Genomic DNA, 56,544 nt, shown 5'->3' with positions numbered 1-56,544 from the left:
AAGGAACGCGTCAAGCAGGAGAGGGCGCTGGCGGCGTGCTAGTCTTTGCCGTGTCGTCCCTGAACCGGGACCACTTTTGCGCGACATGCATTGATGCTCGATACCGAGCCTGACCTTTCGAATTTTTCGCAGATCGACTTTACCAACGGCGCGCTTGCGGCCGTGTCCGGCGGCAGCGACTCGACCGCCCTCCTTCTTCTCCTCAAGGCTCACCTCGACCGCAGCGCCCCAACAGCCCGGCTGCTGGCGGTGACGATCGACCACGGCCTGCGTCCGGAAGCAGCAGTCGAAGCGCACAGCGTGGCAAAGCTTTGTGCCGAGCGCGGCATCACGCACCGGACGCTCAACTGGTCCGGCGCCAAGCCGTCGGCCGGCCTGCCCGCGGCGGCGCGCGAGGCGCGCTACCGGTTGCTGGCCGAGGCAGCGCAGGCGCAAGGCATTGGTGTGATCGTGACCGGCCACACCGCCGACGACCAGGCCGAGACCGTCCTGATGCGAGCCGCGCGGAATGATGGGCGAGAGTTCGGTGAAACGGCAGGCCGAGGTCTCGCCGGCATGGCGCCGGCCACTCTCTATGACTGGCGGACCTGGATCGCGCGGCCGCTGCTCGGCGCGCGGCGCGCGGCGTTGCGCGCCTTCCTGCAGCGCGAACATGTCGGCTGGGTCGAGGATCCGACCAACATCGACACGAATTTCGAACGCCCGCGCATCCGGGCCGTGCTCGGCGAAGACCGGAGCGGGCAGCGTTTTGCCGAAGCGATCGGCCTGGCCAGGCGGGCCGCCGGCGAGCGCGAACAACTCGGTCGCCGCGCCGCCGCCCTGATCGATGAATTTGCCAGCCGGCCGGCGAGGGGTCTCATCCGTCTCGATCCCGGTCTTGCCGAAGCTGACGACACGCGAGCCGCGGTCTATGCGCTGCGTGTCCTGCTGGCGGCGACGGGCGGCACCGCCTTGTTGCCGGACCAGGCGCGCGGCGAAGCGCTGTTCGAGCAAATGCGGGCCGGTCGGCTTTGCGCCACATTGTCGCGGGCGGTCGTCGATATCAGGCGAAACGGCATCTTCCTGCGCCGTGAATCGCGCGACCTGCCGCGTTCCGCGCCGATAGCTGGCACTCTGCTTTGGGACGGTCGCCGGCGGATCACGCCAGACATCGAAGCCGGGGCGATCACATTGGGCGACAGTTCGGGTGCATGGTTGATCGCGCCGCTTGGCGCTGCTGCCGCCGCCAAAACGCCGATTGCCGGGGGTGGCGCGCCGCCAAGCCTTGTGCGCGCCGCCCTGGCTGCGGAACCGGCGCTATGGCGCGGCGGCGAATGCCTTGGTTTTGCAGGGGATGTAGCGGCGGCGGCGGCAATCGCCGTCAGTCCCGCCGTTGCGCCCTTTGCCCGTTTTCTGCCGTGCTTCGATCTGGTGTTGGCGCAGGCCGTGGCCGAGTTGATCGGCGCACCGCCTGTCTCGGCTTGCCCTTTGGCCGCCACAGTGCCGGTTGATCATGGCGCGAAAGCTTAACCCAGACGTGCTGTTATGCTTGGCAAGGGGGGGCGCTCTCCCTATGTTAGGCGCAAGTTTCCTCTCATGACGCGTGTCCCAGCGGGCACCAACGGGACAATTGATGAATCCGAATTATCGCAATCTCGCGCTCTGGGCGATCATAGCGGTCCTGCTCATTGCTCTCTTCAATCTGTTCCAGACGCCGCAGACTCGCGGGGCCTCGACCGACGTTCCCTATTCGCAGTTCCTGCAAGAGGTCGCGGCCGGCCGGGTCAAGACGGTGGTCATCGCCGGCGCCCGCATCACGGGCACCTACGCCGACAACGCCAATGGCTTCCAGACCTATTCGCCTGGCGATCCGCAGTTGGTCTCGCGGCTGCAGGACAAGAACGTCACCATCAATGCGCGGCCTGAGTCGGACGGTTCCAACTCGCTGTTCAGCTATCTGATCTCCTACCTGCCGATGATCCTGATCCTTGGCGTGTGGATATTCTTCATGCGCCAGATGCAGTCCGGCTCCGGCCGCGCCATGGGTTTCGGCAAGTCGAAGGCCAAGCTTCTCACTGAGGCGCATGGCCGCGTCACCTTCCAGGATGTCGCCGGCGTCGACGAGGCCAAGGAAGATCTGGAAGAGATCGTCGAGTTCCTGCGCGATCCGCAGAAGTTCCAGCGCCTCGGCGGCAAGATCCCGCGCGGCGTGCTTCTGGTCGGACCTCCCGGCACCGGCAAGACGCTGCTCGCCCGCTCCGTCGCCGGCGAAGCGAATGTGCCGTTCTTCACCATTTCGGGTTCCGACTTCGTCGAGATGTTCGTCGGCGTCGGCGCAAGCCGTGTGCGCGACATGTTCGACCAGGCCAAGAAGAATGCTCCCTGCATTATCTTCATCGACGAAATTGACGCTGTCGGCCGCCATCGCGGCGCCGGCCTCGGCGGTGGCAATGATGAGCGCGAACAGACGCTGAACCAGCTGCTGGTCGAGATGGACGGCTTCGAGTCCAACGAGAGCATCATCCTGATCGCCGCCACCAACCGGCCCGACGTGCTCGATCCGGCGCTGCTGCGTCCGGGTCGCTTCGACCGCCAGGTGGTGGTGCCGAACCCCGACATCGTCGGCCGCGAGAAGATCCTCAAGGTGCATGTGCGCAACGTGCCGCTGGCACCGAATGTCGACCTCAAGGTGATCGCACGCGGCACGCCGGGCTTCTCGGGCGCCGACCTGATGAACCTTGTCAATGAATCCGCTCTGATGGCGGCGCGCCGCAACAAGCGCCTTGTCACCATGGCCGAGTTCGAGGACGCCAAGGACAAGATCATGATGGGCGCCGAGCGCCGCTCGTCGGCCATGACCCAGGCCGAAAAGGAACTCACGGCCTATCACGAGGCCGGCCACGCCATCCTGGCGCTCAACGTGCCGTCGGCCGATCCGCTGCACAAGGCGACCATCATCCCGCGCGGTCGCGCGCTCGGCATGGTCATGCAACTGCCGGAAGGCGACCGCTATTCGATGAGCTACAAATACATGATCTCGCGGCTTGCCATCATGATGGGCGGCCGCGTCGCAGAGGAGTTCAAGTTCGGCAAGGAGAACATCACCTCCGGCGCGTCCTCGGACATCGAGCAGGCGACAAAGCTGGCGCGCGCCATGGTCACGCGCTGGGGCTTCTCCGACAAGCTCGGCCACGTCGCCTATGGCGACAACCAGGAAGAGGTTTTCCTCGGCCATTCGGTGGCGCGCACGCAGAACGTCTCGGAAGAGACTGCGCAGATCATCGACGCCGAAGTACGCCGCCTGATCGACGAGGCCTATGTCACGGCCAAATCCATTCTGACCAAGAAGAAGAAGGAATGGATCGCTCTGGCGCAGGGCCTGCTCGAATACGAGACGCTTTCGGGCGAAGAGATCAAGCAGCTGATCGCCGGGCAGAAGCCCGCGCGAGATTTGGGGGATGACACCCCCACAAGCCGCGGCTCGGCTGTGCCGAAGTCCGGCCGCCGCAAGAAGGGTCCCGAGCCCGAAGGCGGCATGGAGCCTCAGCCATCGAGCTGAGCTGACATCACTTGATGCAAGAAAACGCCGCGGCTCAATCCGCGGCGTTTTGCTATTCAGGGTCTCTCAAAGAGCATGCGGGACGGATGCATTTGCTTGGCCGGGGCGCACACCGTCAGTCCGGCCAGCATGTTGCTTGCCCCATCTGGCCAGCGGGATCAGGGCATTGTCCAGCTCGATGCCGAATTCGGTAATCGAGTATTCGACCCTCGGCGGCACCTCGGGAAAGATTTCGCGATGGACGATGCCGTCGGCCTCCATTTCGCGCAGCTGTTGGATCAGCATCTTTTCGCTGATGTCAGGCACCAGCCGCTTCAGCTCACCGAATCGTGCCGGCGCCTTGTGAATCTGCCAGAGCAGTAGCGCCTTCCATTTGCCGCTGATGACCTCCAGCGCCGGCCCCAATCCGCAACTATCTGGCTGTTTCTTTCCCATGTTTCATCCAATTCTGAGCAATCGGTGGGTAGCTTACATTTTTGTCGGTACTTGAGAAAAACCAAGCCGGTCCATAGCTTCAAACCAGCTCGCCGGCATCGGCGAACACCACAACTTCATATCGGTACCTCGCTTCGACCTGCAAAGGCCGTCGGCGGCCGGATTTTGTCAAAAAGGGATGGATCATGACACGATACGCAAACAAGAAGGCCGTTGTCATCGGCGGGACGCACGGCATGGGGCTCGCCGTTGCCGAAGCCCTGATCGAAAGCGGCGCCGAGGTCCTGGTCACCGGCCGCGACCAGCGCAACATCGAGGCCGCGCGAGCCAAGCTGCTTTCGCGAGCTCATGTCGTGCGGTCCGATATCTCAGACATGGCCGATATCGTCACGCTCGGTGCCGAAGTGGGGCAGAAGCTTGGCCAGATCGACTTCCTTCACGTCAATGCCGGGGTGGCCAATCTCGAACCCGTGGAGCGGGTCACCGAGGACAGTTACGATCGCACCTTCGACATCAACACCAAAGGCGCTTTCTTCACCGCGCAGCGCCTGCTGCCCCTCATCAGGGATGGTGGCGCCATAGTCTTCACCTCGTCGATCGCCGACGAATCCGGCACCGGCGGCATGAGCGTCTATTCCGGATCGAAGGCGGCACTGCGCGCCTTCGCCAAGGTCCTGGCGGCCGAGCTTCTGCCGCGCCGCATCCGCGTGAATGTGGTCAGCCCTGGTTTCATCGATACGCCGACGATGGGTGTGGCCGACGCCTCGGCCGAGGAGCGGGCCGCCTTCATGGCGATCGGCGACGCGGTCACACCGATGAAGCGCCACGGCACGATGGAGGAGGTGGCGCGCGCAGTGCTGTTCCTGGCGTTCGACGCGACCTTCACCACGGGCGCGCGGCTGACCGTGGACGGTGGCCTTGGCCAGGACCTGAGCCCGACACCGGCGTAACCGCGCAACAAACCAAGGAGAAGCAGAATGAGCGACATAACAGTAATCGGTCTCGGCGCCATGGGCACTGCGCTTGCCGAAGCCTTTCTGAACCAGGGACATGCGGTGACGGTGTGGAACCGTTCTCCGGCAAAGGCTGAGGCTTTGGCAGCCAAGGGCGCCATTGTGGCCAAGAGTGTCGAGGAAGCCGTTAGATCGAGTCCACTGATCGTGGCGTGCCTGCTTGTCTATGACACCGTTGGTGAGGTGCTCGACCCAAGCCGAGCGGCGCTGTCGGGCCGCACATTGGTCAATCTCACCAACGGCACGCCCGAGCAGGCGCGGGCGATGTCGGGCTGGGCGGTGAGCCAGGGCGCCAGCTATATCGACGGCGGCGTCATGGCGGTGCCGCCGATGATCGGCGGGCCGCACGCCTTGATTCTCTACAGCGGTTCGCGCCAGGCGTTCGATGCCTGTTCGGGGCAGCTCGGAGCGCTCGGCACCAGCAAATTCCTCGGTGAGGATGCTGGCCTCGCGCCGCTCTATGATATCTCGCTTCTGACCGGCATGTACGGCATGTTCGCGGGCGTTCGGCAGGCGTTGGCATTGACGGGCGCAGCAGGAATCCCGGCCGGCGAGTTCATGCCGCTGCTGGCCTCCTGGCTTCATTCGATGCAAGGCCTGCTGCCGAAGTGGGCCGAACAGATCGACAATGGCGATCACACCAGCAATGTCGTTTCCAACCTGGGCATGCAGGCTGATGCCTACGTCAATCTCATCGATGCCAGCAGGTCGGCTGATGTCAGCACCGAACTCGTCCTGCCGATGCAAAGCCTGTTGAAGCGCGGGGTGGCTGCCGGCCAGGCCAATGCCGATCTTACAAGCCTGGTCGCACTGCTCCAGCTTTCGAAACAAGGCGCTTGACGGCGCAAGACCCAAGAGAAGGCCGCCAACCTTGCGGTTGGGGGCCTTCGATCTTCAAACGCTGCTGGTCGATTAGCTCTTCAGCTTGGCGTTGCAGAGGCTGTAATAGCCGCCGCCCTTCTGGATCCAGCGAAGGCCGTTCAACGTACCCGCGTCCTTGTTGCCGTGGTAGCCCTGCAGGCAGGTCTTCATACGCGCCTTCGAGGGCTTCTCGGTCTTGAATTCGGCGGCGAGGGTGGTCGGGAATGTCACGCCCGTCGGCGCTACAACGGGGGCGACCGCCGCGCTGGTTTCCTTCTTCGGCTGCGGCTGGGTTTTGACCGCATCCGTACTGGCACTCTCCGCAGCTGACGTCGCACACTTCTCGGTGCGGAAAGCGGTCCAATCCATGCCGTTCAGAGTGCCGCCTTCCTTGGCTGTGCGATAAGCCTCGCCGCATTCCTTCATTGTCAGTGCGCTTGCAGGGGCGACGCTCCACGCAATCCATGCCGTCACAGCCAATGCCGCCAATTTCAATCTGGACATAAGACTCTCCTGGTTGACAAAAGTTCGATGTCCTTTTGTATACCATTTGTTCTGCATATGTTCAATTGGAATCTTTGCGAACCACCGATATGTCTGGGTGGGCAGTGTGGGCGAATAGATGATGCCGACAGCTTCCGCGATATGTAGACGTCGATCAACGCCGGGTGTGTTCGAGCGCAATAAAAAGGCCCGCGCATGCTGCGATGCGCGGGCCTCTGTCTGGAGAATATGGCTACGCGATCAGCTCTTCAGCTTGGCATTGCAGAGGCTGTAGAAGCCGCCGCCCTTCTGGATCCAGCGCAGGCCATTCAGCGTGTTGGCATCCTTATTGGCGTAGTAGAGCTCGAGGCAGGTGTGCATGCGGCCCTTGGCCGGCGTCTCGCCGGCGTATTTCTTCGAGATCGCGGCCGGGAACTTCACACCCTTGGGAGCGGTGACCGAGGGCTTCTCGGGCTCGCTGGTATAGGTCGCCTCGCTCGGAGCGGGCACGGTGTCGTCGTCATCTGCGCCTGCGCCGCATTCGGCCTTGCGGAAGTCGTTCCACTTCTTGCCGCCCAGAGTATTGGCAGACTTGGCAGCCTGGTACTTGGCGCTGCAATCGGCCATGCTCAGGCCCTTGCCGCTGCTGTCGGCAGCTGCCTTGGTGGTTGCCTTGGCGGGTGCTGCCGCGGCCGAGGCCCCGGCGGCGCATTCGGTCTTGCGGAAGTCGTTCCACTTTGCGCCATTGAGCGTACCGGCGGCCTTTGCCGCCTGGTACTTGGTGCTGCATTCCTTGGCCGTCAGGCCCTTAGCGCCATCGTCGGTTGTGGCTGCGGCCTTGGTCGTGGCCTTGGCGGGTTCTGCCGCGGCGGATGCGCCGGCGGCGCATTCGGTCTTGCGGAAGTCGTTCCACTTTGCGCCATTGAGCGTACCGGCGGCCTTGGCAGCCTGGTATTTAGCGCTGCATTCCTTGGCCGTCAGACCCTTGGCGCCGTCATCAGCAGCGGCGGCGGCCTTGGTCGTGTCCGTCTTGGCCGCAGCGGCCTTCTTGGCCGCCGGCTTTGCGGTCTCGGTGGTGGCCGCCGCGTCGGTGCCGCACTCGGCCCTCCGATACTGATTCCAGGTCTGGCCGTTCAGCGTGCCGGCGTCCTTGGCGGCATTATACTTGGTACTACACTGGGCCATGGTCAGCGCGCTGGCGGGCGCCGCCATGAACAAGGTTGCGACGGCAAGACCCGTCAAAGTTGCAAGTCGGTGGATGAGCATGGCGTTCTCCCGTTGCTGCGCCCATAGGTTGTACCTGTGTCAATCAATAGCTCTCAACGCTAGGCTGCGCCAGATGCTAAACGGCGTTCTCCCGATAAGGTGATGGACCCTTGCGATCTGCCGCTCCAACAGTCCGGCTTACCGGCCCAATCTGCGCAGTGTGGCCCAGTGTGAATGCTATATTGCGGCAACACCGTGTCATGATACGCTGCCAACGCTCCGAACAGCCTGCTACAATGATTTTCTAAGAATTGGTAATATACAATCACACAATGTGATAGTCGGGCTCGGACCAATTGTGGCATTACGAGCCGGCTGAAAACCGACGGGGATTCTGGCAAGCATGGCAGGACGTTATTTTGGCACCGACGGCATTCGCGGGCGCGCCAACAAGTTTCCGATGACGGCTGAGATCGCGATGCGGGTCGGCATGGCCGCCGGCCTGTCGTTCCAGCGCGGCAGCCATCGCCACCGCGTCGTGCTCGGCAAGGACACCAGGCTGTCCGGCTACATGATCGAAAACGCCATGGTGTCCGGCCTGTGCGCGGCCGGCATGGATGTGTTCCTGCTCGGCCCGATCCCGACACCGGCGGTCGCCATGCTGGTGCGCTCGCTGCGCGCCGATATCGGCGTCATGATCTCGGCCTCGCACAACCCTTATTACGACAACGGCATCAAGCTGTTCGGTCCCGATGGCTACAAGCTCTCCGACGAGATCGAGGAGCGCATCGAGAGCATGCTCGACAAGGATATCGAACTGGCGCTCGCCGATTCCGACGGGCTCGGCCGCGCCAAGCGCGTCGACGGCGTGCATGACCGCTACATCGAATTCGCCAAGCGCACGCTGCCGCGCTCGATGTCGCTGTCGGGTCTCAGGATCGTCGTCGATTGCGCCAATGGCGCAGCCTACAAGGTGGCGCCCGCCGCACTTTGGGAACTGGGCGCCGAGGTCATTGCCATCAATGTCGATCCGAACGGTTTCAACATCAACAAGGAATGCGGCTCGACCCATCCGGCCGGCCTGCAGAAGAAGGTGCATGAAGTGCGCGCCGATATCGGCATCGCACTCGACGGCGATGCCGACCGTGTCGTCATCGTCGACGAGAACGGCACCATCGTCGACGGTGACCAGATCATGGCGCTGATCGCCGAGTCCTGGCACCAGAGCGGGCGACTGGCCGGCGGCGGCGTCGTCTCGACGGTGATGTCCAATCTCGGCCTCGAACGCTTCCTTGGCGACATGAAGCTGCAGCTGCATCGCACCAAGGTCGGCGACCGCTATGTCGTTGAGCATATGCGCGCGCACGGGTTGAATGTCGGCGGCGAGCAGTCGGGCCACATTGTGCTGTCCGATTTCTCGACCACTGGCGACGGGCTGGTCTCGGCGCTGCAGGTGCTGGCCTGCATCAAGCGGCAGAACCGGCCGGTCAGCGAATTGTCGAAGAAATTCGAGCCGGTGCCGCAACTGTTGAAGAATGTCCGCATCGCCGGCGGCAAGCCGCTTGAAGAAGCCTTGGTCAAGGCGGCGATCGAAGATGCGCGCAACCGTCTAGGCAAGGCCGGCCGCCTGGTTATCCGGCCCTCGGGCACCGAGCCGCTGATCCGCGTCATGGCCGAGGGCGACGACCCACAGCTGGTCGAGGCCGTGGTCAACGACATCGTCGACATCATCTCGGAAACGCGCAGCGCCGCCTGATTGCGCTGCCTCCGACGGGAGGGGCGAACTGCCGGCTCAAGACTTCAAGCCCGCCTGCAGGCGGGCTTTTTGTTTCGGCCAGGGTTGGTCCCAGCGTCATGGCGGCGGAGGCCGTTTGCTAAAATGTCGAGAATTCGTGGTTAATCGACAGGGTTAAACGCCTTTTAACTTTTGCAATTCATTATCCACAACTGAGGTCAAACACATTCGAGCGGATTCAAAGTTCCGACGGGTTCTCAGGGGTGACAAACATGTTCAATGCAGCAAAAATGGCTTTCCTTGCCGCGCTGTTCGCAGGCGTGGCCGGGCCAGTATTCGCCGCCGATCTGGCGGAGCCGCCAGTGGTCGAAGAGGCGCCGGCGCCGATCGCCTATGAACAGCCGGCCGATTTCGGCGGCTGGTACATCCGCGGCGATATCGACTATCACTGGTCGAAGTTCCGCGGTGGTGACTACACCACCTACAGCCCGGCACCGCCCCAACTCCCCGGTTCGTTCGCCTCCGGCAAGTTGAAGAGTTCCTTTTCGGCCGGCGCCGGTGTCGGTTACCAGGTCAACCGGTACTTCCGCACCGATCTGACCTTCGACTGGATGGGCAAGTCCAATTTCCGCGGCTCGACCAATGGTTTCTGCGGCGGCGGCATAGCTTGTACCTCCGTCGACACATCGTCCTATTCGGCGATGCTGCTCCTGGCCAATGCCTATGTCGATATCGGCACCTGGCACGGCGTGACGCCCTATGTCGGCGCCGGCATCGGTGGTGCCTGGGTCAAGTGGGATACGCTGCACAATACCGATCTCGATGGCTCCTTCGAGCACAGCGGCGGCAAGGGCTGGCGCTTTGCCTATGCCCTCATGGCCGGCGCCTCCTACTGCCTGACCGACCGGGTCAAGCTCGATCTCGGCTATCGCTACAGCCACATCAATGGTGGCAAGATGTTCAACTACGCCTCCGACAGCGATGTCGGCCCGGGCTTCGATCGCGGCATCAACGTGCACGAAGTGCGCGGCGGCCTGCGCTACCAGTTCGGCCGGTCGGACTGCGCCCCGCCGCCGGAGCCCTACGTTCCCGAACCGGAGCCGGTCTACACCAAGTAGTCGCTTCGAAATCCAGGAATTTGCGAACCGCCCGGCCATGCCGGGCGGTTTTTGTTTGCCGATTGCGGTGCACTTCCAGGCCGCGGCGTGCGGAGAGAAAGCCTATCGAAATCAAATCGGTAACGTCGCGTTATCCTTAACCCGCACTTAACCACTATGGTTAACAATGCCTACTGAAACGGCGCTTGCGATCAAAATGAAGAGCGCCAATTTCAGGAGCCGGGGACCCATGAATTTCAAATTGCTGACAGCGCCGGCACTTGCCGCACTCGCGCTAGCGCTGCTGACGCCGGCGCAAGCCGCGGACTACGACCCGCCGATCTATGTCGATCAGGCGCCGGACTATCAACCGGTCGAGGTCGGCTCGGGCTGGTATCTGCGGGGGGATGTCGGCTACGCGTTCAGCCATCCCTTCGAGCATGAGGAAGCGACAACCGGCCCGCTTAACAGCTTTACCGATGAGAGCAGCCTTTTCACGGGCAGTTTCGGTATGGGGTATCATGTCAACGACTATCTTCGGGTCGAGCTGAACGGCGGGATTCTTCCGACCGACAAATTCGGGGAACACGCCAAGTTGGCAGCCACTTGCGACGGCCATACGCTTGTGGACGACGGTTTTGGCACCATCAATTCCGTCGCGGCTACGCAGGCATGCGATCTTTCCGACAATGCTTCCAACAAAGGCTACAGCATCATGGCCAATGGCTATGTCGATCTCGGCACCTATGTTGGAATCACTCCATATCTTGGCGGAGGGGTCGGTGTCGCATACAATAAATATTACAGGAGCATTGGGGCGAAGGATTGCGTGGAAGTGGCCCCCAATTCGTCCGGCACGGGCGGGTTCTCTTGTGATGATCCGGCCGGCTACGAGGGTGCAACGGATAAAGAGGGCAAATTCAACCTTGCTTATTCGATAGGGGGCGGTCTTTCCTATCAGGTGGCCAAGAACGTGTCGGTTGACCTTGGCTACGAATATTTCTCGGTGCCGGGCGCCAAATACGTCGCTTATGACAGCGGCGCCTTCAACATCCACAAGGGCATCAATTATCAGACGGTCAAGTTCGGGCTGCGCTACGACCTCTGGTAGGCTGGCTGCAGATACGAAACCCGACGGCGGATCTCTTCGATCCGCCGTTTGCGTTTGGGCTCACGAAATCCTGATCCCGGACTGCTTCTATCTTGTCAGCGACAAAAACTTTCCTCTTGACGCCTGAGGGCTGAACGCATATCGCCGTCCGTGGGCCACCCCTCCCCAACGAGGGGCCACTATCTGGAAGGATAGACCACGATGACGACGCATACGAAGCCCGGACTCCGTCCGGCAAACCCCAATTTCTCCTCAGGTCCCTGCGCAAAACGCCCCGGCTGGTCGGTCGAGGCGCTGAAGAATGCTGCGCTCGGCCGTTCGCACCGCGCCAAGATCGGCAAGACCAAGCTCGAACAGGCCATCGAGTTGACGCGCGAGATTCTCCAGGTTCCGGCCGATTACCGTATCGGCATCGTGCCGGCGTCGGACACGGGTGCTGTCGAGATGGCGCTGTGGTCGCTGCTCGGTGAACGCGGCGTCGACATGGTGGCATGGGAAAGCTTTGGCTCGGGCTGGGTGACCGATGTCGTCAAGCAGCTGAAGCTCGCCGATATCAGAAAGGTCGAGGCAGGCTATGGCGAACTGCCGGATCTCACCAAGATCGATTTCGACCGCGATGTGGTCTTCACCTGGAACGGCACGACCTCAGGCGTGCGCGTGCCGAATGGCGATTTCATTCCAGCCGACCGCAAAGGCCTGACCATCTGCGACGCGACCTCGGCCGCATTCGCGCAGAGGCTCGATTTCCAGAAGCTCGATGTCGTCACCTTCTCCTGGCAGAAAGTGCTGGGCGGCGAGGGCGCACACGGCATGCTGATCCTGTCGCCTCGCGCCGTCGAGCGACTGGAAACCTACAAGCCGGCGTGGCCGCTGCCGAAAATCTTCCGCCTGACCTCGGGCGGCAAGCTGATCGAAGGCGTCTTCAAGGGCGAGACCATCAACACGCCGTCGATGCTGTGCGCCGAGGACTATCTCGATGCGCTTCATTGGGCGAAGTCGATCGGCGGTCTCGATGCGTTGATTGCCAGAGCCGATGCCAATGCCGCCGTGCTCGATGGCTTTGTCGACAAGTCGTCCTGGCTCGGCCATCTCGCGGTCGATGCGGCGACACGGTCCAACACGTCCGTATGTCTGTCCTTCACCGACGCCGATGTCGCGGCGCTCGACGCCGACGGGCAGGCGGCCTTCGCCAAGGCGATCGTCTCTGTGCTCGACAAGGAAGGCGTCGCCTACGACATCGGCTCCTATCGTGACGCACCTTCCGGTCTGCGCATCTGGTGCGGCGCCACCGTCGAGACCTCCGATCTCGAGGCGCTGCTGCCCTGGCTCGACTGGGCCTTCGCCACGCAGAAGGCTTCGGTGAAGGCAGCAGCCTGAGAATTCGTGGCGGCCTGCGGGCCGCCATTTCCCGACAATCCAGTTCAAGGAGGCCGCCATGGCGCCCCGCGTTCTCGTCTCTGACAAACTCTCCACCACCGCCGTCCAGATATTCAAGGACCGCGGCATCGAGGTCGACTATTTGCCCGATCTCGGCAAGGACAAGGAAAAGCTGCTCGAAGTCATCGACCAGTATGATGGTCTTGCCATCCGCTCGGCGACCAAGGTCACGGAAAAACTGATCAACGCAGCGACAAGACTCAAGGTCGTCGGCCGCGCCGGCATCGGTGTCGACAATGTCGACATCCCCGCGGCGAGCCGCAAGGGCATCATCGTGATGAACACGCCTTTCGGCAATTCGATCACCACGGCCGAACATGCGGTGGCGATGATCTTTGCACTCGCACGGCAGATCCCGGAGGCCAATGCCTCGACCCATGCCGGCAAATGGGAAAAGAACCGTTTCATGGGCGTCGAGATCACCGGCAAGACGCTGGGTGTCATCGGCTGCGGCAATATCGGCTCGATCGTCGCCACGCGCGGCGTCGGCCTGAAGATGCATGTCGTTGCCTTCGACCCGTTCCTGTCGGACAAGCGCGCCGAGGAACTCGGCGTCGACAAGGTCGAGCTGGACGAGCTTTTCGCCCGCGCCGATTTCATCACGCTGCACACGCCGCTGACCGACAAGACGCGCAACATCATCGACGCGGCGGCGATCGCCAAGATGAAGAACGGCGTGCGCATCATCAATTGCGCGCGTGGCGGGCTCATCGTCGAAGCCGACCTGGTCGCGGCGCTGAAGAGCGGCAAGGTGGCGGGCGCCGGCGTCGATGTGTTCGAGGTCGAACCGGCGGAAAACAACGCGCTGTTCGGCATGGAGAATGTGGTGGCAACGCCGCATCTCGGCGCCTCGACAGCGGAAGCGCAGGAAAATGTCGCGCTCCAGGTGGCCGAGCAGATGGCCGACTATCTGATCAAGGGCGCGGTTTCGAATGCCATCAACATGCCCTCGATCACGGCCGAGGAAGCACCGCGGCTAAAGCCGTTCGTCAAGCTCGCCGAAGTGCTCGGCGCCTTTGTCGGCCAGGTCACCGAGGACCCGATCAACGAGGTCGAGATCCTGTTCGACGGCTCGACCGCGACGATGAACACGCGTGCCTTGATCAGTGCCACGCTTGCCGGACTGATCCGGCCGCAGGTCGCCGACGTCAATATGGTGTCGGCGCCGATCATGGTGAAGGAGCGCGGCATCATCGTCGCCGAGGTCAAGCGCGACAAGTCGGGCGTGTTCGACGGCTACATCAAGCTGACGGTGAAGACCGAGCACATGACGCGCTCGATCGCCGGCACCTGCTTCTCCGACGGCAAGCCGCGCTTCATCCAGATCAAGGGCATCAATCTCGACGCCGAGGTCGGCCAGCACATGCTCTACACAACCAATGCCGATGCGCCCGGCATTATCGGCCTGCTCGGCACGGTGTGCGGCGAGAACGGCGTCAACATCGCCAACTTCCAGCTCGGCCGCAACCGGCCGGGCGGCGACGCGATCGCGCTGCTCTATCTCGACGCGCCGTTCCCGGAGAAAGTGCTGGAACAGGTCAAGGCGCACAAGTCCATCGACTCGGCCAAGCGGCTGCAGTTCGACGTCAACGCAATGTAGTTGACGGCGTGGCGGATGCGGCGGTCCTCCCCCCATCATTGGGCGGCCGTCGCAGAGGCCGGTTCAGGTCAATTCGTCTGAGCCGTCGGAGACGCCCACGCGATGCCGATAGACCAGTTCCCAGCCCTTCCACCCTGTAAACAGCAGGATCAGAACCACGATCAGCGATAAGATAAAGCCGGTCGGGATCACAGCCGCCGCTCCACCGACATAACGAGAGTACCAGTTATAAAGCTCGATCAGCACGACGAGCACGTTGCCGCCGGCATGGAGCCATGCCGTCGTGAGATTGCGGATCTGAACATCGCCGAGAACATCCGTCAGGCCGGTAAGAGCGGCCAAGGCGCCCATGATCAGGCCGGCGCCGAGAAGCCAAAGCGATCCGGTGACCCACCTGGGATCGGCTGTCTGCCAGAAAATCAGATCGCAAACGAAGGTACCGACAAAGAAGGCGATCGGAAACGGAATCAGCATTGGATGAATGGGGTGACCGGCAATGCTTGCTGTGCTGCGAGGGTTATGGCTCATCTTGTTGCCTCCCACGCAAGCAAACTCCGCCAGAGGTAAAATGTTCCAGGTCGGCGCGCGGCAGCAGTTATCGCGACGGCGGCGCAGCGCGGCAGCGGCCAAATGTTATCCGCAGCGGTTCGGTGCCGACATCTTGCGCCCGCTGTATTCGGCGAGCGAAATGCCGCCCAGCACCAGGGCAAGCGCCAGCGCCTGGTAGAGCTGGAATGTCTCGCCGACGATCAGCACTGACAGCAGCGTGCCGAAGATCGGCACCAGATTGATGAACAGCCCGGCACGGTTGGCGCCGATCAGTTCGTTGCCCCTGATGTAAGTGATCTGCGAAATGACCGAAGCGCCGATCGCGGTATAGACGATGACCACCCAGCCGCTGATATCGGGGACGATAACCTTGCCGGTGGCGACCTCCCACAGGAAGAACGGCAGCGAGGTGATGAGGGCAGCGATCGCCAGGGACAACATCAGGCTCTGCCAGCGCATCACCGGCTTCAGCCGCAGCCCGACCGAATAACCGCTGTAGAGGACGACCGCGACCAGCATGATGGCGTCGCCGAAATTGAGTTCCAATGTGAGCAGCCGGCGCGGATCGCCGTGGCAGGCAGTCAAGATGACGCCGAAGATGGTCAGCACCACGCCCGCAATCTGAGCCCAGCTCACGCGCAGGCGGAAGAAGAAGAAATTGGCAATGATGATCAAGACCGGCATCGCCGCCTGTTCGATCGAGACATTGATCGCCGTCGTGTAGTTGAGCGCGGTGTAAAAAATGGTGTTGAACAGAGTGAAGCCGCTGGCGCCAAGTGCAGCCAGGACGAACCAGTGTTTGCGCACCACCGGCCAGTCCTCCCTGATCGTGCGCCAGCCGATCGGCAGCAGGATCGCGACGGCCAGCACCCAGCGCAGGAAGACCAGCGTCATCGGCGAGACGTGATCGACCGCCAGCTTGCCGGCGACGGAATTGCCGCCCCACAACAAGGTGGTCAGCAGCAGGAACAGGTAGGCGCGTCGATGCATTGCGGGATTCCGGCCGCTTGGGGAGTTGTGTTTGCCGGCCTATTGCCCCCGCCGACGCAAGTAAATGATGTCAAAGCCGAAAATTGTTGTGCCTCAGGGCATTTTCGGCGGCAAAGAAAGGTCGCGCTTGCGAGGTCTTGACGCTATAGAGGCCTGTCGTTTCGAACCATATCCAGGCCGCCAGGGCGGCATCTCAAGGGAAAAGAAACATGGCCAATGTGGTGGTCGTCGGCTCGCAATGGGGCGACGAAGGCAAGGGCAAGATCGTCGACTGGTTGTCGGAGCGCGCCGACGTGGTCGTGCGCTTCCAGGGCGGCCACAATGCCGGCCATACGCTGGTCGTCGACGGCAAGGTCTACAAACTGTCGCTGCTGCCGTCGGGCGTGGTGCGGCAAGGCAAGCTGTCGATCATCGGCAATGGCGTCGTCTTCGACCCGCACGCCTTTGTCGCCGAAGTGGCAAAACTCAAGGCGCAAGGCGTCGAGGTCACGCCGGACCGCCTGAAAATAGCCGAAAACACCGCGCTTATCCTGTCGCTGCACCGGGAGCTGGACGGATTCCGCGAGGACGCCGCCTCCAATTCCGGGACGAAAATTGGCACGACGCGTCGTGGCATCGGCCCAGCCTATGAAGACAAGGTGGGCCGGCGCGCGGTTCGGGTGATGGATCTGGCGGATTTGGAAACGCTGCCCCTCAAGGTCGACAGGCTGCTGACGCATCACAATGCGCTGCGTCGCGGGCTTGGCCATGGCGAAGTCACGCATGAGGCGATCATGACCGAGCTGACCTCGGTGGCCGATGAGATCCTGCCCTATATGGACCGCGTCTGGAAAATCCTCGACGACAAGCGCCGCGCCGGCGAACGCATCCTGTTCGAGGGCGCGCAAGGCACGCTGCTCGACATCGACCACGGCACCTATCCGTTCGTCACCTCGTCCAACACCGTTGCCGGCCAGGCAGCCGCCGGCTCGGGGGTGGGCCCCGGCGCCATCGGCTATGTCCTGGGCATCACCAAGGCCTATACGACGCGTGTCGGCGAAGGCCCGTTCCCGACCGAGCAGAAGAACGAGATCGGCGAATTTCTCGGTACGCGTGGCCACGAATTCGGCGTCGTCACCGGGCGCAAGCGCCGTTGCGGCTGGTTCGACGCCGTGCTGGTGCGCCAGGCCGTCGCCGTAAACGGTATCAAGGGCATCGCGCTGACCAAGCTCGACGTGCTCGACGGGCTGGATGAGATCAAGGTCTGCACCGGCTACCGTCTCGACGGCGAAACGATCGACTATCTGCCGGCCAGCCAGGGCGCGCAGGCGCGTGTCGAGCCGGTCTACGAGACGCTCGAAGGCTGGAAAGGCACCACCGCCGGCGCGCGCAGCTGGAATGACCTTCCGGCGCAGGCCGTCAAATATGTCCGTTACATCGAGGAGCTGATCGGCGCACCCGTCGCGCTCCTTTCCACCAGCCCGGAACGGGACGACACGATACTTGTGACCGATCCGTTTCAAGACTAGTTTTCTGAAGCCTTTCCGGGCATCGCGGCCGATTTGCGGGGGCCGGCGCGGAAACAAAATACAGGTCGACTGAAGCATGGCAGATTTCGTTGCTATTCTGAAAAAGGCGCTCGACAAGCACGGCGACGAAACGCCCGAAAAGCGTACGCGGATCTATGACAGCGTTCGTACCATGCTGGCGAAGAAGCTTGCGGAGTATTCGCCGCCGCTGGCCGCCGAAGCCATAAGCACGCAGAAGCGATCCCTGGAAGATGCCATCTCGAGCGTCGAGCGCGACTATGCCAGGGCGGTGCCGGCATCCGATCCGCTGGCGGAGCTGGAGCACATCTTCTCCTCCATCGACCGCAACAAGAACCAGTCCAGTCATGTAAAGCCTTCCGCCACGCCTGCGCCGGCCTGGCAGCCGGCGAAATCCGTGCAGCCGGCGCCGACCGCCAGGACAGAGCCGAGCTGGCAGAGGCCCGCGCCGACACCGCCTGCAGGGCGTGCAGAAACCATCGACAAGCAAGCCGCGGAGCTGGACGCTGACGACGATAGCGCCGATGTCTTTGCCAATGACGAGCAGCCGGCGGCGGACACGTTCCAGCGCCTGCGCCCCGCCGAGCGCAGGCGCAGCTATGGCGGGTTGATCGCGGCTGTCGTCGCGCTTCTGGTGGTCGCCGGCGGCGGCTATGGCATCTGGCTGAACAAGGATGCCTTTGGCTCGATGCTGGGCCTCGGCGGCGACACCAAGACGGTCTCGACCGAACCGCTGGTAAAGCCGGCGCCGGCCAAGCCCGCGGCCGATGCACCGGCACCGGCCGCTGCCGGCGAGGGAACGAAGTTCACCCAGCGCCTGTCGCCCGAAGGCGGTGAAACCGACCCCGGTCCCGCGGCCGGTCAAAGCGGCATCGGCGAGGGCGAGTCCGTCGCCGCGCTGACCACACCGCCACCCCCGGCTCCAGCGCCACCTGCGGCTCCAGCGCCTGCGACCCCGCCGGCCGGCGACGCCGCAGCCACGGGCGCGCCCGCCACGCCGGCGCCCGACGCTTCCGCCACGCCACCGGCAACGCCGCCCGCCGATGGCGTCGCTCCGCCGGCCAACGGGGCAGCACCGGCTGATGCCGCCGCCACGCCGCCCGCGGTCGGCACGCCGCCCGCTGCGCCGGCGGCCGCCGCTCCCGCGCCGACCGTTGCGGTCGGCCAGAAGGCGATCTTCTACGAGGAACGCACCTCGACCGCGCAAGGTTCGGCCGAACCCGGCAGCATCGTCTGGTCGCTGGTGCAGGAATCGCCCGGCGGCGACCTGCCGCCCGAGCCGGCGATCCGCGCCGAGGCGACCATTCCCGGCAAGGACATCCAGCTGCGCATGACCATCCGCCGCAATACCGACCAGACGCTGCCGGCCAGCCACATCATCGAGATGATCTTCCTGACGCCCGAGGGCTTTGACGGCGGTGGCGTCGACAACATCCTGCGCGTCGCCATGAAGAGTTCGGAACAGGATGCCGGCAGCCCGCTGATCGGCATTCCGGCCAAGATCGCCGACGGCTTCTTCCTGGTGGCGCTCAACGACACCAAGGCCGACGAGGACGCCAATATGACCTTGCTTCGAGGCCAGGACTGGATCGACGTGCCGGTGGTCTACAAGACCGGACGCCGGGCGCTGCTGACCATGGAAAAGGGCATTCCGGGCGAGAAGGTGTTCGACGAGGCGCTGAAGGCCTGGCAGGCGAAGACGGCAGGTTGACGGGCGGCAGTAGCGGCTGCCTTCGCTCAGAAGCCCTGGAACAGCATGTCGAGCGCGGCGACGATGTCGTCGTGATGTCTAGAAAGGTTTCCCTCTGGCATCCGCAATTCGGACGCGCTGAAGGCCGACACAAACTGTGTGACCATCACAAGATCTTTGCCGTTTATAGCGAAGGTCGGGTTCAGGCGGCGGCCAGGAAGCGGGGCTACCTCGGGCGGCATCAAAGGAACGACCACCCTCGTGCTCAGCCCTTCAAGCATATCTGACTGCACGTCGAGAAGATAACCGTCGCTCTCGGTACTCCGATAGAAATCGTAACGCGCCATCAGAACGGCCGGTGTTTAGCCAATGGCAGTCCGTTCTTTCGGACATATTCGTTGGAGCTTTCGATGGCTTCCCTGTTTTCTTCTTGCCATCGACGCGTTTTCTCCGCCGCAATCGCTTTCGCGATCCCTGCTTCGGCAGCGCGGGAGATGTTGATGCCCAACGCTTTGGCGTCCTTGATCAACTGAGAGTCAATGGACGTGTTGACAGAGGCCCGCTGAGTTTTTGGCGACGATTGAAGCACGGAGATGCCTCCTTTCATGCGCACAATATACGCGCATAAAAGACCGCAGGCAATGCTACCCCTCCATCTCCTCACGCAGCATTTCCAACTCCAGCCACTCTTCCTCGAGTGCGGCCAGCGTGGCGCGTTCCTTGTCGAGGGCGGCGATGGTCTTTTGGAACGAGGCCGGGTCGCGCTCGTAATAGGCGGGATCGGCAATGTTGTTTTCCAAACGCGAGATCGAGGCCATTACCGCCTCGATCTTCTTGGGCAAGGATTCCAGGGCGAATTTCTGCTTGAACGACAGTTTCTTCGACGGCCCTTTTGGCGCTGTCGGCTCGCTCTTGCCCGGCGCCGGCGCATCGCTGGCTTCGGCCTTGGCGCGCGCCTTGCGGTCGTCGAGCCGGGTGCCGCCGCGCTGCGCCAGCATGTCGGAATAGCCACCGGCATATTCGATCCAGCGGCCGCCTCCGTCCGGGGCGATGATGCTGGTGACGGTGCGGTCGAGGAAGTCGCGGTCGTGGCTGACCAGGATGACCGTGCCGGCAAAGCCGGCGACAAGTTCCTGCAACAGTTCCAGCGTCTCCATGTCGAGATCGTTGGTCGGCTCGTCGAGCACCAGAAGGTTGGCCGGCCGCGCCAGAACACGCGCCAGGAGCAGCCGCGCCCGTTCGCCGCCGGACAGCTCGCGCACCGGGGTGCGCGCCTGTTCCGGCTTGAACAGGAAATCCTTCATGTAGGACACGACATGGCGCTGCCCGCCATTGATGACGAGGTTTTCGCCGCGCCCGTCTGTGAGATACTGCGCCAGGGTCTCGGCCGGATCGACCGCCTCGCGCTTCTGGTCGAGCGTGGCGATTTCCAGATTGGTGCCGAGCCGCACCGAGCCGGCGTCGGGCTTCATCTCGCCGGTAAGCATCTTCAACAGCGTCGTCTTGCCGGCGCCGTTCGGCCCGACAAGGCCGACGCGATCGCCGCGCTGGATGCGGGTCGAGAAGCTTTTGACCACGGTGAGGTCGCCAAAGCTCTTTTCGATGTTCTTGGCCTCGATCACCAGCTTGCCGGATTCGGCGGCGTCGCTGGCCACCATGGTGGCCGAGCCCTCGGCGCCGCGATGGCCGCGAAAACGCTGGCGCATGGTCTGCAGTTCGCCCAGGCGGCGCATGTTGCGTTTGCGGCGAGCCGTCACGCCATAGCGCAGCCAATGCTCCTCGCGCACGATCTGGCGGCCGAGCTTGTGCTGTTCGCGCTCTTCCTCTTCCAGCATAAGGTCGCGCCATTCCTCGAAATGGCCAAAGCCCTTGTCGAGGCGGCGGGTCTGGCCACGGTCGAGCCAGACAGTGGCGCGCGAGACGCGTTCGAGGAAGCGTCGGTCGTGCGAGATGACGATCAGCGCCGAAGACGTCCGGACGAGCTCCTCTTCCAGCCATTCGATGACCGACAAATCGAGATGGTTGGTCGGCTCGTCAAGCAGCAGAATATCGGGTTCGGGCGCCATGACGCGGGCAAGTGCTGCGCGGCGCGCCTCGCCGCCGGAGAGATCGTTGGGGTTCTCCGTGCCGGCGAGGCCGAGATGCTCCATCAGATATGTGGCGCGGTAGGGATCGTCGGCAGGCCCAAGCCCGGCCTCGACATAGGCACGCACATTGGCAAAGCCGTCCATGTCGGGCATTTGCGGGAGATAGCGCACCGTTGCCGAAGGCTGGCGGAAGACCTCGCCGTCTTGCGGATCGATCAGACCGGCGGCAATCTTCAGGAGCGTCGACTTGCCGGAGCCGTTGCGGCCGACGAGCGCGATCTTGTCACCGGCGGACGCCGTCAGTTCGGCGCCGTCGAGCAGCGGCGTGCCGCCAAAGGTCAGTCTTATGCCGTCGAGGTTGAGAAGGGGCGGGGCCATGTCAGCTTTCAGGCAAGGGGTAGGGGTGGGCGAGCAGCAGCGCGCGGCCATGGCCGAGCGCGATTTCGAGGCCGCCCCCGGTCGTGTTGGACTTGACCTCGTTCGAGATGGTCAGCGACGAGCCGAACACGACCTCGACATGGTCGAGCGGCCACTTCGCGCCGGACACGGTGAGGCCCGAAAGATCGGAAAAGCCGAGCACCGAAAACAGCGTTCCGTCGGCATAGTCGAAGCCGGCCTTGCCAGGCAGCAGAGGGGCGCCTTCCTGCGCTCCGCTGGTCAACAGCACTTTTGTGCCGGCCTCGGCCAGCCGCAGGCTGAGCGCCAGATGCAGGAAGGCGTGGTCGGCGCGCTTGCCGCCGAAAGCGCCGGCCAGCACCAGGCTGGTGGCGCCGCGTCCCAATGCCGCCGCGATCGCCAGTTCGCCATCGGTCTTGTCCTTTTCGGGAGGAAACACCTCCCGCGGCACGGCGGCGAGATCGGCAGGCAGGTCCGCCGGCACGGAATCGAAATCGCCGACCCACAGCTCCGGCATCAGGCCGAGCAGGCGGGCATGATCGATGCCGGCGTCGGCGGCGATGACGCGCGTGCCCGCGACCTGGCGGTCGAGCCGCGGCGTGCGGACGAGATCGCCGCCAAGCAGGATGGTGAATGTGCTCATATCCGCTGGCCCTTACCAGCCCCGCCGACGAAACGGAAGGCCGAGCGGCACCGTCACTCTTTGTTGGAGCATGATCTTTTTCCGGAAACGGATTCCACTTTCCGGGATCATGCTCGGGCAAACTTCCACTTGCGTGGCACCTTGGCCGGGCCTATGTGTCGAAACGCTCTAACGGGGTGCCGGACGCGATCTTCGCGGACCGGCTGAGAGGCAGTCTCGCCAACCCGCTGAACCTGATCCGGTTTGTACCGGCGGAGGGATTAGACGCTTCGGACAGCCCGACGCCTCAATTCCTTTCAACACGAATGAAGGAGGCGCCGATGCGCATGTTTTTGTCCCGTCTTGTCCCAGCGCTGGGGCTTGCTGTTTCGCTACTGGCAAGCTCTGCGTCCGCGCAGGAAAAACTCACGATCTATACCTATGAGAGTTTCACTGCCGACTGGGGTCCGGGCCCCCAGGTGAAGAAGGAATTCGAGGCCGAGTGCGGCTGCAGCGTCGACTTCGTCTCGGTGGCCGACGGCGTCGCGCTGCTCAACCGCGTCAAGCTCGAAGGTGCCTCGACCAAGGCCGATATCGTGCTTGGTCTCGACACCAACCTCACTGCGGAAGCCAAGGCTTCCGGCCTGTTTGTCCCACATGGCGCGGTGGCTGAAAACAACGTGCCGGGCGGCTGGAGCGACGACACTTTCGTGCCCTATGATTATGGTTATTTCGCCGTCGTCTACGACACCGAAAAGCTGAAGAGCCCGCCGAAGAGCCTGAAGGAACTGGTCGAGGGCGATGCCGCCGACAAGATCGTCATCCAGGATCCGAGGACGTCGACGCCGGGCCTCGGCCTGCTGCTGTGGGTCAAGTCGGTCTATGGCGACAAGGCGCCGGAAGCCTGGGCGAAACTCAAGGGCAAAGTGCTGACGGTGACGCCCGGCTGGAGCGAGGCCTATGGCCTGTTCACCAAGGGCGAGGCGCCGATGGTGCTTTCCTATACGACGTCGCCGGCCTACCACATGGTGGCCGAGAACACCGGGCGCTACCAGGCGGCCTCGTTCGAGGAAGGCGAGTATCTGCAGATCGAGGTCGCCGGCATCACCACCACGGGCGCGAAGAATCCGCTGGCGGCGAAGTTCCTGGCCTTCATGACCGGGCCGAAATTCCAGGATGTCATTCCGGAGACCAACTGGATGTTCCCGGCCGGGAAAACCGACAAGCCGCTCAATCCGGCTTTTGATAGGCTGGTCAAGCCGGCGAAGACCTTGCTGTTCAGCCCGGAAGAGGTCGCGGCAAATCGCAAGGCCTGGGTGGATGAATGGCTGGCGGTGATGAGCAAATAGCTTTGGCTGTATGATCGAAAGATGAGTGCCCTACGGCGCCCCCCTCTGTCCTGCCGGACATCTCCCCCACGAGGGGGGAGATTGGCTATCGTCGGCGATTTCGCCAGTCGCCAAGGTTGCAGGAATAAGCGGGGCGCGGAAATAGCTGATCTCCCCCCTTGTGGGGGAGATGTCCGGCAGGACAGAGGGGGGCGCGAAGGAACGCGACGCCCGGTAAAGAGTGCAACGCTCTGACCCCCGCATCACGGCCGGCATTGTCGCGCTTGCGGCAATCGCGCTGCTGATCGGTGGCGCCTTCGCCGGCCTTATCCGCGAAGGCGCGCACGACCTTTCCGGCGCCGCGTCCGCCTTTGACCTCTATCTCCTGCGCGTTGTCCGCTTCACGCTCTGGCAGGCTGCGCTCTCGATGCTGCTTTCTGTCGTACCGGCGCTGTTCGTCGCCCGCGCGCTGTCGCGGCATCCGCGCTTCTTCGGACGCGGCTTCATCCTGCAGCTGTTTACTGTGCCCCTTGCCTTGCCGGCGATTGTCGCAGCGCTGGGCATACTGGCGCTCTACGGCCGCGCCGGTTATTTCGCCGCGATCGGTGGCCAGAGCTGGCCCGACATCTATGGGCTGCCGGGCATCCTCGTCGCCCACGTCTTCTTTAACCTGCCGCTGGCCACCCGGCTGTTCCTCGAAGCGCTGGGCACGGTGCCGGCCGATCAATGGCGGCTGGCAAGCCAGCTCGGCATGGGAGCGAGGCCAGCCTTCCGGCTGATCGAGTGGCCGGTGATGCGCGCCGCGCTGCCGGGCGTCGCCGGGCTTGTCTTCATGCTTTGCATCACCTCCTTCACCATCGTCCTGATCCTCGGCGGCGGGCCGGCGGCGACGACGCTGGAAGTCGCCATCTATCAGGCGCTGCGTTTCGACTTCGATCCGGCGCGAGCGGTGACGCTGACGGTGCTGCAGATCGCGCTGACTTTTGCCGTCATGCTGGCGCTGACGCGGCTCGGCGCCAATATGACCGGCGACGCCAATTTGCCTGTCGCGCCGCGCCGCTATCACTTGGCCGGCAAAGCAGAAACAGCGTTCAACGCCGTCCTGATCGTGCTCGCCTTGCTGTTCGTCGCCGGACCAATGGCGGCCACCGTCGCGTCCGGCCTCGGCGCCGATCTCGGCCGGCTGGCGGGCGAGAGTGCCGTGCGTCAGGCGACCCTGACCAGCGCCGGTCTCGCCCTCTCGGCGGCGCTACTTTCGGTGGCGCTGTCGCTGTCGCTGATCATGGCTCGGCGGGCACTGTCGCTGCGCCGCCGGTCCAGTGCCCGTTCATTGCTCGAACATGCCACCGACACCGGCGCCGGCTTCGTCCTCGTCGTGCCGCCCATTGTCATCGGCGCCGGCTGGTTTCTCCTGCTGCGCACGGTCAGCGATGTCTTTGCCATCGCGCCGGTCATGGTCGTCACCGTCAATGCGGTGATGGCGATGCCCTTTGCCATCCGCGCGATGCGCCCGGCCTATGATGCGGCGAGCGAGCGCCACGAAAAGCTGTGCGCGCAGCTCGGCATTGCGGGCTGGAACCGGCTGCTTCTGGTCGACTGGCCATCGCTCCGGCGGCCGCTGGCCACCGGCTTTGCCTTCGCCATGGCGCTGTCGCTCGGCGATCTCGGCGTCATCGCGCTGTTCGGCAGCGATTCGGTGCAGACCTTGCCCTATCTCCTGCTGGCGCGCATGGGCAGCTATCGCACGGCCGATGCTGCCGGGCTGGCTTTGCTGCTCGGGGCGGTCTGCCTTGCATTGGTGGTCGCGGCAGACTGGCTGGGACGGGGAGAGAGATCGTGACGTCCGCTGTGGAGAAAGGCACGACTGTCCGGCTGGACAAGGTCTCGTTCAGCTATGGCGAAACGTCATTCCTGTTCGATGTCGAATTCCATACATCTAAGATCACCGCCATCATGGGGGCAAGTGGTTCGGGCAAATCGACCTTGCTCAATCTGGTGGCTGGTTTCGAGACGCCGGAGTCCGGTCGCGTGCTGATCGGCGCCGCCGATGTCGGCGCCAAGCCGCCTTGGGCGCGGCCGGTGTCGATGGTATTCCAGGAAAACAATCTGTTTGCTCATCTCTCGGTGGAGAAGAATGTCGGGCTCGGCCGCTCGCCATCGCTCAACCTGACCGACGCCGATCGCGCCGCAATCGCCGAGGCGCTTGACCGCGTCGGCCTGGCCGGCAAGGAAATGCGCCTGCCGCGCGAACTCTCCGGCGGCGAAAGGCAGCGCGTGGCGCTCGCCCGCGTTCTGGTGCGCGACCGGCCGGTGCTGCTGCTCGACGAGCCGTTCGCTTCGCTCGGGCCAGCACTGCGCGACGACATGCTCGACCTGGTGGCCGGCGTTCATGCCGAGCGGGCGATGACGGTGCTGTTCGTCACGCATCAGCCGGAAGACGCTCGCCGTATCGGCGAGCAGATGGTTTTTCTGGACAATGGCAGGGTTGCCGCGACGGGACCTGCCGCCGATTTTTTCGACGGCACTGGCCCTGAAGCGTTTCGGCGCTATATCGGCGCAAGTTCGGGCGGATCACGCGATATTGCCCGGAAGCGGACATAATTTACGACCAAACCGGCTACAGGTGATGTGGCGCTTGCTTGCCATGGTCCAGCTGATGTGGCTAGGTCCGCTTAGTACTGGTCCGGCACGAGCCGTGATTTGCCCCCTACAGCGCCGCATCCGGCCGGATGCGTAAACGCTGTAGGTTTTTTGATGTGTGCAGGATTGCCAACGAAAACCGATTTTTCGCTGGCGCGGACCCCGGTCCAAATCATGCGCCGAGAGCTGAAGGAACGCCGTGCTGCCGACCGGCACTGACACTTTGAAACGCAGACCGCTGGTGCGCTTCCTCGCGCTGGTCGGCCTTGCCGTGGCGCTGGCCAGCTGCCAGATGTTCACGCCTCCCGAAGTGCAGGAATCCGGCTTCCAGCCTTCCGACAAGCCGATCACGGTCGACAATGTCGCCGCCAACAGCAAGCTTGCCGAACTGGCGAAGGCACAGCATCCGCGCATCCTTGCCACCTATGGCGGCGAATATTCCGATCCCAAGCTCGAGCGCATGGTGGCCAAGGTTGTCGGCAGCCTGACCGTGGTGTCGGCCAATCCGACCCAGACCTATCGCATCACCATCCTCAATTCGCCAAACGTCAACGCTTTCGCGCTGCCGGGCGGCTATCTCTACGTCACCCGCGGCCTGCTGGCGCTGGCCAATGATTCGGCCGAACTCGCCGCCGTCATCGCGCATGAGATGGGCCACGTCACCGCCAATCACGGTCTGCAGCGACAGCAGCTCGAGGCCGAGGAAGGCCTGGCGACCAAGGTGGTCTCCGATGTGCTGGGCGACAGCCCGACCGCCAAGCAGGCATTGATCCGCGGCAAGCTGAGGCTGGCGCAGTTCTCGCGCAACCAGGAGCTGGAGGCAGACGCGATCGGCATCAAGTCGATCGGCGAGGCGGGTTACGATCCCTATGCCGCCGGGCGTTTCCTGCAGTCGATGTCGGCCTATACCGATTTCCGCTCGATCAGCGGCGCCACCGACGCCAGCCTCGACTTCCTGGCCACGCACCCCAACACGCCGCAGCGAATTGATCTGGCGCAGCGCCACGCCCGCCAGTTCGGCGCGCCGGGCATCGGCACCCGCGACCGCGATTCCTTCCTGGCCGGGATAGACGGCCTGCTCTATGGCGACACGCCGGAAGAGGGCTATGTGCGCGGCCAGACCTTCCTGCATCCGGGCCTCGGCGTTTCGTTCACCGTGCCCGACGGCTTCATCATCGACAATTCGGCAGCGGCGGTGACGGCGACCGGTCCCGGCGACATGGCGATCCGCTTCGACGGTGTGTCGATCGACAAGGATCGTGCGCTGACCGACTACATCAGAAGCGGCTGGGTGGCCGGTCTCGACGAGACCAGTGTGCGCCAGGAGACGATCGACGGCAACGAGGCGGCGACAGCGCACGCCGGCGCCGATGGCTGGCAGTTCGACATTGCAGTGATCCGCGCCGGCGGCCAGGTCTATCGCCTGCTGACGGCCGCCCCCTCGGCCAGCACGACACTCGATCCGGTGGCACGCTCGGTCAGCGGTTCGTTCCGCGTGCTCAGCCCCGCCGAGAAAGCGGCACTGAAGCCGCTGCATATCCGCGTCGTCACGGTACAGGCCGGGCAGACGATGGGCACACTTTCGGCGCAGATGGTCGGCGTCGACCGCAAGCTCGATCTGTTCCGCGTGCTCAACGCGATGTCGCCGGGCGCCTCGGTTTCGGCCGGCGACAAGGTCAAGATCGTTACGGACAGATAGCGCCGGTCTTCGTCAGAAACCCCAGCCTTCGTAGTGCTTTTTTCTGAGATAACTTTTCTGAGATAACTCGGGGCGGTACCCCTGTTCCTGGCAATCTCACGCTGCCATGAATTCGGGGTTCTGCTTGACCAGCGCGAGCTTGAGCTTTTCCATGGCGCGGGCCTCGATCTGGCGGACACGCTCCTTGGAAATACCGAGGGTCTCGCCGAGCGCCTCAAGCGTCGCACCTTCGTCGGTCAGCCGGCGCTCCTCGATGATCCTGAGTTCGCGGGCATTGAGCGCGCGGAGCGCCGTCTTCAGCCACATCAGGCGCCGTTCGACGTCGATGGTGTCGCCGGCGACCTCGTCAGGCAATGGATCGTCCGAAATCAGGAAGTCCATCCGCTCGGTGGTGCCGGCTTCGTCGGCGAGCGGTGCGTTGAGCGAAGAGTCAGGTGCTGAAAGCCTGGAATCCATCTTCGCGACATCGGCCTCGGAGACGCCTAGGGCTACCGAGACTTCGCGGTAGAGCGTGGCGTTGGAGATCGGCTCGGCGCCATTGGCAAGACGGGCGCGCAGGCGCCGCAGGTTGAAGAACAGCGCCTTTTGCGCCGAAGAGGTGCCGCCGCGAACGATCGACCAGTTGCGCAGGATATAGTCCTGCATCGAAGCGCGGATCCACCATGTCGCATAGGTCGAGAAGCGCACCTCGCGCTCCGGCTCGAAACGCGCGGCTGCTTCCAGCAGCCCGACATGGCCCTCCTGGACCAGATCTCCGAGCGGCAGGCCGTAATGTCGGAATTTCGAAGCCATGGAGATGACCAGCCGCATATGGGCGACGGTGATCTGATGCAGCGCCTGCTGATCCTGGTCCTCCTTCCAGCGCAAGGCGAGAACATGTTCCTCATCGCGCTCGAGGTAGGGGGCTTTCATTGCCGTGCGGACCATGGTCCGTCCTGCCGTGTCTTCGATCATGCCGCGCTCCTGCTCCCGGACATTTTCGGACGGCCTGGCGGCCGTTATCTCTGTTTGACGCAATTCCGAAGGAAACCGCTTTCCCACTTTCCTGGAATTGCTTCGGGCCTAGCGCAGCCAAGGGTTCTTGAAATGGAAACGCGGCGCCCTACAACAAGCCATGAACGTGCCACACCGGGGATTGGTTCCGCCGCCGATGGCGGTTGTTTTGTGCGGTCCGACAGGGCGCATCGACACCGCAGATCGGGACTATTGGCACCGATCCGAGCTGCTTTGAGAATCTGATTTCTGGATCGTCGTTTTTTTGAAATCTGGTTCCTTATTTTGCTGCGCTGTATCTGTCAGTTTCCGGCTCTCACAAGCGCCGGACACCGGCCAAGGACGGGATCACACAGAAATGAAATGGCTCAATTCGCTCATCGTCGCCGGAACGCTTCAGGTTCTGGCTGTTACATCAGGCCATGCCGGCGCCAATCTTGACCAGATCAAGCAGGCCGGCACCCTCAAAGTCGGCACCGAAGGCACCTATGCGCCCTTCACCTATCATGATGCTTCCGGCGCGCTGGTCGGCTTCGACGTCGAGATCGCCAAGGCGATCGGCGACAAGCTCGGCGTCAAGGTCGAGTTCCTCGAAGGCAAATGGGACGGGCTGATCGCCGGCCTCGACGCCAACCGCTACGACGCCGTGATCAACGAGGTCGGCATTACCGACGCGCGCAAGGCCAAGTACGATTTCTCCGATCCTTACATCGCCTCCAAGGCCGTGCTGATCGTGCGCGGCGACAACACCGACATCAAGACCTTCGCCGACCTCAAGGGCAAGAAGTCGGCACAGTCGTTGACATCGAATTTCGGCAAGCTCGCCGAGACCAACGGCGCCGAACTCGTCGGCACCGACGGCTTCGACCAGTCGATCCAGCTGCTGCTCACCGGCCGCGCCGACGCCACCATCAATGACAGCCTGTCTTTCCTCGACTTCAAGAAGCACAAGCCGGACGCCAATGTGAAGATCGCCGCGCAGGAAGAGAACGCCGACTATTCCGGCGTCATCGTGCGCAAGGGTGATCCGGAGCTGGTCGCGGCGATCAATAAGGCGCTGGCCGACATCAAGGCCGACGGCACCTACAAGAAGATCGCCGACACCTATTTCGGCCAGGATGTCTCGCAGTAAAGACCATCTCCCGGCGGTTTGCCGGCAATGACCAATAGCGGCGGGCCGTCTTTGACGGCTCGCCGTTTTTCGCATGATATGAGAAGCACACAATCGCACTGCCGTCACCGCGGCGGTCTGTGGGGGAGGAGCCGTTCGTGCCGCACTGGCTACACCTGATGCTGGACTCGTTGCCGACACTGCTGTGGGCGGCGTTGATCTTCACCGTACCGCTGACATTGCTGTCGTTCGCACTCGGCCTGTTCGTCGGCCTGGTTGTCGCCCTGGTGCGGCTGTTCGGTCCCAAGCCTCTGGTTGCCGTGGTCCGCTTCTATGTCTGGATCTTCCGCGGCACGCCGCTTCTGGTGCAGCTGTTCCTGATCTTTTACGGCCTGCCTTCGGTCGGCATATTGCTGGACGCTTTTCCGGCGGCGCTGATTGGCTTCACCCTCAACATAGGCGCCTACAGTTCGGAAATTATCCGCGCCGTGATCGGCTCGGTGCCGAAGGGCCAGTGGGAGGCGGCCTATTCGATCGGCATGACCTGGAGCCAGGCGATGCGGCGCACCATCCTGCCGCAAGCCGGCCGCGTCGCCGTGCCGCCGCTGTCCAACACCTTCATCTCGCTGGTCAAGGATACGTCGCTGGCCGCCGCCATCACTGTGCCGGAGATGTTCCAGGCGGCGCAGCGCATCGTCGCCACCACCTATGAACCGCTGATCCTCTATGTCGAGGCGGCGATCCTTTATCTGGCGATGAGCTCGGTGCTTTCGGCCTTGCAGACGCGGCTGGAGGAGCGGCTCAACCGCTATGGCGGCTTCCTGGAGGCGCGCTCATGATCGGCCTCACCGACATCGAAAAGCGCTTCGGCGACAATCTGGTGCTGAAGGGCGTGACGGTCACCATTGCCGAAGGCAGCGTCACCGCGCTCGTCGGCCCCTCCGGCGGCGGCAAGAGCACACTGCTGCGCTGCATCAACCTGTTGGAGATCCCGACCTCGGGCATGGTGCGCATCGGCGACGAGACGCTGGAATCCCGTCCCGGCATCAAGATCCCCAGCCGCGACATCCAGCGCCTGCGGCTGCAGACCGGCATGGTGTTCCAGAACTTCCAGCTGTTCCCGCATCGCACCGCGATCGAGAACGTCATGGAAGGCTTGGTGACGGTGCTGAAATGGCCGACGGCAAAGGCGCGCGAGCGGGCACTGGCGCTGCTCGAGAAGGTCGGCATGGCGCACAAGGCGGACGATTGGCCGGCAACGCTGTCGGGCGGCCAGCAGCAGCGTGTGGCGATCGCCCGCGCCCTGGCGCCGTCGCCGAAAGTGCTGCTTTGCGACGAGCCGACCTCGGCGCTCGATCCGGAACTGGCGCAGGAAGTGGTCGACGTGCTGGGAAAACTCGCCAGCGAAGGCACGACCATGGTGATGGCCACGCACGACCTTCGCCTTGCCTCCAAGATTGCGCAGGAGGTGGTGTTCCTCGACGCCGGCGTCATCGTCGAGAAGGGGCCGTCCGCCGTGGTGTTCTCCAACCCGGAGCGTGAACGGACCAAGCGTTTTATTGCGACGCTGAAGCAGGAGGCGGAGAAGGAAGCCGGCGGCTGAGCCTTCTACGTTCCCCTTGTGAAGAGGTCGGACGGAAGGTCCGGGTGCGGTCTGGTGTCGTCCCCATCCTCGCTGCTTCGCAGCCACCTGCCTGGGCGAGCCACGGGTCCCGCCCGTCCTTGGAACCCCACAAGGGGGTAAAAACAAAAACCCGGCACAAGGCCGGGTTTTTCATGAATTCGACGGTGAAAGCGATCAGGCAGCTTCTTCCTGCTCGGCTTCCTCATTGTCGGCCTTGGCGCCGCGCTTCGGGCCCTTGTTGAGGTTGACCTCGATCAGGCGCACGGCTTCGGTTTCCGACATGCGGTTGACTGCCGCGATCTCGCGCGCCATGCGGTCGAGTGCCGCCTCATAGAGCTGACGCTCGGAATAGGACTGTTCCGGCTGGTTGTCGGCACGGTAGAGGTCGCGCACGACTTCCGAGATCGAGATCAGGTCGCCCGAATTGATCTTGGCATCATATTCCTGCGCACGGCGAGACCACATGGTGCGCTTGACGCGGGCGCGGCCCTGGACGACCTTCAGCGCGCGCTCGACATAATCCTCTTCCGACAGCTTGCGCATGCCGATGGAGGTCGCCTTGGCGACCGGAACCTTCAGGCGCATCTTGTCCTTCTGGAAGTCGATGACGAACAGTTCCAGCTTGTGGCCCGCAACTTCCTGCTCGTCGATCGAGACGATCTGGCCGACGCCGTGCGCCGGATAGACGATGTACTCGCCGGTCTTGAAACCGTGGCGTGCCGAGGTGGACTTCTTCTGCGGGGTGATCGTTGCCATTACGCCCTGAACTCCTTGTTGTGGCACCGGCGGCCTGCCGGTCCGAACGCATGCGACCGGGGACACCGATCGTTAGCCGCACAACAGATGAACCCATCGGAAAAAGCCGGGACCGGCAAACCGCATACATAGCGACTGCCTGGCCCAGATCGCTCTGGTCCGATTGGGGATTTCACCTTTCAGTGATTTGGGGCGCTTGCGCCATAAATCGACGTTGTGTCACCGGCATGTTTCAACTGGTGTAGCACAAAAAGTCGGAAGAATCAAGGTTTTGCTGCAAACGCGAAGGTCGAGCGACATCGCCGCCTGTCAAGGCAGTTAATGTATGATGCGCGTTACGCAGCGTTATGACGATCCAATAGGCCGCACTTTTTTGCTTTGCGCATCACCCTTTCCGAAATCGATTCCGATTCCAGGGTCATGCGCTCAGTCGCCTTCGCCGGGCTCGGCGGAGAAATATTTCTCGAACTTGCCGGCCTCGCCGTCGAAGCTCTTGGCATCTGCCGGAGGCTCCTTCTTGGCGGTGATGTTGGGCCATTTCTCGGCGTATTCGGTGTTGACCTGCAGCCATTTGTCAAGGCCCGGCTCGGTGTCGGGCTTGATTGCATCGGCCGGGCATTCCGGTTCGCAGACGCCGCAGTCGATGCACTCGTCGGGATGTATGACAAGCATGTTCTCGCCCTCGTAAAAGCAGTCGACCGGACAGACCTCGATGCAGTCCATGTACTTGCATTTGATGCAGTTGTCGGTCACGACATAGGTCATTGGTCGGCTCCGGGACGTCCCGTTCTTGCTAGAGCGACGTGCGTCCAATTGGACGCATAAAGTACGCTCTAACACTTTGAATCTGCGCATCGTGCCTTCCGAAAAATCGATTTCCGATTTTCGGGCCGATGCGGCGGCTTTTTTGGTGAGGTAACGCCTTTGCCTGCCGCTTGCAAGGGCAGCCGTTGCAGGCGGGGCCCGCGTGTCCGGAATGAAATTCCAGACCGCCGGCATGGCGCAGACGGCCAAGGCTTCAGTCTTCGCCGAACAGCCGGTCGGTTTGCCTGCGCTCTTTCTTGGTCGGCCGGCCGCTGCCGGCGTCGCGCAGCGCCGGAATGGCATCGGCAACAGCCTCGCCTTTTGGGACCGGCGGCGGGGACATGTCCTCGTAGAGCGTGCGCGCTTCCTCGGCCGGACCGCGACGCACGCCGGTGCCAAGCACCTTCCAAACGAAGATGCGGCGCTCGTGCGTAATGGTCAAAACGTCGCCAGGCTTGACCAGATCGGAGGCCTGCGCTGCTTTGTCGCTGTTGATGCGGACGCGTCCGGCGACGACCAGCTTGGCCGCCAGCGAGCGCGATTTTATCGCGCGCGAAAAGAACAGCCACTTGTCGATGCGCTGACGACCTTCAGCAACCATCGCAGCGAGTTATCTCTTGTTGGAGCATGATCTTGTCCGAAAACCGGTTCCACTTTTCGGGATCATGCTCAGAGCCTACTTCTTCAGCTGGTCGCGCAAGGCGGCGAGCTTGGCGAAGGGCGAGTCCGGATCGAAGCGCGCCGGGCGTTCTTCGCGTGGCTTGGCCTGGAAAGCCGGCTTGGCGCCTTGCGGTCCGCCTTTGCCTTCCGGCCTGCCGCCTTTCCAGTCAGGCCGGCCCTCGCGCGGACGCTCGCCTTGCGGCTTGCCGTCGCGGCGCTGTTCGCCCTCGGCCTGCGGCTTGGGCTTGAACTTCGAACGGTCGAAGCGTGGCTTGGCGGCACCGTCGCGCTGGTCGCGCCGGCCCTGATAGGCCGGCCGTTCGCCCGGTGCCGGCTGTCCGCCGGCAGCGTCGGCCGGCGCATCGGCGCGGCTAGCCTGGCCGTTACGCGGGCGATTGTCTCTGCGGTTGTCTTGCCGATGGCGCGGGCGCTGCTCGAAACGACCCTGCCGCCACAGCAAGATGGGCTTTGGCGCTTCGGCCTCGGGGACAGGCTCAGCGCTTCCACCCTCCCCCTCGTGGGGAGGGTCGGCGCGCAGCGCCGGGGTGGGGGCAGCGTCGGCGTCGGCGGTTGCGCCTGAAGTGTCTGCTGTGTCTGCACCTGCTTCGTCAACGCTGTCACCCCCACCCGCGTCGCTTCGCGCCGCGACCTCCCCCATCGAGGGGGAGGTAAGGGCGTCGGCGTTTTCGGCGACGGTGGCGTCGGCGCTTTCGGGGACGGTGTCGTCAGCTTCCGCAACAGCCGGAGCTTCTTCCGTGATTTCTATGGGGGCTTCGACTTGGGGAGCTTCGACCTGTTCTTCCGCGACGGGCTCTGCCGTTGCTTCCGCGATGGCTGGAGCTTCGGCGGTGGCTTCAACGGCCGCAGTTGGCTCCGAACCCTCGGGAGGCGCGCCCGGCTGAGCGTCCGCAGCAACAGCCTCCGCTGCGGCTTCGGCGACGGGCTGCTCAGCCGCAGGCTCAGCGGCGGCAACCGCATCCGGCTCCGATCCAACGGCCGGCGCTTCAGCGACGGCTTCGCTTGCAGCGGCTTCCGTCGCCTTGGCCTGTTCAGCTTTTGCAGCCGCGTCCGCAGCCAGCTTGGCGGCAGCCGCTTCCCGCGCCGCGTTGTCCTGTGCTTCCAGCCGCGCCTTGACCTCTGCCGGCGGCTTCGGCTCGGCGCGGTAGCCAAGGCCTTTCAGGATCTCTTCCATGTCGTCGGCGGTTGCGCCGAGGATGGACATCATCGGCGGCGTCACCATGAAGGACTGGCCGTCATAGGCGCCGTCCGGGCGCTGTCCCAGACCGGGCTTCCAGTTGGTCGCAGGCCGGATCAGGTCGGCCAGCCGTTCCAGAATGTCGATGCGCACGGCGCGGCGGCCGAGATTGCGGTAGCCGGCGAGCTTGTAGAAGCTCTTGTCGAAAGCCGGATCGATGACCACCGAGGTGCGGCCGGAGGCCAGCGCGTGCACCACGTCGCCAAAGCCGGGCTTGTCCTTGCCGTCGTTCTTCAGCGCCCACAAAAGCGTGATCAGTCCGGCGGGCGCCGGCTTGATCAGCGCCGGCACGAAGACGTGGTAGGCGCCGAAGCGCACACCGAGCCGGCGCAAGGCGGCGCGACCCTCCTGGTCGAGCGACTTCATTTCCTCGGCGATGTCGCGGCGGTTGATGAGGCCGAAATGCTCGACGAGCTGGAAGGCGATGCCACGGCCGATGCCGGCGATCTGCTCGGCATTCTTCAAGTCGACCAGCGGCTTCAGCAAGGATTCGATCTGGAAATTGACGAAGCGCTCGGCGCGCGCGGCGACCTTGTCGCGGGCGGGACCGGTCAACTGCTCGTCGGCCAAAAGCACCAGGCGCGGCTTCAGCGCGTCCTCGCCGGCAACCAGCGTGCCGATCGGCGCGCCGATCCAGCGCAGCGTGCCGTCGGAGCCGAGCGCAAGGTCGCCATTGGCGCAGGCGCCGAAGCGTTCGGCACGTGCCTCGAACTCGGCGGCCAGCGCTTTTTGCGCTGCCGTACGCACGGCCTTGGCGTCTTCGCCGCCGGCGCTCTGATCGGCGGTGAAGCGGAACCCTTGCAACTCGCCGACATGATGGCCTTCGACAAGGACGGTTCCGGTAGGACTGATTTCGGCTTCAGGCATTGTATTTTCTCTAAGGCGCCGCATGAGGACGGAAGTCCTGCGGTCTACAAACCGTTTCGTCAACCGCTCATGCAGCGCATCCGACAATCTGTCTTCGATTTCGCGCGTCTTTTCCCGCCAGTGTGCCTGATCGGCCAGCCAGCCCGGCCGGTTGGACACGAATGTCCAGGTGCGGATCTGCGCAATGCGGTGCGACAGCGTGTCGATGTCCCCCTCGGTCGTATCGGCGCGGCGCACCTGCTCGGCCATGTAGTTCTCGTCGACATGGCCGTGTTGGGCGAGGTCGGTGTAGATAGAAGCGATCAGGTCGGAGTGCTGGGCCGGCGCGATCTTGCGGTAGTCCGGCAACGCGCAGGCTTCCCACAGCAGCGCGACGCGCTTGGCATTGGTAGCCAGCGCGCGGATGTCCTCGTCGCGGGAGAGATGTTCGAGCGCCTGGGCATCGACCGCCGGCAGCGCCCGCGTCAGGCCTTCGACCGGCGCGTTGGTTTCGATCGAGCGCTTCAGCGCGTCGAGGCTGGCGAAGTCGAAATGCGCGGTGCGCCATTGCAGCACCTTCACCGGATCGAACTCGTGCCCCTCGATGCGCTTGACCAACTCCTCGTCCAGCGGATCGACCTGGCCGGTGACGCCGAAGGTGCCGTCGCGCAGATGGCGGCCGGCGCGGCCGGCGATCTGGCCGAGCTCGGCCGCCGTGAGATTGCGGTACTGATAGCCGTCGAATTTGCGGTTCTGGGCGAAGGCGACATGATCGAGATCAAGGTTGAGCCCCATGCCGATGGCGTCGGTGGCGACGAGATAGTCGACGTCGCCTGCCTGGAACATTGCCACCTGGGCATTGCGGGTGCGGGGCGACAGCGCGCCGAGCACGACCGCCGCTCCTCCTTGCTGGCGGCGGATCAGCTCAGCGATGGCATAGACCTCGTCGGCGGAGAAGGCGACGATGGCCGTACGCCGCGGCAGGCGGGTCAATTTCTTCGAACCGGCATAGGCCAGGTGCGACAGGCGAGGGCGCGTCACCACCGAGACGCCTCTCAGCAGCTTTTGCAGGATGCCATGCATGGTGGCCGCGCCGAGCAGCAGCGTTTCCTGGCGGCCGCGTAGGTGCAGGATACGGTCGGTGAAGATGTGGCCGCGCTCGAGGTCGCCGGCGAGCTGCACCTCGTCGATGGCGACGAAGGCAACGTCGGTCTCGCGCGGCATGGCTTCGACGGTGCAGACCGAATATTTCGCGCCGGGCGGCTGGATTTTTTCCTCGCCGGTGATGAGCGCCACCTTGTGGGCGCCGACCTTTTCGCAGACGCGGGCATAGACCTCGCGCGCCAGAAGGCGGAGCGGCAGGCCGATAATGCCGCTCTCATGCGCCACCATGCGCTCGATGGCGAGATGGGTCTTGCCGGTGTTGGTCGGACCCAGCACGGCAGTCACGTCGCGGCCCGACAGGATCAGCGGCTCGGTGTGTTTCGGCTGGATGTTCATCGGCCTGGAGATGAGGCTTTCTGCATCGTGTTGTCGGGAGCGCGCCTCGCGTGGCGCGTATGACAGGCGACACATAGGGATTTCAGGCGCGAAGCGAAAGCGGAATGTTCCGGCCGGCAATCCCACGGTTCGTCTTTGAGGTCTCAATTAACAGTTGGAACGAGTCTGGAACGAATCGGCGACGAATCAGTGACTCCGGTAGATTCAGCTTTTGTTCACGGCTACATGTGGATTTTGCGAGCCTGAGTCTCACCATATGCTGAATCGCGGAAACTGGCCCGATTCCTGCAAGGCGACCATTGGCGTTAACCTTTGCCGGCGGAGCATCGTCGTGATCCGATACGCCTCGGCCAACATTATGAAATTGTTGAATTTTCTTAATCGGCCTTAACCATTTGCCGGTGATTTTCGGCCTTGGTCGTTAACGTTGCGCTCAAAGCCGGAACGAATCGGCTATGAATCAGCGATGGCGGGATTTTCCTGGTTTGTTCACCCCAACATGTTGTGTTATCCACAGCTTGTCCACCGAGAATTCACAGCTTGCGAACCGGGTTTTGCACAGGGCGCCTGGAAATCGTTAATCTTTGCGTGCCGGAACGGGTCAATGTCTAGCGCGCAGCCCGGGAACATCGCCGGCCGGCGATGAAAAAACGGGCCATAAGCCGGCCCGTCCTACCGGGCGAAATGCTGTCGTTCAGGCGAAATACTGGCCGCCATTGGCTGTGATGGTCGAACCGGTGATGAAGCCGGCGTCTTCGGAAGCGAGGAAGACGACGCAACGCGCGATCTCTTCCGGTTCGCCGAGGCGGCCGACCGGAATCTGCGGGATGATGCGTTCATTCAGCACCTTCTCGTCGATCGCCTTGACCATCTCGGTGGCGATGTAGCCGGGGCAGATGACATTGACTGTGATGCCCGCGCGCGCGCCCTCCTGCGCCAGCGCCTTCGAGAAGCCGATGTCGCCGGCCTTTGCGGCGGAATAGTTGACCTGGCCGGCCTGGCCTTTCTGGCCGTTGATGGAGGAAATGGTGATGACGCGGCCGAATTTGCGGTCGCGCATGCCGCCCCACAGCGGATGCGTCATGTTGAAGACCCCAGACAGATTGGTGTCGATGACTTCCTTCCACTGCTCGCGCGTCAGTTTGTGGAACATGGCGTCGCGGGTAATGCCGGCATTGTTGACCAGCACCGAGACCGGGCCGAGATCGGCCTCGACCTGTTTGATTCCGGCGGCACAGGCGTCGTAGTCGGCGACCGACCATTTGTAGGCCTTGATGCCGGTTTGTGCGCTGAACTTCCCCGCTGCCTCGTCATTGCCGGCATAGTTGGCTGCAACGGTGTAACCGGCATTCTTCAGGCCGATCGATATGGCGGCGCCGATGCCGCGCGATCCACCGGTGACGAGCGCTACTTTGGTCATTGAAAGTTCTTCCTCCCTTTGGTCGGAAGAAGGGAATAGGGAGTAGGGAGTAGCGAGTAGGGATCGATATCCCGCCGCGCTGCTCCTTCTTCCCCATTCACTACTCCCTATTCACTACTCACTTCTCGTTCACAGCGCTTCCACGCACAGAGCGACGCCCATGCCGCCGCCGATGCACAGCGTGGCAAGGCCCTTCTTGGCGCCGCGGCGGCGCATCTCGAAAACCAGCGTGTTGAAGACGCGGGCGCCCGACGCGCCGATCGGATGGCCGATGGCGATGGCGCCGCCATTGACGTTGACGATCGACGTATCCCAGCCCATGCCCTTGTTGACGGCGCAGGCCTGCGCGGCGAAGGCTTCATTGGCCTCGACAAGGTCGAGGTCCTTGACCGACCAGCCGGCCTTCTCGAGCGCCCGCTTCGAGGCGGGAATAGGTCCGGTGCCCATGATCGCCGGATCGACGCCGGCCGTCGCCCATGAGGCGATGCGCACCAGCGGGGTGATGCCGCGCCTTGTGGCTTCAGCCTCGCTCATCAGCAGCGCGCCGGCGGCGCCGTCATTGATGCCCGACGCGTTGGCGGCGGTCACGGTGCCGTCCTTGTCGAAAGCCGGCTTCAGCTTGGACATGGCGTCGATGGTGGCGCCGTGGCGGATGTACTCGTCCTGGTCGACGACAGTGTCGCCCTTCCTGCCCTTGATCGTGAAGGCGACGATCTCGTCCTTGAACTTGCCGGCCTTCTGCGCGGCCTCGGCCTTGTTTTGCGAGGCCAGCGCAAACTGGTCCTGGTCGTCGCGGGTGATCTGGAACTGGCGGGCGACGTTCTCGGCGGTGTTGCCCATGTGGTAGCCGTTGAAGGCGTCCCACAACCCGTCCTTGATCATGGTGTCGATCATCTTGTAGTCGCCCATCTTGACGCCGGCGCGCAGGTGCTCGGCGTGCGGCGACAGCGACATCGATTCCTGGCCGCCGGCGATGATCACCGTGGCGTCGCCGGCGGCGATCTGCTGCATGCCGAGCGCGATGGCGCGCAGGCCCGAGCCGCAAACCTGGTTGAGGCCCCAGGCGGTCGTCTCCTTGGGCAGGCCGGCATTGATCGACGCCTGGCGGGCGGGGTTCTGGCCCTGCGCGGCGGTCAGCACCTGGCCGAGAATGACCTCGTCGACTTCGCCCGGCTCGACGCCGGCGCGCGCCAAAAGCTCCCTGATGACGACGGCGCCAAGTTCATGCGCCGGGGTGGCGGCGAAGGCGCCGTTGAAAGAGCCGACAGCCGTGCGTGCGGCGCTGGCAACGACGATTGAATTGGAAGCGGACATTTTTCTCTCCAGACTTCGAGGTGTCGTGTTCTTGGGGGCTTGTTGGGACTTTTCTTGCCCGTTCCACACCCCAAGTCAAACCGGAAATGGGCATGCCGGCCAAGCGCCGCAAGCAGGGCGCGGGCGGCCGGCGGGATCGCCCAACCTTTGCTGCGCAGCATAATTAGCCCGCCATGCAGCAATAAATGATGCCGCACTGCACAAAGCGCTTGGAATTATAGAGCTTTTGCGCATATCCTTAAAAATGGCGCAATCGTTACCGGCGGCTTACTCAGGCGCGCCGGTGTCCCGGGAGGATGCTGATGGCCGCGAAAGACGACCCTATCATTATCAAGAAATATGCCAATCGCCGGCTCTACAACACCGGCACCAGCACCTATGTCACGCTCGAGGATCTGGCCGAGATGGTCAAGAAGGGCGAGGAGTTCACCGTCCAGGACGCCAAGACCGGTGACGACATTACCCATCCGGTGCTGACGCAGATCATCTTCGAACTGGAGAACAAGGATGGGCAGAACATGCTGCCGATCCCGTTCCTGCGCCAGCTGATCGCTTTCTATGGCGACCAGATGCAGCAGATCGTGCCGAGCTTCCTCGAACAGTCGATGATGGCCTTCTCCAAGGAACAGGAGCGGTTCCGCGAGCAGATGAAGGGCGCGATCGGCAAGTCGCCGCTGGATGTGATGAAGATCGCCACGCCGATCAAGGCGCTGGAAGAGCAGACACGCCGCAACATGGAAATGTTCCAGAACGCGATGCGCCTGTTCACGCCCTTCCCGACCGCCGCCACAAATGCTGCGGCCGCGGCTGCACCCGAGCCGGCCCGCAAGGACGTCCCGGAAAAGAGCGGCGACGACCTTCAGGAACTGAAGCAACAGATCGCCGCCATGCAGCGCAAGCTCGACACCATGTCGTAAGCGACCGCCGCATGGTCGACCGCCCTCAGTTGGTCGAGGCGGCTGTCACGGGTCGATTTTCAGCTGCCACGGTTCCCAGATATCGTCGGGCTGGCCGTCGAGCGAGCGGTAGAAGGCTTTGGCCGGCGAGTTGGATTTCAGCACCGTCCATTTGATGGCGGAGGCGCCAATGCTCAAAGCGTGTTGGCGAAGCTGTTCAACAAGCGCATGGCCGACCCCCATGCCGCGCGTCGCTTCAGTGACGTAGAGTTCCTTCAGCCAGACAACCGGCTTCAGGTCGTAGGTCCAGGGGATGAGGTAGTGGACGGCGATGCCGACGATCACGCCCTCTCGCTCCGCCACCAACACGCCGAACCGGGGCGATGGCCCCAGCCCGTGCTCGATGAGGTTCGCTTCGGTGACGCGAAGCTTGTCGTCATAACCCTCGAAGACAGCTAGCGCCCGCATGAGGGCGAGCACCGCACCGACATCCTGGCGCTCGAATGGACGAATTCTAACCATCGCCTTCTGCATGCTTGCTCAGTCTTCAAGGCCGACCATATCGCGTGGCCTCACGCGTGCAAGACACCGGGCTCCTTGCCTGAAGCGAAAGGAAGGTCCTCGTCCTGCCAACCGGTTATGCCGCCGATCATGATCTTCACGGGACGACCGAGGCTGGCCAGCTTGAAGGCCGCCTGATCCGCGCCATTGCAATGCGGTCCCGCGCAATAGACGACGAACAGCGTCCTTTCGGGCCATTGCACCATCCGCCCGGCCGATATTTCGCGGTGGGGCAGATGCAGCGCGCCCGGCACATGGCGGCGTCCATAGGCTTCCGGCGAACCGACCACATGCAGGAGAACAAAGTCCGGCTCTCCGGCACGCAGTGCGGCGGCGACGTCGGAACAGTCGGTCTCGACGGAAAGCCGGCGCAGAAAATGGTCGCGGGCGATATCCGGCGATGCCGCCGGAATGTCTGTCACGTGGCTCATCCTCGTATCTCCATTGCTGATGCGACGGAGAGATAAGACAGGAAGCAGGGCGATTGCAGCTGGCAGCTTTGCCATATATCGTCAAGATCATGCCATCCTCTGCGAATCCGCGCCCTGCCAACCCTCTTGTCGTTGCCGTTGCCTATGACGGGCTGTGCACGTTCGAGTTTGGCGTGGCGGTTGAGATCTTCGCCTTGCCCCGGCCGGAAATGGGTGAGGATTGGTACCGTTTTGCGGTTGCCGGTATTGATACCGGTGAAATGCGCGCGCTGGGCGGCGTGCGTATTGTTGCCGACGGCGGGATCGATCTGATCGGCCAGGCCGGCACGGTGATCGTACCGGGATGGCGCGGAACGGAGGCTCCGGTGCCGCCGGCGCTGATCGAGGCGCTTCGAAAGGCACACGAGCGCGGCTCTCGCATTCTTTCGATCTGTTCGGGCGTGTTCGTGCTTGCCGCCGCCGGCCTGCTGGCGGGCAAAAGAGCGACCACGCATTGGCGCTACAGCGAGAAGCTGACGGAGATGTACCCCGACATCACCGTGATTCCGGACGTTTTGTACATCGATGAGGGCAATGTGCTGACATCGGCAGGCAGTGCAGCGGGCATCGATCTTTGCCTGCATCTGGTTCGGCGCGACTTCGGCACCAAGGCTGCAAACATGGTGGCGCGCCGTCTGGTCGTGCCGCCGCATCGCGACGGCGGCCAGGCGCAGTATGTCGAGAGTTCCGTACCCGAGCCACATGAGCGCAGCCGGCTTGGACCGTTGATCGACAGGATGCGCGCCGATATTTCTGCCGACTATCCCGTCGCCATCTTGGCCGAGCTTGCCGGGATGAGCGAGCGGACGTTCCTGCGCCGGTTCGCGGCCGCGACCGGCGTCACGCCGGCGCGCTGGCTGCTGTCGGAACGGCTTTCGCGGGCGCGCACGCTGCTGGAAGACACCGCCATGCCGATCGAACGGATTGCCGAGACCGCCGGCTTTGGCGCGGCAGGCACGCTGCGGCATCATTTTCGTCAGCAGTTCGCCACGACGCCCGTCGCGTACCGTGCGCGGTTCGGGAACACGGCCAGGTCGGCTTAAGTCACGCGCCCCTCATAGCGGCCACGCGGCCTGATGATGCTGCCGCTAATGATCTGTTCGACCATATGCGCGGCCCAGCCGACACTGCGTCCAAGCGCGAACAAACTGAACGGTGCATCGCGCGGCAAGCCAAGGCCGCGCGTTAGTGCGGCCAGGGCGAAGTCGATGTTGGGCTGGGCACCGGCCGCCGCCATGGCGCCTTTTTGCAGCTGTTGCAGCGTCTCGTCGACAGGGATGACTTCCAGAAGTGCGGTGGCACGGGGATCGCCGTCGGGATAGAGCGGATGGCCGAACGCCGGCAAGGGCCGATCATGGCCGAGCCAGCGCCGGATCGCCGCATCCGCGCCGTGGGCTGCTGCATCTTCAGCCAGTTGCATCGCCGCTTCGCCGGCGCCACCGTGGCGCGGACCGGACAGCGTTGCCAGGCCGGCCAGCAGGCATGCGGCAGGCGAGGCGCCTGTGGACGCTGCGACGCGGGCGGCGAAGGTCGATGCGTTGAGTTCATGATCGGCGAGCAGGACGAGGGCGCAGCGGATCGCTTCCGCGCCGGCATCATCCACCGACCAGCCCTGCGCCAGGCGCTTATGGACGGGCGCTGTGCCGGTTTCGGCGCCCAGCGACTGCGCCAGCGCTCCGACTGTGCGCGCGGCCTCGGTGCACAGCGAGGCGGCGCTGCGTCCTAGCGAAGGCCGCCCGTGGCCTGCAAGCATGGCAAGCTGCGCAAAGGCCGAGGCGCGGCCGACTGGATGAGGCGCTTCAGATGACGGAGCTTTGAAAGCCACCGGTTCAGGCGAGGCCCAGAGCACAGCAGCGGTTTCCTCCAGCGTCGCCGCTTTGGAGAGCGCAACGGCGTCTTGCCCTCGATAGATCAGTCGACCGTGCAGCACAGTCGAAATCGCGGTGACAATCGAGGGTTCGCCCCAGGCAATCGCACTTTCGGCGATGGCCGACGGACTGCGGCCGCGCGCCCGGCGGGTCGCCAGTGCGGCGATGTCGTCGGCGCGGTACTGGCTGCGGCGCGGGTCGCTCTCATCCGGCCGCATGCCGATGCGGCCACGGCTGACATAGGCGTAGAGCGTCTGCGGCCGGACCTTGAGCCTTTCCAGCGCCTCTTCCCGCGACAGCCATTCGGACATTTTCAGCCCATACATTGATTATATTGATCAAGATTGATCGAGGCGCAGCCTAACCCTTATCTCCCATGCAGAAAAGCTGCAAGGAGATGAGATATGGCGAACGGGCTCGATGATGTGGTGGCGGCGGAGACCGTGCTCTCCGATGTCGATGGCCTTGGCGGCCGCCTGACGATCCGCGGTCATTCGCTGCCGGAATTGGCGGGACGCTGGCGCTATGCGCAAGTGGTTCGCCTGTTGCTCGACGGCTTCTTCGACGGCCTTCCCGGCGATGCCGAACTGGCAGCGAGGCTGGGCAAGGCTCGCGTCGAGCTGTTCGAGCGGCTTGCACCCTCGCTGCCGCTGCTCGCACCGATTGAGATCTATGGCGCCATGCGCGCCGGCATGGCGCTGCTGCCGGATGGCGAGACACCGACGGACGCCTTGCGGCTGATCGCGGCGCCCGCCGTGCTGACGCCGGCTCTGCTGCGCCTGGCGCGTGGCGAGCAGCCGATCGCACCTGACGCGAAGGCCGATCATGCCGCCGACATGCTGAGGATGCTCGAGGGATCCGTCCCGTCGCCGGCGCTGGCAAGGGCACTCGACACCTATCTGGTGACCGTCTGCGATCACGGCCTCAACGCCTCGACCTTCGCCACCCGCGTCGTCGCATCGACGCTGGCCGGGCTGACATCGTCGGTGCTGGCTGGGCTCGGCGCGCTCAAGGGGCCGCTGCACGGCGGCGCGCCCGGCCCGGTGATCGAGATGCTCGATGCAATCCAGGCGCATGGCGACGCGGCCGGTTGGCTGCGCGAGAAGGTCGCGCATGGCGAGCGCATCATGGGTTTCGGCCATCGTATCTACCGCGTGCGCGATCCGCGCGCCGATGTACTGAAAGCCGTCGTGCGGCAGCTCGGCAGCGAGGGCGAAGCCGGCCGCCGCCTGGCCTTCGCCGAGAAGGTCGAGCACACGGCGCTCGAAGTGCTGCGGATCGCCAAGCCGCAGCGCTCGCTGCAGACCAATGTCGAGTTTTACACAGCGCTTGTGCTTGAGGCGGCTGGCTTTCCGCCACAGGCGTTCAGCAATGTCTTTGCCGCCGGACGTGTCGCCGGCTGGATCGCGCATGCGCGCGAACAGCAGACGACGGGGCGGCTGATCCGTCCACAGTCGCGCTATGTCGGGCCGGTGCCGGACCTCGTGGCCTGAGGTTCCAAGTTCAGATTGTTGCGAAGAGGACCCCACCCTAGCTTGCCGGGGCGAGCCACGAATCTCGCCCGTCCTTCGGACCCCCACAAGGGGAGGGCAGCTGGCGCGCGCCGCCGAAACGTCGGTGGTTTGCTGAGATCAGCGTCTACCAAGTCTCCCTCCCCCTTGTGGGGAGGGATCAAGGGTGGGGGTATTCGTAGGGCGAAGACCTGGGCGTGGAGGACCATTCCCCATGACCAAAATTTCATGTGATCACGCGACCGTGTTCGTGTTCTTGCCTTGGTCATCCCTTATATGCTGCACTGCAATATAAGTCCGCTGCCGTCGAACCCGCCCGATTTCCGGGCGGAATGAGGCAGCAGCGACCAAACTGAACAGGAACGCCATGACCAAAAACGGCAAGGCGGAGGAAACGAAGAAGATCAACATTGCGCTGCAGGGCGGCGGCTCGCACGGGGCTTTCTCCTGGGGTGTACTCGACCGGCTGCTGGAGGATGGCAGGCTCGACATTTCAGCCGTGTCCGGCACCAGCGCCGGCGCGATGAATGCGGTGGCGCTGGCCGATGGTTTTGTGCGCGGCGGCGTCGAGGGTGCACGGCAAAAGCTCGACGACTTCTGGCGCGCGGTGGCGGCCAAGGGCCGCTTCAGCCCGGTGCAGCGCATGCCGTGGGACGTCGCCTGGGGCAACTGGTCGATCGAGAACACGCCCGGCTATTTCTTCTTCGACACCATGTCCCGAGTGTTTTCGCCCTATGTCGCCAATCCGCTGGGCTTGAACCCGCTGCGCGACGTGGTCGAGCAGGAGATCGATTTCAAAAATGTTCACGCCTGCAAGTCGATGGAGCTGTTCATTTCGGCGACCAATGTCGAGACCGGCCAGCTGCGCGTCTTTTCCGACGGCGAGATCGACCTCGACACGGTGATGGCCTCGGCCTGCCTGCCGCAATTGTTCCGCGCCGTCGAGATCAAGGGCGTGCCCTATTGGGATGGCGGCTATGGCGGCAATCCGGCGCTGTTTCCGTTCTTCAAGACGGCGGCGACGGAGGATGTGCTTTTGGTGCAGATCAATCCGGTGGTGCGCGAAGGCACGCCGAAAAGCGCCAACGAAATCCAGAACCGCATCGACGAGATCACCTTCAATGCCGGGCTGCTGAACGAATTCCGCTCGATCGCCTTCGTCAAGGAACTGATCGCCGCCGGCCGGCTGCCGCCTGGCGAATACCGCGACATCCGCATGCACCGCATCGATGCCGACGAGGCGTTCAAGGATCTGTCGGCGTCGTCTAAGGTCAACGCCGAATGGGCTTTTTTGACCTATTTGCGCGACCTTGGCCGCATAGCGGCGAGCGACTGGCTGGAGGAGAATTACGACGCCGTCGGCAAGCGGCCGACGCTCGATCTTTCCGGCGAACTCGATGACGGCTTCAAACCGGTGCGCGGGCCGGCACCGGGACGGCGGGTGAAGGAATTCCTCGCCGCCCGCAAGAAGCCGGAGGCGGAACGCCGGCGGGCCTGAGTCCGCCCGGATCGATCAAGACGATCAGCGAAGTGTTCGGCAAATCGGAGTAGCGCCGATGACTTTCCGTCCCGGAACAACCGTTGCGTGTGACGGTATACAAAATCATACTGACGCCTGCTGCCATTCACTGAGTGGCTACGCAGGTCGCGCCCACATTTGAGCGTCAAAAACTAGTGGGGGCACAGGGTGATGTCAGCGCTCGTAACGCCTTGAAAACAAGTCGGCTCCAGCATCCGTGCGGCGCCGGGGCTGCGGTTCCGTCGAATGACGGGGCGCCGACAAAACCGTTTCTCGTTGGCCACACTACATCGCCTGGCACAATGTTCCTGCAACTTTTCGACTGTATTGCGATGCAACTTTGATGTAGAAGCGCGGCTTCGCCGTTCACGGCAAATTGAACACGGCCTGGCGCGCACCCATATCGGCGACGCGCCCGAGTTGGAAGACACGGTAGCTGTTAGACGACGGACTCCTGTTGGATAACGACTTGGCCGAACCCCGCAGTGGAAAAACAATGATGCCGAAGATCAGGTTTCACAAGCTTGCCGCTATTGTCGTGCTCATCGGCTTCGCCGCCTGGATGGGAACAGGCGCGTTCTCGTCGGTCGGCAGCGCCGCTGTCGAAGGTGCTGGCAAGGCAGGCGATCAGGCCAAGCCGGGCGATCAGGCCAAGGCGCCGGATGCAGCCAAGGCGGCCGAGGCCGAACCGAAGGCGCCGCTGCGGACCGTCGCTGTGGTGACGCCGCCGCGCAAGACCTATGCCCGCGCCATCCGCATTTCCGGGCTGACCGAGGCCGACAAGCGCGCCGTGCTGGCGACGCGTGTCGCCGGCGTCATCGAAAAGCTGCCGGTCAAGCAGGGCGATCACGTCAAGACCGGCGATCTGGTGCTGATGCTTGCGGCGGAAGAAAAGATCTCGATGGTCGACAATGCCAAGCAGCTCGTCGTGCAGCGCCAGGCTGAACTCGAAGCGTCGCTTCGGCTCATGAAGACCGGCAATCTGCCCAAGCTGCAGCTCGACACGGCGCGTTCGAACCTGACCGCTGCGCAGTCGCAGCTGGAAACGGCGCAGGCCGAACTCGACCGCAATCTGGTCAAGGCGCCCTTCGACGGCGTCATCGACCGGGTGCCGGTGGAGCTCGGCAGTTCCGTCATGCAGGGCGGCGAGGTGGCAACCATCCTCAAGCTCGATCCGGTGATTGCGCGCGGTGAAGTCAGCGAACGCGACCTCGGCTATCTCAAGCTCGGCGACAAGGCTGCTGTGCGGCTGGTCAGCGGCCAGACCGTCGAAGGCACCGTGCGCTACATCAGCCGCGACGCCTCGTCGGCGACGCGCACCTTCCGCGTCGAGATCGCCGTCCCCAATGCCGACGGCTCGGTGCCGGCCGGCATGACGGCAGAGATTGCGCTCAGCGCGCAGCCGACCGACGCCGTCATGTTGCCGCGCTCCGTGGTGACGCTGGGCGACAAGGGAGACCTCGGCATCCGCGCCGTCGACAAGGACAACAAGGTGGTGTTCTTCCCGATCGACCTGGTCGATGACTCGCCGAAGGGCCTGGTGCTTGGCGGCATTCCCGCCGATGCCCGCGTCATCGTCGCCGGCCAGGAACTCGTCAAGGAAGGGGACGTCGTCAAGCCGGTCGAGGCCGACCAGGCGACCATCCAGAAACTGTTGGGCGAAGCGACAACGCAGTAGCGCCGGGTGGCCCCGGGCGGGGACAACCGGCCGCCATGCGGCTCCTGAAATCTTGAGAACAGGCCATGGATATCGTCAAACTCGCGATCAACAATGCCCGGCTGACCATTGCGGTGCTGGTCTTCCTGCTGCTGGCGGGCTGGGTCGCCTATCAGTCGACACCGAAGGAAGCGGAACCCGACGTTCCTACCCCTTATGTTTATATAAATGTTGCCTATCAAGGCATCGCGCCCGAAGACGCTGAAAGACTTCTGCTTAGGCCTCTGGAGGCAAAGCTTAAGAGTCTCAAGGGGTTAAAGGAGATGAAATCATCCGCCTATCAGGGCGGTGCCTTTGTCTTCCTTGAGTTTCTGCCGTCTATAAAAGTCGACACCGCGGTGACTGATACACGCTCGAAGGTTCAGGACGCGAAGGCTGACCTTCCCCAAGCGGCAGAAGAACCGGTTGTTACCGAGGTCAACATTTCCGAGTTTCCCGTCCTGGTCGTCACGCTGTCCGGCGATGTGCCCGAGCGTGTGCTTACGGCGGCGGCGCGCGAACTGCGCGACCGCATCGAGGAAGTCCCGGGCGTTCTTGAGGGCACCATACAAGGCGCGCGCGACGATCTCGTCGAGGTCGTCATCGACCCGATGAAGCTGTCCTCCTACGGCCTGCAGCTCGACCAGTTGATCGGCGCGGTCGGCGCTTCCAACAGCCTGGTCGCCGCCGGCAATATCGAGGGTTCGGAAGGCAAATACGCGGTCAAGGTGCCGTCGCTGATCGAGACACCCGAGGATGTCGCGTCCTTGCCGGTGGTCGCCGGCCCCAATGCCGTCGTGCAGGCGAAGGACATCGCCACGGTGCGTTCGACCTTCGCCGACGCCGAGACCATCACTCGCCTCAACGGCAAGCCGGCCATCGCCATCGAAGTCAAGAAGCGCATCGGCGCCAACCTGATCGACACGCTGGCCAAGGTGCGGGAAGTGTCCGACGCCTACGTCAAGACGATGCCGGAAGGCATGAACATCACCTACACGCAGGACAAGTCTGTCTTCGTCAACCAGCTGCTGGGCGACCTGCAGAACCACGTGATGATCGCCGTCATCCTGGTGTTCATCGTCATCCTCTATGCGCTGTCGGGCCGCGCCTCGCTGCTGATCGGGCTTGCCATTCCGTCATCCTTCCTGATCGGCATCCTGCTGCTTGCGATGATGGGCTACACGATCAACATGATCGTGCTGTTCAGCCTTATCCTGGCGGTCGGCATGCTGGTCGACGACGCCATCATCGTCACCGAATTTGCCGAACGGCGCATGGGCGAAGGCATGCCGAAGGCGGAAGCCTTCACGCTGGCCGCCAAGCGCATGGCCGGTCCGGTCATCGCCGCGACCATGACCCGCATCGCGGCGTTTTCGCCGCTGCTGTTCTGGCCCGGCATCATCGGCGACTTCATGAAATACATGCCGATCACGCTGATCGTCACGCTGTCGGCCTCGATGCTTTATGCGCTGGTGTTCGCGCCGACGCTGGGCGCGCTTTTCGCCAAGGCGCCGGAGCATCACGAGGAACACAATCGCGACGGCTGGTACATGGCGCTGGTCAAGCAGGCGGTGCGCTTCCCCATCACTGTGCTGGTGCTCACAGCCGTGCTGCTCACCGGCGTCGGCTTCGCCTATTCGAAGTATGGCGCCGGCGTCGAGTTCTTCCCCAGCGTCGAGCCCGATTACGGCCTGCTCTATGTGCATGCCCGCGGCAATCTCTCGCTGGCCGAAATGGATACGGCGACCAGGATCGCCGAAAACCGGCTGCTCGGCTGGCCCGGCGTCAAATCGGTCTACACCCGCGTCGGCAAGACGCAAGGCGGCGGCCAGGACGTGCCGGAAGATGTCGTCGGCGTCATCCAGTATGAGTTCATCGACTGGCGCGAGCGCAAATCGGCGAACCATATCCTGGATGAGCTGCGCACCGTCATGGCCGGCATTCCCGGCGTCGATGTCGAGGTGCGCGTGCCGGAGGCCGGTCCTCCCACGGGCAAGGCGGTGCAGCTCCGGCTTTCGGCCATCGATCCCAAAGGGCTCGACGACCAGGCCCGTGCGGTCGCGGCGCGCATCGCCAAGGTGCCCGGTGTCATCGACGTTTCCGACGGCCTGCCGCCGCCCGGCGTGGACTGGGCGCTCGAGGTCGACCGCGCCAAGGCGGCGCAGTACGGCATCAGCCCGACCGCCGTCGGCACCGTGGTGCAATTGGTGACCAATGGGTTGAAGCTGTCCGAGTACCGGCCGGCCGGCGCCGACGATGCCGTCGATATCCGCCTGCGCCTGCCCGAAGACCGGCGCACGCTATCGACGCTCGACGAGCTCCGGGTGCAGACCGCGCAAGGCTCGGTGCCGATCTCGAACTTCGTCGTGCGCAAGCCGGAGCCGACCGTCGGCATCCTCAACCGCATCGACGGCGCCCGCACAGTGGTCGTCCAGGCCAACGTCGCCGCCGGTAACCAGGTTGCGGCGGTGCAGGCGGAGGTGACCAAGGCGGTCACCGACATGAAGCTCGACAGCGGCATACGCTGGAAGCTGGCGGGGTCGAACGAGGACAGCGCCGAAGCCAGCGCCTTCCTCGGCAAGGCCTTCGGCGCGGCGATCTTCCTGATCTTCCTGGTGCTGCTGATGCAGTTCAACAAGTTCACCAGCGTGCTTCTGGTGCTGTCCTGCGTGGTCATGGCGACGATCGGTGTGTTCCTGGGGCTGCTGCTGACCGGCGAAGCCTTCGGCATCGTCATGTCGGGCATCGGCGTCATCGCGCTGGCCGGCGTGGTGGTGAACAACAACATCGTCTTGATCGACACCTATGACCGGCTGCGCGAAGAGGGCTGGGACAAGATGGAGGCGGTGCTGCAGACCTGCCGCGAACGTGCCCGTCCGGTGGTGCTGACGGCGGTCTCGGCCATCCTTGGCGTGCTGCCGATCGCCTTTGGCCTCGGCCTTGAAATCTTCCATCACGAGACGACGATCAACGCGCCGTCGACGCAATGGTGGATTTCGCTGTCCTCGGCCATCGTCTTCGGCCTGTCCTTCGCCACGCTGCTGACGCTGGTGGTGACGCCGTCCATGCTGATGATCTTCACGCGCAGCAAGAACAGCCGCTTCTACGCCTTTTTCCGCCGGCTGTTCGGACGCGACAAGAAGCCGAGTGCGCCCGCAGGGCCAAGACCGGGTCCGCTCGACGAGCCGGCAATCGCCTTCCCCAAAGCCGCGGAATAGCCCAGCTTTCCCCAGGCAGACAAAAGGCCGTCCGGAACAACCGGGCGGCCTTTTGCATTGTCCCCTCGCATCTGAAGAGCAAAGCGAGGGACTCTTATGACCGTCAGCACCATTCTCATCATAGTTCTGATCCTGATCCTGATCGGCGCCGTACCGGCCTGGCCGCATTCGCGCTCCTGGGGTTATGGGCCGTCCGGAATAGTCGGCGTTGTGCTTGTGGTGCTGCTGATCCTGGTGCTGATGGGCAGGGTTTGATCGTGGCAGGAGACCTCTGCGATCAGCGTTTCCTCTCCCGATGAAGCGCTGGCAATAAGCACACGGCGGTGCCAACCCCCACTCCGGCCGCTGGGCGGCCACCTCTCCCCATGTCCATGGGGGAGAGGAAATGCCAAGCTTTTCAAGGCCACGACCTCGGCGGTTAGCATTTCCTCTCCCCCACGAATGTGGGGGTAGAGGTGGCTCGGCGAAGCCGAGACGGAGTGCGGGAGCGCCATATGCGATTGGCCCGAAATCGAGATGACGAGCACACGCTGTGCCCCCTTGGCCACCCCGCACCCTTGCGTATACGCTGCCCGCACGACAATCACCGAGGGAGCCATCAAGGTGAACACCGCCAGCCCGCCAAGGCCTCTCGCCGAGATCGCCAGCTATCACGCCCACATCTACTATGACGGGCAAGCCGAGCGGCAGCACGCCGAATGGCTGCGCCTGCGCATCGGCGAACGCTTCCGCGTGCGCCTGGGCAACTGGCGCGACGAGCCGGTCGGCCCGCACGAACAGGCCATGTACCAAGTCTCCTTCGCCACCGAGATTTTCGCCACACTCGTCCCCTGGCTGATGCTGAACCATGGCGGCCTGAGCATCCTCATCCACCCCAACACCACCAACCCCAAGCGCGACCATCTGGTCGATCCGATCTGGATCGGGCGGCCGCTGGGGGTTCATGGCGAGGTGCTGGGTGAAGAGGATGAAGCGGAAGAGGCGCTGGAGGTGAACACGGAGCCGACGCTGGGGGCGTAGGGAGGCGTTCTGCAAAGTAGAGACTTGGCCTTGGAGACGCGTTCGCCAGTAGCCTAGCTCAGGCATGCATGACAAGCCGCTTTGCCCCTCAAGCCGTATCCTATGCCTTCATCATTGCTTCGTTGAAGGTGCCGAACCAGCGCGGGGCCGTTGGAGCGACGGACCGTCAATTGATGGCAAGGGAGAGTTCTCCTTGGTCGCCGGTACGCCGAGGCGGGGTCGCCGAATAGGCAAAGATTGCAATAGAGGAGGCAGCCGGCACTCGTTCCCGCAGGGTCGGGCGCACCCGTTCGGACGGAGCAACTGGCGCTCCGCACGAGGGACAGGGCAACTCACTGGTGACTGGGTGCGTGCCTGACGAAGCTCTTCGTTTCGGCTGAGATAAATGCTCTCACTTACGGAACATCGCAGGTTCGTCGAAGTTGGAAAGCTACGGAGGACGTGCACATGAACAGTGTAATCTATCTTATCGGCCTTATCGTCGTCGTGCTCGCGGTCCTCTCCTTCCTCGGTTTTCACTAGGTGGCCTCATGCAGCATGAGAAGGATCAGGGCGGACAGCCCACCGAATTCGACAAGGCGCAAAGCGACGTCTCCGAAAGACTTCGCCAGGAAAATGAGCGTGCCAGCGAGTTGCTTCACGACGCGCGGGACGAGGTGACCCGTAAGGCTGGCGACTATGCATCTGAAGCCACGCAGGTCATCTCCGACAAGGCGGAGGAGGCGCAGCGCGACATCGGATCGAGCTTGGCGGCGTTGGGTGGTGCACTGCGAGCGGCCAGCGATCACCTTGCCAGCAACGATGAAAGGAACGCATCGAAGTTCGCTTTGGATGCTGCCAGTGGCCTTGAGCGGCTTTCATCGTCCTTGAAACAGAAGCCCTTTAGCCAAGTCCTTGATGACGTGCAGTCCTTCGGCCGGCAAAATCCCGGTGTCCTGCTTGCGGGATCGGTGTTGGCCGGATTGGCTCTCGGGCGGTTCATCAAGGCTTCTCCGCCGGCAACGCCCGATTCTGAGGCCGCTCCGGGAGGCCTCAGATCACACACCGATCAGCCACAGGGTTGGTCCGCTGATCGTCCACAAGATTTTGGCGTGGTCGGCGATGATGGGGCCACGCAGATCGCGGAGCAGGACAGATGAACAACCAGGACAATCCCAGCCTTGCCGGGCTAGTCACCGATTTGGCCCAGAATGTCACCACTCTGGTGCAAACCGAGGCGAGGCTGTTTCGGGCCGAGCTCTCTGAAAAGCTTACCAAAGCCGGAGCAGGTGCCGCGGAAGTGCTGGGCGGCGCGATTTGCCTGCTCGCCGCGCTCTTGGTGTTGCTGCAGGCGCTCATTATCGCGCTGACGCGGGCAGGGCTTGGCGCGGGGTGGTCTTCCCTGCTGGTCGGTGTGGTCGTGGCGGTCCTCGGCGTCATCCTGCTGCGGACCGGGACGGCCAGCATGGCGCCTTCGGAACTTACCCCCGACCGGACCCAGGGACAGCTCAAGCGCGACGCGAGCGCGATTAAGGAACAGGTGAGATGAACGAGAAATCCGCAGCCGAACTTGAACGCGAGGCCGAGGCTGCTCGCGCTCGGGTGATGGAGACCGCCGAATCCATTCGAGGCAAGATGACGCCTGGACAATTGCTGGATGAGTTCACCGGGCTGTTCTCGGGAGGGGAGAGCGCGGCCATGCTCAGCAATCTCAGAACGCAGGTCCGAGATAATCCTTTGCCGGTCACCATGGTGGGCGCAGGTCTGGCCTGGCTGATGTTCGGCAGCGGTACCTCAAACACCGCCCACCGTTCGGCTGGCTATCCATTGCCTTCAGCGCCAGGACGACATGATGTAGCAGGGGAGCGCGGCGGCTTGGGCGGCACGCTCTCCGACGCCGCGGAATCGCTCTCCTCGAGCGCTGCCAGCGTCGGCGACACCATATCGAGCACCGCAAGAGCCGCTGCGGCGGGTCTGACGGGAAGCGCTGCCAATGCAAGCTCGACGACTGGGGACATGGCGGCGAAAGCCAGCCGCTCCGCGCAAGATCTGTTGGAGGATCAACCCTTGGCCGTAGCGGCCGTCGGTCTCGCCATCGGCGCCGCTATAGGTGCAATGCTGCCCCATACCGCAACGGAGGACGAGCAACTAGGCGCCTATGGCGACAAGCTTCGCGATTCCGCCGAAACTTTGCTCGACAGGGGCCTCGATGAGGCCAAGCAGGTCGCCGCCGACGCCTATGAGACCATCAAGCAGGAAGCTGGCCGGCAAGATATGGAAGCAGACACGATAGCCGATCAGCTCGGCGAGATCGTGAAGTCCACAGCAGACAAGACCGAGCATGCCGTGCGCGAACGAATTTCCGATACGTCTCAGCGCCAAACCTAGCTTGATGATCCTGGATCAACGATAGCCGGCCTCTCCAGAAAGGGGCCGGTGTTGTCCGTCAAACGGTGACCCGCTCGAGTCACTTCAGAGCCGTGTGCGGACTGATGTCCCTTGTCGATAGTAATCCAGCGGATCAGGTTCTCTGGATTGTTGGCCAACCCGCCGCCGATAAGACGCGGTCAGCAAAACTGGCATCTAGGCGAGGACCGACATTGCACTTGAAGTTCGCAGACCGAGGATGCCGGTCCGCTCTGGGACGTAGGGCGACACCCCCCGTCACCCCCCAGCCAACCGCGGCAGCAGAAAAATCTCCGCCCCCTGCGGCAGTTCCTTCGACCACGTATCGCGATAGATGGTCCCGTCGATCGCCACCGCGATGCCCTTCTCGATCCAGGGCTCGATGCCGGGATACTGTTCAGCCAATTTCCTGAACAGCTCCCTTATGTCCTTGGCTTCGACCTCGACCTTGCTCTGGCCGCCGGCGAGCTGGCCGAGCGCGCCCCAGAGCGTGACTTCGACCATCAGAGCCTCATTGGAGCGTGTCCGAAACCGCTGCGCACTTTAGCCCCCTCATGCTCCCCGTTCCGCCTCGATCGCGGCGAGGACCCTTGGCGGCGACATCGGGATGTGGGTCATGCGCACACCGGCTGCGTTCGACACTGCGTTGGCGATCGCTGCCAGCGGCGGCACGATCGAGGTTTCGCCGACGCCGCGCACGCCATAGGGGTGGTTGGGGTTGGGGATCTCGAGGATCTGCGTGTCGATCATCGGCAGGTCCGAGCAGACCGGGATGCGGTAGTCGAGGAAGCCGGCGTTCTGGAGACGCCCATCCTTGCCGTAGATATACTCCTCGTTGAGCGCCCAGCCGATGCCTTGCGCGGCACCGCCCTGGTACTGGCCCTCGACATAGGTCGGGTGCACCGCCTTGCCGGCATCCTGGATCACCGTGTAGCGGATCACCCTGGTCGAGCCGGTATCGGGGTCGACCTCGATGTCGCATATATGGGTGGCGAAGGAGACGCCGGCGCCGTCGGCGACGAGCTCGCTGTGGCCGGCGATCGGGCCGCCGGTCTTGCCGGAAGCCGCGGCGAT

The 56,544-nt window shown here is 63.5% G+C and carries 51 protein-coding genes and 1 riboswitch (2 of these 52 running past the window's edge); of the genes, 30 read left to right on the top strand and 21 right to left on the bottom strand.

Annotation, left to right across the window (positions count from 1 at the left end):
* From ybgF to ftsH, 3 genes are all read left to right on the top strand, one after another.
* On the top strand, positions 1-42 hold the 3' end of the coding sequence (ybgF, locus tag AC3EML_RS01690) for a tol-pal system protein YbgF (RefSeq protein ID WP_488505140.1). It extends 1,041 nt beyond the left edge of the window; only the last 42 of its 1,083 coding nucleotides appear in the window; the start codon falls outside the window, past its left edge; its stop codon occupies positions 40-42.
* A 51-nt stretch (positions 43-93) separates the two neighbouring features.
* A complete protein-coding gene (gene tilS / locus AC3EML_RS01685) occupies positions 94-1,509 on the top strand; it encodes a tRNA lysidine(34) synthetase TilS (protein ID WP_352520852.1) in 1,416 nt (471 codons plus the stop codon).
* Between the two features lie 103 nt (positions 1,510-1,612).
* On the top strand, positions 1,613-3,538 hold the full coding sequence (ftsH, locus tag AC3EML_RS01680) for an ATP-dependent zinc metalloprotease FtsH (protein WP_023673598.1): 1,926 nt from the start codon (positions 1,613-1,615) through the stop codon (positions 3,536-3,538).
* Positions 3,539-3,604: 66 nt separating this feature from the next.
* On the opposite strand, the gene AC3EML_RS01675 is transcribed toward ftsH, so the two are convergent.
* Positions 3,605-3,973, bottom strand: coding sequence for a winged helix-turn-helix transcriptional regulator (locus AC3EML_RS01675; protein WP_352520853.1), 369 nt, complete (start codon positions 3,971-3,973; stop codon positions 3,605-3,607).
* Between the two features lie 185 nt (positions 3,974-4,158).
* Here AC3EML_RS01675 and AC3EML_RS01670 point away from each other — a divergent pair, with 185 nt between their 5' ends.
* Both AC3EML_RS01670 and AC3EML_RS01665 read left to right on the top strand, forming a co-directional pair.
* Positions 4,159-4,923: an SDR family oxidoreductase gene (locus AC3EML_RS01670; RefSeq protein WP_023744988.1), complete on the top strand. Its 765-nt coding sequence runs from the start codon at positions 4,159-4,161 to the stop codon at positions 4,921-4,923.
* Positions 4,924-4,950: 27 nt separating this feature from the next.
* Complete coding sequence (locus AC3EML_RS01665; protein WP_352520854.1) at positions 4,951-5,826, top strand: NAD(P)-dependent oxidoreductase; 876 nt, start codon at positions 4,951-4,953, stop codon at positions 5,824-5,826.
* 72 nt (positions 5,827-5,898) lie between these two features.
* Here AC3EML_RS01665 and AC3EML_RS01660 read toward each other — a convergent pair whose 3' ends face one another.
* On the bottom strand, positions 5,899-6,531 hold the full coding sequence (locus AC3EML_RS01660; RefSeq protein WP_488505138.1) for a hypothetical protein: 633 nt from the start codon (positions 6,529-6,531) through the stop codon (positions 5,899-5,901).
* Between the two features lie 60 nt (positions 6,532-6,591).
* Positions 6,592-7,596, bottom strand: coding sequence for a hypothetical protein (locus AC3EML_RS01655; protein WP_352520855.1), 1,005 nt, complete (start codon positions 7,594-7,596; stop codon positions 6,592-6,594).
* A gap of 343 nt (positions 7,597-7,939) precedes the next feature.
* On the opposite strand from AC3EML_RS01655, the gene glmM reads away from it, so the two are divergent.
* The 5 genes from glmM (at position 7,940) to serA (ending at position 14,516) form a co-directional block, all read left to right on the top strand.
* The gene (glmM, locus tag AC3EML_RS01650) at positions 7,940-9,292 is read left to right on the top strand and encodes a phosphoglucosamine mutase (protein WP_023704880.1); all 1,353 of its coding nucleotides are present in this window, start codon (positions 7,940-7,942) and stop codon (positions 9,290-9,292) included.
* A gap of 251 nt (positions 9,293-9,543) precedes the next feature.
* Positions 9,544-10,389 carry an outer membrane protein gene (locus AC3EML_RS01645; RefSeq protein WP_023673590.1) on the top strand — a complete coding sequence of 282 codons (846 nt, stop codon included), beginning with the start codon at positions 9,544-9,546 and terminating at the stop codon, positions 10,387-10,389.
* A gap of 229 nt (positions 10,390-10,618) precedes the next feature.
* The gene (locus AC3EML_RS01640; protein WP_352520856.1) at positions 10,619-11,479 is read left to right on the top strand and encodes an outer membrane protein; all 861 of its coding nucleotides are present in this window, start codon (positions 10,619-10,621) and stop codon (positions 11,477-11,479) included.
* 201 nt (positions 11,480-11,680) lie between these two features.
* A complete protein-coding gene (locus AC3EML_RS01635; protein WP_352520857.1) occupies positions 11,681-12,856 on the top strand; it encodes a phosphoserine transaminase in 1,176 nt (391 codons plus the stop codon).
* Between the two features lie 58 nt (positions 12,857-12,914).
* A complete protein-coding gene (serA, locus tag AC3EML_RS01630) occupies positions 12,915-14,516 on the top strand; it encodes a phosphoglycerate dehydrogenase (protein WP_023726192.1) in 1,602 nt (533 codons plus the stop codon).
* A 63-nt stretch (positions 14,517-14,579) separates the two neighbouring features.
* Here the strand turns inward: serA and AC3EML_RS01625 are convergent, their stop codons facing one another.
* On the bottom strand, positions 14,580-15,044 hold the full coding sequence (locus AC3EML_RS01625) for a DUF2231 domain-containing protein (protein ID WP_352514829.1): 465 nt from the start codon (positions 15,042-15,044) through the stop codon (positions 14,580-14,582).
* 105 nt (positions 15,045-15,149) lie between these two features.
* Complete coding sequence (locus AC3EML_RS01620) at positions 15,150-16,055, bottom strand: DMT family transporter (protein WP_352520858.1); 906 nt, start codon at positions 16,053-16,055, stop codon at positions 15,150-15,152.
* 209 nt (positions 16,056-16,264) lie between these two features.
* Between AC3EML_RS01620 and AC3EML_RS01615 the strand changes: the two genes are divergently transcribed.
* Both AC3EML_RS01615 and AC3EML_RS01610 read left to right on the top strand, forming a co-directional pair.
* Positions 16,265-17,563 carry an adenylosuccinate synthase gene (locus tag AC3EML_RS01615; RefSeq protein WP_023684197.1) on the top strand — a complete coding sequence of 433 codons (1,299 nt, stop codon included), beginning with the start codon at positions 16,265-16,267 and terminating at the stop codon, positions 17,561-17,563.
* Positions 17,564-17,639: 76 nt separating this feature from the next.
* Positions 17,640-19,292 carry a hypothetical protein gene (locus AC3EML_RS01610; RefSeq protein ID WP_352520859.1) on the top strand — a complete coding sequence of 551 codons (1,653 nt, stop codon included), beginning with the start codon at positions 17,640-17,642 and terminating at the stop codon, positions 19,290-19,292.
* Between the two features lie 26 nt (positions 19,293-19,318).
* Here AC3EML_RS01610 and AC3EML_RS01605 read toward each other — a convergent pair whose 3' ends face one another.
* The 4 genes from AC3EML_RS01605 to AC3EML_RS01590 are packed head-to-tail and all read right to left on the bottom strand — an operon-like array spanning position 19,319 to position 22,397.
* The gene (locus tag AC3EML_RS01605; protein ID WP_352520031.1) at positions 19,319-19,618 is read right to left on the bottom strand and encodes a CcdB family protein; all 300 of its coding nucleotides are present in this window, start codon (positions 19,616-19,618) and stop codon (positions 19,319-19,321) included.
* On the bottom strand, positions 19,618-19,860 hold the full coding sequence (locus tag AC3EML_RS01600) for a type II toxin-antitoxin system CcdA family antitoxin (protein ID WP_352520860.1): 243 nt from the start codon (positions 19,858-19,860) through the stop codon (positions 19,618-19,620). The genes AC3EML_RS01605 and AC3EML_RS01600 overlap by 1 nt, the downstream gene beginning before the upstream one ends.
* Positions 19,861-19,915: 55 nt before the next feature.
* Positions 19,916-21,736, bottom strand: a complete 1,821-nt coding sequence (locus tag AC3EML_RS01595; protein WP_352520861.1) for an ABC-F family ATP-binding cassette domain-containing protein — start codon at positions 21,734-21,736, stop codon at positions 19,916-19,918.
* Between the two features lies 1 nt (position 21,737).
* Positions 21,738-22,397, bottom strand: coding sequence for a thiamine diphosphokinase (locus AC3EML_RS01590; protein ID WP_352520862.1), 660 nt, complete (start codon positions 22,395-22,397; stop codon positions 21,738-21,740).
* A gap of 162 nt (positions 22,398-22,559) precedes the next feature.
* A riboswitch (TPP riboswitch) is annotated at positions 22,560-22,674 on the top strand.
* Positions 22,675-22,717: 43 nt separating this feature from the next.
* Here AC3EML_RS01590 and thiB point away from each other — a divergent pair.
* The 4 genes from thiB (at position 22,718) to AC3EML_RS01570 (ending at position 28,043) form a co-directional block, all read left to right on the top strand.
* The gene (gene thiB / locus AC3EML_RS01585) at positions 22,718-23,725 is read left to right on the top strand and encodes a thiamine ABC transporter substrate binding subunit (protein WP_023752858.1); all 1,008 of its coding nucleotides are present in this window, start codon (positions 22,718-22,720) and stop codon (positions 23,723-23,725) included.
* Positions 23,726-23,945: 220 nt separating this feature from the next.
* Positions 23,946-25,544 carry a thiamine/thiamine pyrophosphate ABC transporter permease gene (gene thiP, locus AC3EML_RS01580; RefSeq protein WP_352520863.1) on the top strand — a complete coding sequence of 533 codons (1,599 nt, stop codon included), beginning with the start codon at positions 23,946-23,948 and terminating at the stop codon, positions 25,542-25,544.
* Positions 25,541-26,305 (top strand): thiamine ABC transporter ATP-binding protein, encoded by a 765-nt coding sequence (gene thiQ / locus AC3EML_RS01575; protein WP_352520864.1) that lies wholly within the window; start codon positions 25,541-25,543, stop codon positions 26,303-26,305. The genes thiP and thiQ overlap by 4 nt, the downstream gene beginning before the upstream one ends.
* 331 nt (positions 26,306-26,636) lie before the next feature.
* A complete protein-coding gene (locus AC3EML_RS01570) occupies positions 26,637-28,043 on the top strand; it encodes a M48 family metalloprotease (RefSeq protein WP_245260366.1) in 1,407 nt (468 codons plus the stop codon).
* A 96-nt stretch (positions 28,044-28,139) separates the two neighbouring features.
* Here the strand turns inward: AC3EML_RS01570 and AC3EML_RS01565 are convergent, their stop codons facing one another.
* Entirely contained in the window at positions 28,140-28,997 is an 858-nt protein-coding gene (locus tag AC3EML_RS01565; RefSeq protein ID WP_023731851.1) for an RNA polymerase factor sigma-32, read from the bottom strand.
* A gap of 397 nt (positions 28,998-29,394) precedes the next feature.
* Between AC3EML_RS01565 and AC3EML_RS01560 the strand changes: the two genes are divergently transcribed.
* The 3 genes from AC3EML_RS01560 to AC3EML_RS01550 all read left to right on the top strand — a co-directional run bounded on the left by AC3EML_RS01560 (position 29,395) and on the right by AC3EML_RS01550 (position 31,750).
* Positions 29,395-30,168: an amino acid ABC transporter substrate-binding protein gene (locus AC3EML_RS01560; protein WP_023702802.1), complete on the top strand. Its 774-nt coding sequence runs from the start codon at positions 29,395-29,397 to the stop codon at positions 30,166-30,168.
* A 137-nt stretch (positions 30,169-30,305) separates the two neighbouring features.
* Positions 30,306-30,986, top strand: coding sequence for an amino acid ABC transporter permease (locus tag AC3EML_RS01555; protein WP_023693608.1), 681 nt, complete (start codon positions 30,306-30,308; stop codon positions 30,984-30,986).
* The gene (locus AC3EML_RS01550) at positions 30,983-31,750 is read left to right on the top strand and encodes an amino acid ABC transporter ATP-binding protein (RefSeq protein WP_352520865.1); all 768 of its coding nucleotides are present in this window, start codon (positions 30,983-30,985) and stop codon (positions 31,748-31,750) included. The genes AC3EML_RS01555 and AC3EML_RS01550 overlap by 4 nt, the downstream gene beginning before the upstream one ends.
* A gap of 195 nt (positions 31,751-31,945) precedes the next feature.
* Here the strand turns inward: AC3EML_RS01550 and AC3EML_RS01545 are convergent, their stop codons facing one another.
* The 6 genes from AC3EML_RS01545 to AC3EML_RS01520 form a co-directional block, all read right to left on the bottom strand.
* Positions 31,946-32,527, bottom strand: a complete 582-nt coding sequence (locus AC3EML_RS01545) for a CarD family transcriptional regulator (RefSeq protein WP_023673664.1) — start codon at positions 32,525-32,527, stop codon at positions 31,946-31,948.
* 426 nt (positions 32,528-32,953) lie between these two features.
* Positions 32,954-33,292 carry a ferredoxin FdxA gene (fdxA, locus tag AC3EML_RS01540; protein WP_013529180.1) on the bottom strand — a complete coding sequence of 113 codons (339 nt, stop codon included), beginning with the start codon at positions 33,290-33,292 and terminating at the stop codon, positions 32,954-32,956.
* Positions 33,293-33,545: 253 nt separating this feature from the next.
* The gene (locus tag AC3EML_RS01535; RefSeq protein WP_023748301.1) at positions 33,546-33,932 is read right to left on the bottom strand and encodes an RNA-binding S4 domain-containing protein; all 387 of its coding nucleotides are present in this window, start codon (positions 33,930-33,932) and stop codon (positions 33,546-33,548) included.
* A gap of 75 nt (positions 33,933-34,007) precedes the next feature.
* Positions 34,008-37,592, bottom strand: coding sequence for a helicase-related protein (locus tag AC3EML_RS01530; RefSeq protein WP_352520881.1), 3,585 nt, complete (start codon positions 37,590-37,592; stop codon positions 34,008-34,010).
* Positions 37,593-38,286: 694 nt separating this feature from the next.
* Positions 38,287-39,012, bottom strand: coding sequence for an acetoacetyl-CoA reductase (gene phbB, locus AC3EML_RS01525; protein ID WP_023698448.1), 726 nt, complete (start codon positions 39,010-39,012; stop codon positions 38,287-38,289).
* Positions 39,013-39,141: 129 nt separating this feature from the next.
* Entirely contained in the window at positions 39,142-40,326 is a 1,185-nt protein-coding gene (locus AC3EML_RS01520; protein WP_023673832.1) for an acetyl-CoA C-acetyltransferase, read from the bottom strand.
* 302 nt (positions 40,327-40,628) lie between these two features.
* On the opposite strand from AC3EML_RS01520, the gene phaR reads away from it, so the two are divergent.
* Complete coding sequence (phaR, locus tag AC3EML_RS01515; RefSeq protein ID WP_023685813.1) at positions 40,629-41,243, top strand: polyhydroxyalkanoate synthesis repressor PhaR; 615 nt, start codon at positions 40,629-40,631, stop codon at positions 41,241-41,243.
* A 45-nt stretch (positions 41,244-41,288) separates the two neighbouring features.
* Here phaR and AC3EML_RS01510 read toward each other — a convergent pair whose 3' ends face one another.
* Positions 41,289-41,744: a GNAT family N-acetyltransferase gene (locus tag AC3EML_RS01510; protein ID WP_031194243.1), complete on the bottom strand. Its 456-nt coding sequence runs from the start codon at positions 41,742-41,744 to the stop codon at positions 41,289-41,291.
* A gap of 50 nt (positions 41,745-41,794) precedes the next feature.
* Positions 41,795-42,214 carry a rhodanese-like domain-containing protein gene (locus AC3EML_RS01505; RefSeq protein WP_023702797.1) on the bottom strand — a complete coding sequence of 140 codons (420 nt, stop codon included), beginning with the start codon at positions 42,212-42,214 and terminating at the stop codon, positions 41,795-41,797.
* A gap of 68 nt (positions 42,215-42,282) precedes the next feature.
* On the opposite strand from AC3EML_RS01505, the gene ftrA reads away from it, so the two are divergent.
* Positions 42,283-43,296 (top strand): transcriptional regulator FtrA, encoded by a 1,014-nt coding sequence (ftrA, locus tag AC3EML_RS01500; protein ID WP_352520882.1) that lies wholly within the window; start codon positions 42,283-42,285, stop codon positions 43,294-43,296.
* Here ftrA and AC3EML_RS01495 read toward each other — a convergent pair.
* Positions 43,293-44,432 (bottom strand): citrate/2-methylcitrate synthase, encoded by a 1,140-nt coding sequence (locus AC3EML_RS01495; protein WP_352520866.1) that lies wholly within the window; start codon positions 44,430-44,432, stop codon positions 43,293-43,295. The two genes, ftrA and AC3EML_RS01495, sit on opposite strands and share 4 nt — an antisense overlap.
* 93 nt (positions 44,433-44,525) lie before the next feature.
* Here AC3EML_RS01495 and AC3EML_RS01490 point away from each other — a divergent pair, with 93 nt between their 5' ends.
* From AC3EML_RS01490 to AC3EML_RS01450, 9 genes are all read left to right on the top strand, one after another.
* Complete coding sequence (locus AC3EML_RS01490) at positions 44,526-45,614, top strand: citrate synthase/methylcitrate synthase (protein WP_352462210.1); 1,089 nt, start codon at positions 44,526-44,528, stop codon at positions 45,612-45,614.
* Between the two features lie 385 nt (positions 45,615-45,999).
* Positions 46,000-47,130: a patatin-like phospholipase family protein gene (locus AC3EML_RS01485; RefSeq protein ID WP_023727617.1), complete on the top strand. Its 1,131-nt coding sequence runs from the start codon at positions 46,000-46,002 to the stop codon at positions 47,128-47,130.
* 520 nt (positions 47,131-47,650) lie between these two features.
* Positions 47,651-48,829: an efflux RND transporter periplasmic adaptor subunit gene (locus AC3EML_RS01480; RefSeq protein ID WP_352520867.1), complete on the top strand. Its 1,179-nt coding sequence runs from the start codon at positions 47,651-47,653 to the stop codon at positions 48,827-48,829.
* Positions 48,830-48,894: 65 nt separating this feature from the next.
* On the top strand, positions 48,895-52,065 hold the full coding sequence (locus AC3EML_RS01475) for an efflux RND transporter permease subunit (RefSeq protein ID WP_352520868.1): 3,171 nt from the start codon (positions 48,895-48,897) through the stop codon (positions 52,063-52,065).
* A 96-nt stretch (positions 52,066-52,161) separates the two neighbouring features.
* The gene (locus AC3EML_RS01470) at positions 52,162-52,320 is read left to right on the top strand and encodes a DUF3309 family protein (protein WP_023702789.1); all 159 of its coding nucleotides are present in this window, start codon (positions 52,162-52,164) and stop codon (positions 52,318-52,320) included.
* A 348-nt stretch (positions 52,321-52,668) separates the two neighbouring features.
* The gene (locus AC3EML_RS01465) at positions 52,669-53,085 is read left to right on the top strand and encodes a DOPA 4,5-dioxygenase family protein (RefSeq protein WP_023712827.1); all 417 of its coding nucleotides are present in this window, start codon (positions 52,669-52,671) and stop codon (positions 53,083-53,085) included.
* Between the two features lie 530 nt (positions 53,086-53,615).
* Complete coding sequence (locus AC3EML_RS01460; protein WP_023752870.1) at positions 53,616-54,224, top strand: hypothetical protein; 609 nt, start codon at positions 53,616-53,618, stop codon at positions 54,222-54,224.
* A complete protein-coding gene (locus tag AC3EML_RS01455) occupies positions 54,221-54,613 on the top strand; it encodes a phage holin family protein (RefSeq protein ID WP_023693628.1) in 393 nt (130 codons plus the stop codon). The genes AC3EML_RS01460 and AC3EML_RS01455 overlap by 4 nt, the downstream gene beginning before the upstream one ends.
* Complete coding sequence (locus tag AC3EML_RS01450) at positions 54,610-55,452, top strand: DUF3618 domain-containing protein (protein ID WP_023752871.1); 843 nt, start codon at positions 54,610-54,612, stop codon at positions 55,450-55,452. The genes AC3EML_RS01455 and AC3EML_RS01450 overlap by 4 nt, the downstream gene beginning before the upstream one ends.
* Positions 55,453-55,728: 276 nt before the next feature.
* On the opposite strand, the gene AC3EML_RS01445 is transcribed toward AC3EML_RS01450, so the two are convergent.
* Entirely contained in the window at positions 55,729-55,974 is a 246-nt protein-coding gene (locus tag AC3EML_RS01445) for a MoaD/ThiS family protein (RefSeq protein ID WP_023712829.1), read from the bottom strand.
* A 48-nt stretch (positions 55,975-56,022) separates the two neighbouring features.
* Positions 56,023-56,544: the 3' portion of a xanthine dehydrogenase family protein molybdopterin-binding subunit gene (locus tag AC3EML_RS01440; protein WP_023752872.1), read on the bottom strand. The gene runs 1,743 nt beyond the window's last position; only the last 522 of its 2,265 coding nucleotides appear in the window; its start codon lies off the right edge, out of view; its stop codon occupies positions 56,023-56,025.

The sequence above is a fragment of the Mesorhizobium sp. P170090 genome, from assembly GCF_057786115.1.
This window is presented reverse-complemented; position numbering and strand designations above follow the sequence as displayed.

Excerpts from the sequence above, each read along its gene's own strand:
- tilS (WP_352520852.1), top strand. The coding sequence starts at position 94 with ATGCTCGATACCGAGCCTGACCTTTCGAATTTTTCGCAGATCGACTTT.
- ftsH (WP_023673598.1), top strand. The coding sequence starts at position 1,613 with ATGAATCCGAATTATCGCAATCTCGCGCTCTGGGCGATCATAGCGGTC.
- AC3EML_RS01675 (WP_352520853.1), bottom strand. The coding sequence starts at position 3,973 with ATGGGAAAGAAACAGCCAGATAGTTGCGGATTGGGGCCGGCGCTGGAG.
- AC3EML_RS01670 (WP_023744988.1), top strand. The coding sequence starts at position 4,159 with ATGACACGATACGCAAACAAGAAGGCCGTTGTCATCGGCGGGACGCAC.
- AC3EML_RS01665 (WP_352520854.1), top strand. The coding sequence starts at position 4,951 with ATGAGCGACATAACAGTAATCGGTCTCGGCGCCATGGGCACTGCGCTT.
- AC3EML_RS01655 (WP_352520855.1), bottom strand. The coding sequence starts at position 7,596 with ATGCTCATCCACCGACTTGCAACTTTGACGGGTCTTGCCGTCGCAACC.
- glmM (WP_023704880.1), top strand. The coding sequence starts at position 7,940 with ATGGCAGGACGTTATTTTGGCACCGACGGCATTCGCGGGCGCGCCAAC.
- AC3EML_RS01645 (WP_023673590.1), top strand. The coding sequence starts at position 9,544 with ATGTTCAATGCAGCAAAAATGGCTTTCCTTGCCGCGCTGTTCGCAGGC.
- AC3EML_RS01640 (WP_352520856.1), top strand. The coding sequence starts at position 10,619 with ATGAATTTCAAATTGCTGACAGCGCCGGCACTTGCCGCACTCGCGCTA.
- AC3EML_RS01635 (WP_352520857.1), top strand. The coding sequence starts at position 11,681 with ATGACGACGCATACGAAGCCCGGACTCCGTCCGGCAAACCCCAATTTC.
- serA (WP_023726192.1), top strand. The coding sequence starts at position 12,915 with ATGGCGCCCCGCGTTCTCGTCTCTGACAAACTCTCCACCACCGCCGTC.
- AC3EML_RS01625 (WP_352514829.1), bottom strand. The coding sequence starts at position 15,044 with ATGAGCCATAACCCTCGCAGCACAGCAAGCATTGCCGGTCACCCCATT.
- AC3EML_RS01620 (WP_352520858.1), bottom strand. The coding sequence starts at position 16,055 with ATGCATCGACGCGCCTACCTGTTCCTGCTGCTGACCACCTTGTTGTGG.
- AC3EML_RS01615 (WP_023684197.1), top strand. The coding sequence starts at position 16,265 with ATGGCCAATGTGGTGGTCGTCGGCTCGCAATGGGGCGACGAAGGCAAG.
- AC3EML_RS01610 (WP_352520859.1), top strand. The coding sequence starts at position 17,640 with ATGGCAGATTTCGTTGCTATTCTGAAAAAGGCGCTCGACAAGCACGGC.
- AC3EML_RS01605 (WP_352520031.1), bottom strand. The coding sequence starts at position 19,618 with ATGGCGCGTTACGATTTCTATCGGAGTACCGAGAGCGACGGTTATCTT.
- AC3EML_RS01595 (WP_352520861.1), bottom strand. The coding sequence starts at position 21,736 with ATGGCCCCGCCCCTTCTCAACCTCGACGGCATAAGACTGACCTTTGGC.
- AC3EML_RS01590 (WP_352520862.1), bottom strand. The coding sequence starts at position 22,397 with ATGAGCACATTCACCATCCTGCTTGGCGGCGATCTCGTCCGCACGCCG.
- thiB (WP_023752858.1), top strand. The coding sequence starts at position 22,718 with ATGCGCATGTTTTTGTCCCGTCTTGTCCCAGCGCTGGGGCTTGCTGTT.
- AC3EML_RS01570 (WP_245260366.1), top strand. The coding sequence starts at position 26,637 with ATGTTCACGCCTCCCGAAGTGCAGGAATCCGGCTTCCAGCCTTCCGAC.
- AC3EML_RS01565 (WP_023731851.1), bottom strand. The coding sequence starts at position 28,997 with ATGATCGAAGACACGGCAGGACGGACCATGGTCCGCACGGCAATGAAA.
- AC3EML_RS01560 (WP_023702802.1), top strand. The coding sequence starts at position 29,395 with ATGAAATGGCTCAATTCGCTCATCGTCGCCGGAACGCTTCAGGTTCTG.
- AC3EML_RS01550 (WP_352520865.1), top strand. The coding sequence starts at position 30,983 with ATGATCGGCCTCACCGACATCGAAAAGCGCTTCGGCGACAATCTGGTG.
- AC3EML_RS01545 (WP_023673664.1), bottom strand. The coding sequence starts at position 32,527 with ATGGCAACGATCACCCCGCAGAAGAAGTCCACCTCGGCACGCCACGGT.
- fdxA (WP_013529180.1), bottom strand. The coding sequence starts at position 33,292 with ATGACCTATGTCGTGACCGACAACTGCATCAAATGCAAGTACATGGAC.
- AC3EML_RS01535 (WP_023748301.1), bottom strand. The coding sequence starts at position 33,932 with ATGGTTGCTGAAGGTCGTCAGCGCATCGACAAGTGGCTGTTCTTTTCG.
- AC3EML_RS01530 (WP_352520881.1), bottom strand. The coding sequence starts at position 37,592 with ATGAACATCCAGCCGAAACACACCGAGCCGCTGATCCTGTCGGGCCGC.
- phbB (WP_023698448.1), bottom strand. The coding sequence starts at position 39,012 with ATGACCAAAGTAGCGCTCGTCACCGGTGGATCGCGCGGCATCGGCGCC.
- AC3EML_RS01520 (WP_023673832.1), bottom strand. The coding sequence starts at position 40,326 with ATGTCCGCTTCCAATTCAATCGTCGTTGCCAGCGCCGCACGCACGGCT.
- phaR (WP_023685813.1), top strand. The coding sequence starts at position 40,629 with ATGGCCGCGAAAGACGACCCTATCATTATCAAGAAATATGCCAATCGC.
- AC3EML_RS01510 (WP_031194243.1), bottom strand. The coding sequence starts at position 41,744 with ATGGTTAGAATTCGTCCATTCGAGCGCCAGGATGTCGGTGCGGTGCTC.
- AC3EML_RS01505 (WP_023702797.1), bottom strand. The coding sequence starts at position 42,214 with ATGAGCCACGTGACAGACATTCCGGCGGCATCGCCGGATATCGCCCGC.
- AC3EML_RS01495 (WP_352520866.1), bottom strand. The coding sequence starts at position 44,432 with ATGTCCGAATGGCTGTCGCGGGAAGAGGCGCTGGAAAGGCTCAAGGTC.
- AC3EML_RS01490 (WP_352462210.1), top strand. The coding sequence starts at position 44,526 with ATGGCGAACGGGCTCGATGATGTGGTGGCGGCGGAGACCGTGCTCTCC.
- AC3EML_RS01485 (WP_023727617.1), top strand. The coding sequence starts at position 46,000 with ATGACCAAAAACGGCAAGGCGGAGGAAACGAAGAAGATCAACATTGCG.
- AC3EML_RS01480 (WP_352520867.1), top strand. The coding sequence starts at position 47,651 with ATGCCGAAGATCAGGTTTCACAAGCTTGCCGCTATTGTCGTGCTCATC.
- AC3EML_RS01475 (WP_352520868.1), top strand. The coding sequence starts at position 48,895 with ATGGATATCGTCAAACTCGCGATCAACAATGCCCGGCTGACCATTGCG.
- AC3EML_RS01470 (WP_023702789.1), top strand. The coding sequence starts at position 52,162 with ATGACCGTCAGCACCATTCTCATCATAGTTCTGATCCTGATCCTGATC.
- AC3EML_RS01460 (WP_023752870.1), top strand. The coding sequence starts at position 53,616 with ATGCAGCATGAGAAGGATCAGGGCGGACAGCCCACCGAATTCGACAAG.
- AC3EML_RS01455 (WP_023693628.1), top strand. The coding sequence starts at position 54,221 with ATGAACAACCAGGACAATCCCAGCCTTGCCGGGCTAGTCACCGATTTG.
- AC3EML_RS01450 (WP_023752871.1), top strand. The coding sequence starts at position 54,610 with ATGAACGAGAAATCCGCAGCCGAACTTGAACGCGAGGCCGAGGCTGCT.
- AC3EML_RS01445 (WP_023712829.1), bottom strand. The coding sequence starts at position 55,974 with ATGGTCGAAGTCACGCTCTGGGGCGCGCTCGGCCAGCTCGCCGGCGGC.